This is a genomic window from Streptomyces sp. NPDC030862, from assembly GCF_055571835.1.
Genome location: NZ_JBVIEN010000007.1, coordinates 380,964 through 437,847, shown reverse-complemented (window position 1 = coordinate 437,847; position 56,884 = coordinate 380,964). Strand labels below are relative to the sequence as shown.

At 72.9% G+C, this 56,884-nt stretch carries 47 protein-coding genes, 1 tRNA gene and 1 riboswitch (1 of these 49 running past the window's edge); of the genes, 27 read left to right on the top strand and 21 right to left on the bottom strand.

Going from position 1 to position 56,884, the window contains the following annotated elements; all coding sequences use genetic code 11:
* A protein-coding gene (locus tag ACZ42X_RS21325; RefSeq protein ID WP_468292238.1) for a glycosyltransferase crosses the window boundary here: on the top strand, positions 1-913 show its 3' portion. Its footprint begins 197 nt before the window's first position; the window shows 913 of its 1,110 coding nt (coding positions 198-1,110); its start codon lies beyond the left edge, outside the window; it ends in the stop codon at positions 911-913.
* Here the strand turns inward: ACZ42X_RS21325 and ACZ42X_RS21320 are convergent.
* Both ACZ42X_RS21320 and ACZ42X_RS21315 read right to left on the bottom strand, forming a co-directional pair.
* The gene (locus ACZ42X_RS21320; RefSeq protein WP_468292235.1) at positions 906-1,730 is read right to left on the bottom strand and encodes a class I SAM-dependent methyltransferase; all 825 of its coding nucleotides are present in this window, start codon (positions 1,728-1,730) and stop codon (positions 906-908) included. The two genes, ACZ42X_RS21325 and ACZ42X_RS21320, sit on opposite strands and share 8 nt — an antisense overlap.
* Complete coding sequence (locus ACZ42X_RS21315; protein WP_468292232.1) at positions 1,727-6,499, bottom strand: aminotransferase class I/II-fold pyridoxal phosphate-dependent enzyme; 4,773 nt, start codon at positions 6,497-6,499, stop codon at positions 1,727-1,729. Before ACZ42X_RS21315 ends, ACZ42X_RS21320 begins: the two co-directional genes overlap by 4 nt.
* A gap of 129 nt (positions 6,500-6,628) precedes the next feature.
* Here ACZ42X_RS21315 and ACZ42X_RS21310 point away from each other — a divergent pair, with 129 nt between their 5' ends.
* Genes ACZ42X_RS21310 through ACZ42X_RS21300 form a run of 3 tightly spaced genes read left to right on the top strand, consistent with a single transcriptional unit; the run spans position 6,629 to position 9,989 of the window.
* A complete protein-coding gene (locus ACZ42X_RS21310; RefSeq protein WP_468292229.1) occupies positions 6,629-7,345 on the top strand; it encodes a TetR/AcrR family transcriptional regulator in 717 nt (238 codons plus the stop codon).
* Between the two features lie 43 nt (positions 7,346-7,388).
* Complete coding sequence (locus ACZ42X_RS21305) at positions 7,389-8,756, top strand: MFS transporter (protein WP_468292227.1); 1,368 nt, start codon at positions 7,389-7,391, stop codon at positions 8,754-8,756.
* A gap of 51 nt (positions 8,757-8,807) precedes the next feature.
* Positions 8,808-9,989, top strand: coding sequence for an anhydro-N-acetylmuramic acid kinase (locus tag ACZ42X_RS21300; RefSeq protein ID WP_468292224.1), 1,182 nt, complete (start codon positions 8,808-8,810; stop codon positions 9,987-9,989).
* Between the two features lie 24 nt (positions 9,990-10,013).
* Here ACZ42X_RS21300 and ACZ42X_RS21295 read toward each other — a convergent pair whose 3' ends face one another.
* A complete protein-coding gene (locus ACZ42X_RS21295; protein ID WP_468292221.1) occupies positions 10,014-11,135 on the bottom strand; it encodes a S1 family peptidase in 1,122 nt (373 codons plus the stop codon).
* A 207-nt stretch (positions 11,136-11,342) separates the two neighbouring features.
* Here ACZ42X_RS21295 and ACZ42X_RS21290 point away from each other — a divergent pair, with 207 nt between their 5' ends.
* Positions 11,343-12,047, top strand: a complete 705-nt coding sequence (locus tag ACZ42X_RS21290; RefSeq protein ID WP_468292218.1) for an ester cyclase — start codon at positions 11,343-11,345, stop codon at positions 12,045-12,047.
* Between the two features lie 12 nt (positions 12,048-12,059).
* On the opposite strand, the gene ACZ42X_RS21285 is transcribed toward ACZ42X_RS21290, so the two are convergent.
* The gene (locus tag ACZ42X_RS21285; RefSeq protein WP_468292215.1) at positions 12,060-12,773 is read right to left on the bottom strand and encodes a cation efflux transmembrane domain-containing protein; all 714 of its coding nucleotides are present in this window, start codon (positions 12,771-12,773) and stop codon (positions 12,060-12,062) included.
* Positions 12,773-13,108 (bottom strand): ArsR/SmtB family transcription factor, encoded by a 336-nt coding sequence (locus ACZ42X_RS21280; RefSeq protein ID WP_468292212.1) that lies wholly within the window; start codon positions 13,106-13,108, stop codon positions 12,773-12,775. Before ACZ42X_RS21280 ends, ACZ42X_RS21285 begins: the two co-directional genes overlap by 1 nt.
* 569 nt (positions 13,109-13,677) lie before the next feature.
* Here ACZ42X_RS21280 and ACZ42X_RS21275 point away from each other — a divergent pair.
* The 8 genes from ACZ42X_RS21275 (at position 13,678) to ACZ42X_RS21240 (ending at position 21,169) form a co-directional block, all read left to right on the top strand.
* Positions 13,678-15,213, top strand: coding sequence for a sensor histidine kinase (locus tag ACZ42X_RS21275; RefSeq protein WP_468292442.1), 1,536 nt, complete (start codon positions 13,678-13,680; stop codon positions 15,211-15,213).
* Entirely contained in the window at positions 15,210-15,611 is a 402-nt protein-coding gene (locus tag ACZ42X_RS21270) for a roadblock/LC7 domain-containing protein (RefSeq protein WP_355366355.1), read from the top strand. Before ACZ42X_RS21275 ends, ACZ42X_RS21270 begins: the two co-directional genes overlap by 4 nt.
* On the top strand, positions 15,608-15,991 hold the full coding sequence (locus ACZ42X_RS21265) for a DUF742 domain-containing protein (RefSeq protein ID WP_468292209.1): 384 nt from the start codon (positions 15,608-15,610) through the stop codon (positions 15,989-15,991). Before ACZ42X_RS21270 ends, ACZ42X_RS21265 begins: the two co-directional genes overlap by 4 nt.
* Complete coding sequence (locus ACZ42X_RS21260; protein ID WP_468292206.1) at positions 15,972-16,622, top strand: GTP-binding protein; 651 nt, start codon at positions 15,972-15,974, stop codon at positions 16,620-16,622. The genes ACZ42X_RS21265 and ACZ42X_RS21260 overlap by 20 nt, the downstream gene beginning before the upstream one ends.
* Positions 16,619-18,055: a cytochrome P450 gene (locus ACZ42X_RS21255; RefSeq protein WP_468292204.1), complete on the top strand. Its 1,437-nt coding sequence runs from the start codon at positions 16,619-16,621 to the stop codon at positions 18,053-18,055. Before ACZ42X_RS21260 ends, ACZ42X_RS21255 begins: the two co-directional genes overlap by 4 nt.
* A 160-nt stretch (positions 18,056-18,215) precedes the next feature.
* Positions 18,216-19,298 carry a selina-4(15),7(11)-diene synthase gene (locus ACZ42X_RS21250; RefSeq protein ID WP_468292201.1) on the top strand — a complete coding sequence of 361 codons (1,083 nt, stop codon included), beginning with the start codon at positions 18,216-18,218 and terminating at the stop codon, positions 19,296-19,298.
* Positions 19,295-20,632 (top strand): cytochrome P450, encoded by a 1,338-nt coding sequence (locus ACZ42X_RS21245; RefSeq protein WP_468292198.1) that lies wholly within the window; start codon positions 19,295-19,297, stop codon positions 20,630-20,632. The genes ACZ42X_RS21250 and ACZ42X_RS21245 overlap by 4 nt, the downstream gene beginning before the upstream one ends.
* A 60-nt stretch (positions 20,633-20,692) precedes the next feature.
* Entirely contained in the window at positions 20,693-21,169 is a 477-nt protein-coding gene (locus tag ACZ42X_RS21240; protein ID WP_468292195.1) for an NUDIX hydrolase, read from the top strand.
* A gap of 18 nt (positions 21,170-21,187) precedes the next feature.
* Here the strand turns inward: ACZ42X_RS21240 and ACZ42X_RS21235 are convergent, their stop codons facing one another.
* The gene (locus ACZ42X_RS21235) at positions 21,188-23,263 is read right to left on the bottom strand and encodes an MMPL family transporter (protein ID WP_468292192.1); all 2,076 of its coding nucleotides are present in this window, start codon (positions 23,261-23,263) and stop codon (positions 21,188-21,190) included.
* An 89-nt stretch (positions 23,264-23,352) separates the two neighbouring features.
* Between ACZ42X_RS21235 and ACZ42X_RS21230 the strand changes: the two genes are divergently transcribed.
* The 3 genes from ACZ42X_RS21230 to ACZ42X_RS21220 all read left to right on the top strand — a co-directional run bounded on the left by ACZ42X_RS21230 (position 23,353) and on the right by ACZ42X_RS21220 (position 26,099).
* The gene (locus tag ACZ42X_RS21230; RefSeq protein ID WP_468292189.1) at positions 23,353-23,847 is read left to right on the top strand and encodes a MarR family winged helix-turn-helix transcriptional regulator; all 495 of its coding nucleotides are present in this window, start codon (positions 23,353-23,355) and stop codon (positions 23,845-23,847) included.
* A 101-nt stretch (positions 23,848-23,948) separates the two neighbouring features.
* Complete coding sequence (locus ACZ42X_RS21225) at positions 23,949-25,280, top strand: cytochrome P450 (protein WP_468292185.1); 1,332 nt, start codon at positions 23,949-23,951, stop codon at positions 25,278-25,280.
* A 99-nt stretch (positions 25,281-25,379) separates the two neighbouring features.
* Entirely contained in the window at positions 25,380-26,099 is a 720-nt protein-coding gene (locus ACZ42X_RS21220; RefSeq protein ID WP_468292182.1) for a lysophospholipid acyltransferase family protein, read from the top strand.
* Between the two features lie 107 nt (positions 26,100-26,206).
* Here the strand turns inward: ACZ42X_RS21220 and ACZ42X_RS21215 are convergent, their stop codons facing one another.
* Entirely contained in the window at positions 26,207-27,163 is a 957-nt protein-coding gene (locus tag ACZ42X_RS21215) for a DUF2690 domain-containing protein (protein WP_468292179.1), read from the bottom strand.
* A gap of 316 nt (positions 27,164-27,479) precedes the next feature.
* On the opposite strand from ACZ42X_RS21215, the gene ACZ42X_RS21210 reads away from it, so the two are divergent.
* The 3 genes from ACZ42X_RS21210 to ACZ42X_RS21200 all read left to right on the top strand — a co-directional run bounded on the left by ACZ42X_RS21210 (position 27,480) and on the right by ACZ42X_RS21200 (position 30,953).
* A complete protein-coding gene (locus ACZ42X_RS21210) occupies positions 27,480-27,740 on the top strand; it encodes a hypothetical protein (protein WP_468292177.1) in 261 nt (86 codons plus the stop codon).
* A 403-nt stretch (positions 27,741-28,143) separates the two neighbouring features.
* On the top strand, positions 28,144-29,337 hold the full coding sequence (locus ACZ42X_RS21205) for an extracellular catalytic domain type 1 short-chain-length polyhydroxyalkanoate depolymerase (RefSeq protein ID WP_468292439.1): 1,194 nt from the start codon (positions 28,144-28,146) through the stop codon (positions 29,335-29,337).
* Between the two features lie 134 nt (positions 29,338-29,471).
* The gene (locus ACZ42X_RS21200) at positions 29,472-30,953 is read left to right on the top strand and encodes an MFS transporter (RefSeq protein ID WP_468292436.1); all 1,482 of its coding nucleotides are present in this window, start codon (positions 29,472-29,474) and stop codon (positions 30,951-30,953) included.
* A gap of 13 nt (positions 30,954-30,966) precedes the next feature.
* On the opposite strand, the gene ACZ42X_RS21195 is transcribed toward ACZ42X_RS21200, so the two are convergent.
* The 6 genes from ACZ42X_RS21195 to ACZ42X_RS21170 all read right to left on the bottom strand — a co-directional run bounded on the left by ACZ42X_RS21195 (position 30,967) and on the right by ACZ42X_RS21170 (position 37,235).
* Positions 30,967-32,166, bottom strand: a complete 1,200-nt coding sequence (locus ACZ42X_RS21195; RefSeq protein WP_468292174.1) for a vWA domain-containing protein — start codon at positions 32,164-32,166, stop codon at positions 30,967-30,969.
* Between the two features lie 9 nt (positions 32,167-32,175).
* Complete coding sequence (locus ACZ42X_RS21190; protein ID WP_468292432.1) at positions 32,176-33,366, bottom strand: AAA family ATPase; 1,191 nt, start codon at positions 33,364-33,366, stop codon at positions 32,176-32,178.
* Positions 33,367-33,488: 122 nt separating this feature from the next.
* Positions 33,489-35,201, bottom strand: coding sequence for an ankyrin repeat domain-containing protein (locus ACZ42X_RS21185; protein ID WP_468292172.1), 1,713 nt, complete (start codon positions 35,199-35,201; stop codon positions 33,489-33,491).
* On the bottom strand, positions 35,198-36,337 hold the full coding sequence (locus tag ACZ42X_RS21180) for a leucine-rich repeat domain-containing protein (RefSeq protein ID WP_468292170.1): 1,140 nt from the start codon (positions 36,335-36,337) through the stop codon (positions 35,198-35,200). Before ACZ42X_RS21180 ends, ACZ42X_RS21185 begins: the two co-directional genes overlap by 4 nt.
* A 113-nt stretch (positions 36,338-36,450) precedes the next feature.
* Positions 36,451-36,526: transfer RNA gene (locus tag ACZ42X_RS21175), tRNA-OTHER, on the bottom strand.
* 103 nt (positions 36,527-36,629) lie between these two features.
* On the bottom strand, positions 36,630-37,235 hold the full coding sequence (locus ACZ42X_RS21170; RefSeq protein WP_468292167.1) for a Type-2Aa cytolytic delta-endotoxin: 606 nt from the start codon (positions 37,233-37,235) through the stop codon (positions 36,630-36,632).
* A gap of 155 nt (positions 37,236-37,390) precedes the next feature.
* Between ACZ42X_RS21170 and dnaK the strand changes: the two genes are divergently transcribed.
* Complete coding sequence (gene dnaK / locus ACZ42X_RS21165; protein WP_468292164.1) at positions 37,391-39,271, top strand: molecular chaperone DnaK; 1,881 nt, start codon at positions 37,391-37,393, stop codon at positions 39,269-39,271.
* On the top strand, positions 39,268-39,858 hold the full coding sequence (gene grpE / locus ACZ42X_RS21160; RefSeq protein ID WP_468292161.1) for a nucleotide exchange factor GrpE: 591 nt from the start codon (positions 39,268-39,270) through the stop codon (positions 39,856-39,858). Before dnaK ends, grpE begins: the two co-directional genes overlap by 4 nt.
* A gap of 81 nt (positions 39,859-39,939) precedes the next feature.
* Here grpE and ACZ42X_RS21155 read toward each other — a convergent pair whose 3' ends face one another.
* Positions 39,940-42,159 (bottom strand): NADP-dependent isocitrate dehydrogenase, encoded by a 2,220-nt coding sequence (locus ACZ42X_RS21155; protein ID WP_468292159.1) that lies wholly within the window; start codon positions 42,157-42,159, stop codon positions 39,940-39,942.
* Positions 42,160-42,505: 346 nt separating this feature from the next.
* Between ACZ42X_RS21155 and ACZ42X_RS21150 the strand changes: the two genes are divergently transcribed.
* From ACZ42X_RS21150 to ACZ42X_RS21135, 4 genes are read left to right on the top strand one after another with little or no spacing between them, the layout of a single operon-like run.
* On the top strand, positions 42,506-44,854 hold the full coding sequence (locus ACZ42X_RS21150; protein WP_468292157.1) for a sensor histidine kinase: 2,349 nt from the start codon (positions 42,506-42,508) through the stop codon (positions 44,852-44,854).
* Positions 44,851-45,258 (top strand): roadblock/LC7 domain-containing protein, encoded by a 408-nt coding sequence (locus ACZ42X_RS21145; protein WP_361423344.1) that lies wholly within the window; start codon positions 44,851-44,853, stop codon positions 45,256-45,258. The genes ACZ42X_RS21150 and ACZ42X_RS21145 overlap by 4 nt, the downstream gene beginning before the upstream one ends.
* Positions 45,255-45,620: a DUF742 domain-containing protein gene (locus ACZ42X_RS21140; RefSeq protein WP_468292154.1), complete on the top strand. Its 366-nt coding sequence runs from the start codon at positions 45,255-45,257 to the stop codon at positions 45,618-45,620. The genes ACZ42X_RS21145 and ACZ42X_RS21140 overlap by 4 nt, the downstream gene beginning before the upstream one ends.
* Positions 45,607-46,200 carry a GTP-binding protein gene (locus tag ACZ42X_RS21135; protein ID WP_468292151.1) on the top strand — a complete coding sequence of 198 codons (594 nt, stop codon included), beginning with the start codon at positions 45,607-45,609 and terminating at the stop codon, positions 46,198-46,200. The genes ACZ42X_RS21140 and ACZ42X_RS21135 overlap by 14 nt, the downstream gene beginning before the upstream one ends.
* A gap of 3 nt (positions 46,201-46,203) precedes the next feature.
* On the opposite strand, the gene ACZ42X_RS21130 is transcribed toward ACZ42X_RS21135, so the two are convergent.
* Positions 46,204-47,448, bottom strand: a complete 1,245-nt coding sequence (locus ACZ42X_RS21130; RefSeq protein WP_468292148.1) for a Tm-1-like ATP-binding domain-containing protein — start codon at positions 47,446-47,448, stop codon at positions 46,204-46,206.
* A gap of 259 nt (positions 47,449-47,707) precedes the next feature.
* On the opposite strand from ACZ42X_RS21130, the gene ACZ42X_RS21125 reads away from it, so the two are divergent.
* On the top strand, positions 47,708-48,373 hold the full coding sequence (locus ACZ42X_RS21125) for a transcriptional regulator (protein ID WP_468292145.1): 666 nt from the start codon (positions 47,708-47,710) through the stop codon (positions 48,371-48,373).
* An 81-nt stretch (positions 48,374-48,454) separates the two neighbouring features.
* On the opposite strand, the gene ACZ42X_RS21120 is transcribed toward ACZ42X_RS21125, so the two are convergent.
* Positions 48,455-49,909, bottom strand: a complete 1,455-nt coding sequence (locus ACZ42X_RS21120; protein WP_468292142.1) for a nucleobase:cation symporter-2 family protein — start codon at positions 49,907-49,909, stop codon at positions 48,455-48,457.
* A gap of 610 nt (positions 49,910-50,519) precedes the next feature.
* Positions 50,520-50,690: riboswitch (cyclic di-AMP (ydaO/yuaA leader) on the top strand.
* Positions 50,691-50,694: 4 nt separating this feature from the next.
* On the opposite strand from ACZ42X_RS21120, the gene ACZ42X_RS21115 reads away from it, so the two are divergent.
* On the top strand, positions 50,695-51,465 hold the full coding sequence (locus ACZ42X_RS21115; protein WP_468292139.1) for a transglycosylase SLT domain-containing protein: 771 nt from the start codon (positions 50,695-50,697) through the stop codon (positions 51,463-51,465).
* 7 nt (positions 51,466-51,472) lie between these two features.
* On the opposite strand, the gene ACZ42X_RS21110 is transcribed toward ACZ42X_RS21115, so the two are convergent.
* The 5 genes from ACZ42X_RS21110 to ACZ42X_RS21090 all read right to left on the bottom strand — a co-directional run bounded on the left by ACZ42X_RS21110 (position 51,473) and on the right by ACZ42X_RS21090 (position 56,676).
* Positions 51,473-51,748, bottom strand: coding sequence for a hypothetical protein (locus ACZ42X_RS21110; protein WP_361423323.1), 276 nt, complete (start codon positions 51,746-51,748; stop codon positions 51,473-51,475).
* 86 nt (positions 51,749-51,834) lie between these two features.
* Positions 51,835-52,590 carry a methyltransferase domain-containing protein gene (locus ACZ42X_RS21105; RefSeq protein WP_468292136.1) on the bottom strand — a complete coding sequence of 252 codons (756 nt, stop codon included), beginning with the start codon at positions 52,588-52,590 and terminating at the stop codon, positions 51,835-51,837.
* Between the two features lie 48 nt (positions 52,591-52,638).
* A complete protein-coding gene (locus tag ACZ42X_RS21100; RefSeq protein ID WP_468292133.1) occupies positions 52,639-53,853 on the bottom strand; it encodes an aminotransferase class V-fold PLP-dependent enzyme in 1,215 nt (404 codons plus the stop codon).
* Between the two features lies 1 nt (position 53,854).
* Entirely contained in the window at positions 53,855-55,177 is a 1,323-nt protein-coding gene (locus tag ACZ42X_RS21095) for a pyridoxal-phosphate dependent enzyme (RefSeq protein WP_468292130.1), read from the bottom strand.
* A complete protein-coding gene (locus ACZ42X_RS21090) occupies positions 55,174-56,676 on the bottom strand; it encodes a Y4yA family PLP-dependent enzyme (protein WP_468292127.1) in 1,503 nt (500 codons plus the stop codon). The genes ACZ42X_RS21095 and ACZ42X_RS21090 overlap by 4 nt, the downstream gene beginning before the upstream one ends.
* Positions 56,677-56,884 lie beyond the last annotated feature (208 nt).

Sequence of the window (56,884 nt, the reverse complement as noted above, 5' to 3'; positions counted from 1 at the left end):
CGTCCTCTCCCTCGACGGCGTTCCACGGCTGCGCCAGCACCTGCAGATCTCCGTCGCCGCCGCCGTACTGGCGCGCCGCGTCGACCTGGTGCACGTGGTCCTGGCCATCGGCGACGCCTATCCCCTGTGCTCCCGGCTGTGGTCGCCGCTGCTCGCCGGAAGGCCGGTGCTCCACACCGTGACCGGCGTCCGCGACGCACGGCTGCTGCGCCGCGCGCGGCCGCTCGGCCGGACGGCGGCCCTGTCCTCCGCGACCGCGCGGCAGCTGAGCACCGCCGGCTTCGGCCCGGTGGTGGTCGTCCCCCCGGTGGTGCGGCTGGACCAGTGGCCGCTGATGCCCCGCCCGACGGGGCCGACGCCGAAGGTGCTGGTGACCGGATGTCACGGGCGGGGCGGTGGCGCCGAGGAGGCCGTACGGGCGGCCGCGGTGGCCGCCCGCGCCGGAGCGCGGTTCCGGCTGACGCTGGCGCTGCGCGCCCGCCCCGGGGAGAACGGGCGGGCGCTGGACGACGAGGTGCGCGCCCTGGCGGAGCGCGAGGGGCTGCGGGACGTGGAGGTCCTCGGGTACGTCGACGACATGTGGTCCCTGGTGGCGTCGGCGGACGTGCTGCTGCACGTGCCGTGGGAGCTGACCGACAGGACGGACATCCCGCTGACCGTCCTGGAGGCGCTGAGCACCGGCCGCCCGGTGATCCTGAGCGACCATCCGGAGTTCGCGGCGCTCGGTGACACGGTGCTGCGGGCGCCGATCGGCGACGCGCGCCGCACGGGCCATCTGCTGCGCCAGCTGCTGGAGCGCCCGCACTGGTGGCAGGTGCTGTCGGAGCAGGGCCGGGCGACGATGGAGGAGCGTTTCGCGCCGGAGCGGTTCGGGGCCCAGTACGCGCGCCTCTACGAGGAGTTGCTCAGCTGAGCCGGTCGCGGGGTCCGCGTACCGCCTGGAGCAGCACCATGCCCGTGTCCCCGTAGTCGGGCAGGGTCGGGTCCTTGTCGACCCGGGTGACCACCAGCCGCGCGGTGTGCGGGGCGAAGACGTGCCGGACGGTTTCCGTGTCGACGGGAAAGGCCGGCCAGACGAGGCCGCCGCCGATCTGATAGCTCGGCATGTTCTCCATGAACGCGGCGACGAGGTGCCCGCCGGGCCGTACGGAGCGGATGAACATGCCGCACAGCTCGGCGAACTCGTCGGCGTCCTCGGTGACGCTCTCGGCGACGAAGTTCATCGACGCCAGGTCGTACGCGCCCTCGGGCACGGCCGTCGCGTCGGCGTGCAGGATGCGCACCCGGGACAGGGCCTCGGTGAGCGTGGCGGGGAGCCTGGGGTCGAGGGCGCGGCACAGCGCATAGAAGGTCTGCCAGCTCTCGTCGGGGTGCTCCAGCTGCCCGGCCAGGTAGGCGACGTTGCCGGCGCCGGGCTCCAAGGCGTCGATGAGGCGGACGACGGCGGCGGCCGGCATCAGCGGGTAGAGGTTGGGCCCGGCGCCGAACTCCAGGGAGCGGCCGATGCCGTCGGCCGGCAGCCGCCGGTAGAAGGCGCAGTGATGGCGCAGGACCGTCGCGTCCGAGCTGTGCATGCGCCGGTAGTTCTCGGTGAGGTAGGCGGCGACGGGCCACCGGTCCCAGTCCGCTTCGCGGTTGTGCCGGGGTCCCGCTCCCGGCCCCCGGTAGTGGGGCACCTGCCCGTCGTCGAACCGCGGGTCGGGGGCGCGCTCCCCGGGTGCCGGCCTCACGCCCGCCACCCGCCCAGGACGCCGTCCGGCTCGGCGCGGGCGCCCGCCTGCTTGAGCGGGAAGCGGTCGGCGAGCTCGGTGAGGGTGGCGTTGAGCTGGTCGATCTGCTCGTCGGTGTTGAGGGCGGTCATCTGGACGCGGAAGCCGACCTGGCTGCGCGGGACGAGCGGGTAGGCGGCGAGGGTCACGTAGACGCCGTGCTCCCAGAGGAAGTCGCCGACGGCGTCGAGGTCCCAGCTGTCGGCGAGCGGCACCTCGATGATGGGCAGTCCGTCGGTGTTGGGCGTGGCGACGCCGAGGGCGCGGATGTGGTCGAGGACGCGGTGCGTCTTGCGGTACAGGTCGGCGCGGATGGCGTCGCCGCGCCGCTCGTTGACGTCGAGGCCCGCGAGCGCGGTCGCGAGGGAGGCGACGGGCGAGGGGCCGGAGTAGAGGTAGGGCCCGGCGGCGACCTTCAGATGGGCCTTCAGGTCGGGCGGGGCGGTGACGAACGCCAGCAGCGAGGAGTACGCCTTCGACAGGCCCGCCACCATCACGATGCCCTCGTAGCTCTCGCCGAGGTGGCGGACGATGCTGTTGCCCAGGGAGCCGTACGGCGACGTCTCGTCCGGGGTGCGCTCGCCGATGATGCCGAAGCCGTGGGCGTCGTCGACGTACAGCAGGGCGTCGTGGGAGCGGCAGACGCAGGTGAGGGTGGTCAGGTCGGGGAGGTTGCCGGTCATGCTGTTCACGCCGTCGAGGCAGACGAGGCGCTGCACGCCGGGTGGCGCGGTGGCGAGCAGGCGGTCGAGTTCTTCCGGCTGGTCGGCGTGGAACCGCTGCACCGAGGCGCCCTGGCCGCGGGCGACGACGCAGCCGTCGTACATGGTGCGGTGGGCGCGCGCCTCGACGCAGACCAGTCCGCCGCCCGCGAGCGCCGGGATCACCGAGCCGTGGATGAGGGTGATGGTCGGCAGGAGGAGGGTGTCCGGGGCGCGCAGGAGGCCGGCGAGCCGCTCCTCGATGTCGGTGTAGAGGCGGGGGTTGCCGATGAGCCGGGACCAGCTGGGGTGGGTGCCCCAGCGGCGTACGTAGGGGGCGATGGCGTCCATGATCTCGGGGTCGAAGTCGAACCCGAGGTAGTTGCAGGAGGCGAAGTCGACGAGCCAGTGGTCGCCGACGCGGATGCGGCGCCCGTGGACCTCGTCGATGACGGCGTCGCACATCCTGCTGGTCTTCTGCAGGCGGCCGAGGTCGCCGATGCGCTGTTCGGCGCGGATGGCGGAGCGGGTGAGCTGTGCGCCGACCGGGCCGCGGCCGGCGGGGGCGAGCCCCTCGCGCCCCTGCTGCCCGCCCGTGTCCTGGGGCACGAGGAGGTACCGCTCGGCCTCGTCGGCCGCCATGGGCCGGGCGAAGAGGTAGCCCTGGCCGTGGCGGCAGCCCATGGCGGCGAGCAGGTCGCGCTGGCCGGGGTTCTCGATGCCCTCGGCGATGACCTGGAGGCCGAGGACGTCGGCGATGCGGACGATGCCTTCGACGAGGGCGACCTGCTGGCCGTCGGTGACGATGTCGTCGATGAAGGACTTGTCGACCTTCAGGACGTCGATGGGGAACTCCCGCAGATAGCTGAGCGAGGAGAACCCGGTGCCGAAGTCGTCGATCGCGATGGAGACGCCGAGTTCCTTGAGGGTGCGCAGGGCGGTGCGGATGTGCTCGTCGCTGCGCATCAGGACGGATTCGGTGATCTCCAGGACGAGGGAGCCGCGCGCCAGGCCGGAGGTGTCGAGGACGCGGCGTACGTCGTCGACGAAGGACGGATCGAGGAACTGGCGGGCGGAGACGTTGACGTTCAGGTAGAGGGGGTCGGTCCGGGGCCAGGCCCGCTGCCAGCGGGCGATGTCGCCGGCGGCCCGCTGGAGGACCCAGGCGCCGAGCGCCGTGATGTGGCCGGTCTCCTCGGCGAGGGTGATGAACTGGTCGGGCGGGACGAGCCCCCGGTGGCTGTGCGGCCAGCGGATCAGCGCCTCGAAGCCGGTGACCTCGCCGCTGACCAGCTCCAGGATGGGCTGGTAGCGCAGGGCGAACGCCTCCTCCGTGATGGCCCGGTCCAGGCCCTCCTGGAGTTCGTGGCGCTCCACCATGCCGGCGTGCAGGTCGGGGCGGTAGCGCCGCCACTGGCGCTTGCCGGCGGTCTTGGCGGCGTACAGCGCGAGGTCGGCGTGGCCGAGGAGCTCCTCGGCCTCCTCGCCGTCCTCGGCGGTGGCCACGCCCACGGAGGCCGAGACGCTGGTGGAGCCGCTGGTGAGGCGGAAGGGCCGGCCGAGGGCCTGGACGATGTGGGCGGCGAGCCGGTCGGCGTCCTCGGGGGTCCTGGCGCCCTCCATCAGGACGCCGAACTCGTCGCCGCCGAGCCGGGCGGCGGTGTCGCTGAGCCGCAGCGCGGACGTGAGCCGGCGGGCGACCGCGACCAGGAGTTCGTCGCCGACGGAGTGGCCCATCATGTCGTTGACGACCTTGAAGTCGTCGAGGTCGACGAAGAGGACGCAGGTGAGGGTGGCGTCCCGGCGGCCGCGCAGCAGCGCGCGCTCGATGCGCTCCAGCAGCAGGACCCGGTTGGGCAGGCCGGTCAGCGAGTCGTGGAAGGCGCGGTGGGTGAGCTCCCGCTCCAGCTGGCGCTGCTCGGTGACGTCGCGCAGGGTCAGCACGATGCCGTGCACGGTCTGCTCGTGGCGGAGGTTGCTGCAGCGCACCTCGACGTCGAGCCGTTCGCCGTCGGTGCGCAGGACGCGCCAGTCGTCGTGGGCGTCCCTGGAGTCCTCGTCGCGTACGCGGGCGAGGATGCGCAGGGCGCGTTCGCGGTCCCGGGGGTCGACGAGCCGCAGCAGCGGGGTGGCGCCGACGAGCGTGCCGAACATGACCTGGGCGGAGGGGCTGGCGTACCGGACGGTGCCGTCGTCGTCGAGGATCAGGATGACGTCGGAGGCGTTGTGGACGAGCGTGCGGAAGTACGCCTCGCTCCTGCGGCGGTTGATCTCCTCGCTGAAGCCGACGCGTTCGAGGGCGAGCGCGGCCTGCGAGGCGAGGGACTCGACGGACACGGCCAGCTGGTCGAGCTCGCGGGCCGGGCCCGCGACGAGCAGGGCGCCCATCGCCGGCTCGAGGGAGTCGGGCGACTGGAGGGCGAGTGGACAGAGCAGCGCTCGGGTGGAGGGGGCGAGCGCGGCGGCGGCGCCGGGTCCGAGCTCGGCGGTGTCGAGGAGCCGGGTGCCGCCGGTGAGGGGGGCCGGGACGCGGCGGCTGCCGGGGGCGGGGCCCGGCGCTTCGGCGGCCTGATCGCCGGCGTGGTGGTGGTGGTGGTCGTGGTCGTGGTCGTGGTGACGGGCGTCGTCGTCGAGCGGCGGGCCGGGGAGGAGCGTGGGGTCCGGGCCCAGGCCGGGGACGGGCTCCGGAGGCGGGTGGGGCTCCGGCGCCGGGGCCGGCTCCCGGTCGGACACCTGGCCCGACCCCTGGCCCGACCCCTGGCCCGGCCCGTGGTCCGGCCCGTGGTCCGGCCCGTGGTCCGGGGGCCGTTCCGGCCCGTGGTCTCTCTCCGGGGCGAGCTCCCACACCCACCCGTGCTCCGGGGTGGACACGGGCCGCAGGTTGCCGTCGGCGTCCACGACGAGGAGGACCGACCGGTGGTGTGCGCCCTCGCCGAACAGCGCGTCCGCGGCGCCCTCGACGCACTCGGCGACGTCCTGCGGGGTGACCGCCCCGACGAGCGAGGCGGCGGCCAGGCGGAGGCTGCGCTCCCGGGTGACGGCCCTGCGGTGCTCCGAGACCAGCTCCCACAGCCGGGCCATGACCAGCAGGAACATGACGCCGGAGAACACGGCGATGATGGCGGCGTCCCGCACGCTGCCGAGCAGGGCCTCCGAGAGCAGCATGACCGGCGCGATGAGGGAGGCCCCGGCGAGAACCGCCAGGCGCCGCTTGGCGATCCCCGGCCCGGGCTGCGGCACCCGTTCGGTCAGGCGGACCATCGACGGGTGCAGGGCCGCGAGGCCCCAGGCGGTGAAGAAGACCACCCAGCCCAGGTCCATGAAGGTGCCGACCTGCCAGGTGCCCTGGAGCTGGAGCAGCCCGTAGAGCACGTCGGAGGTGAGGATCCCGACCGTGCCGAGGGCGAGCAGCTGCACGGACCGCTCGCGGGTGCCGCCGAGGGTGAGCAGCCGGACCACCATGGCGAGGACGAGCACGTCACCGAGGGGGTACGCGATGGCCACCGCGCGCTCCACCCAGGTCTCGCTCTCGGCGAGGGCGAGCGGGTTGATCAGGTGCACCCAGGACAGCAGGGCGAGCCCGGACGTGAGGATCAGCGCGTCGAGCAGGCTGGCGAGGTCGCGGCCCTGCCACCGCGCGCGGATGAAGCCGAGGACGCCCGCGGCGAAGAGCGGATAGGTGGAGAGGTAGAAGACGTCGGCCAGTGACGGGAAGGGGTTCGTCTGGCCGTACACCGCCTCGAGGAGGTTGTACGTGGTGTCACCGGCGATGAAGGTGAGGTTCGCGGCGGCGAGCAGCAGCCACGGCCACCGCTGGGCGGGGCGGTGGATACGGATCCCGACGAGGATCGCCGCGACGCCGGACAGGCCGATCAGCGCCCACATGCTGGTGTGCCGGGTGGGCACCAGGAGGTAGACGATCGTGGGCGGGATGACGAACAGGACGTAACAGACCATCAGGCGGTGCACACGGCGGCTCGTACGTCCGATGGGCGTGAGCCCCTTCTTGTGGCGTGTGATCGTCTCCACGGTGACCTGCCGCTGGTCTTCTCTCGCCTCCACAGGACCCGATACGCCCATACAGGCTATATTTACGACGTATATGGACACTTTGCCCCTGTATGTCGGGAGGGTCAAGAGAACCCCCGGAGGCGTGGGATGCCCCAGCAGGCAGGACCGGGGCGGCGCCGTCGCGGGCGGCTGAGCAGGGAGCTCGTTCTCGCCACCGCCCTCGCGCTGGTCGACCGCGAGGGCCTGTCCGCGCTCAGCATGCGGCGGCTCGCCGCCGAGCTGGGGGTCGAGGCGATGGCCCTGTACCGGTACGCCGACGGCAAGGAGGGCCTGCTCGACGGCTTGGTCGAGGCGTTCTTCACCGAGCTCCTGGACGCGCTGGGTCCGCTGGAACCCCTGGAGCCCCCGGGGCGCGGGCGTGACGGCGCAGACTGGCGCGCCGAGCTGCACCGCACCGCGCTCGGCCTCCACCGGCTCTCGCTGCGCCATCCGCAGGTCGTCCCGCTGCTGGCCACCCGCATGCTGGCGGTCCCGCTGTCGCGCCGTCCCCGCGCCGTGCTGCGCGCCCACGAGCACGTCCTGGCGCTCCTCGCCCGCTCGGGCGTCGAGGAGGACCGGGCGCCGCTGGCCTACCGCGCCGTGACGGCCTGGACGCTGGGGTACGCCCTCGTGGAGCTGACCGCCGTGGTGGACAGCCCCGACGAGCCCGAGCCGGCGATCCGGTTCGGGCTGCACCGGATGCCCGCCGACGAGCTGCCCCGCCTGCGCGCCGCGGCGCCCGCCCTGGCGGAGCGGGCGGGCGAGGAGGGGCTCGCGGCGGGGCTGGACGCGCTGCTCGACCGGTTCGCCGCACCGCCCCGGTGAACGTCGTTGACAGCGGTCCGCCGCGGTGATGTAACGAACAGTCATGGAGAGGCAGCCCGCACCCGGCCCGGCGACCGCAGCGACCGGACCACCCACCGGAGCCGCGCCGCCGCGCTCCCGCCGGGCGCTGGTGGCGGGCTCGGTGGGCAACTTCATCGAGTGGTACGAGTTCGGGATCTACGGCTACTTCGCCACGATCATCGCCGCCCACTTCTTCAGCCCGGGGGCGGCCGGCCCCGGCGGCGTCGGCGGGGAGGGCGGCGGGGGCGGCGCCGAGGCGCTCGTCAGGACGTACGCGTCCTTCGCCCTCGCCTTCTTCTTCCGCCCGCTCGGCGCGGCCCTCTTCGGCCGCATCGGCGACCGCGCCGGGCGGCGCCCCGCCCTCGTCCTCGCCGTGCTGCTGATGACGGGCGCGACCACGCTGATCGGCCTGCTCCCGACGTACGCGACGCTGGGCGCGGCGGCGCCGTGGCTGCTCACGCTCCTGCGCGTGGTGCAAGGGCTGTCCGCGGGGGGCGAGTTCGGCGGGGCCGTCTCCGTGATGACGGAGTCCGCCCCGCCGGGCAGGAGGGGCCTGTACGGGGCGTGGCAGTCGTTCACGGTGGCGCTCGGCCTGCTCGGGGGTGCGGGCGTGGCCGCCCTGCTGGCGGCCGTCCTGTCGTCCGGCCAGCTTCACTCCTGGGGCTGGCGGCTGCCGTTCCTGCTGACGCTGCCGATGGGTCTCGCGGCGCTGTGGCTGCGGCTCCGGCTGGAGGAGACCCCGTCGTTCCGGGGCCACGTCCGAGGCGAGGCGGCCCCGCCGGCCGCTCCCGCGCGCGAGGCGGTCCGGGCCGTCGCGCTGGGCGTCGGCCGGCTCATGGGCTGGTCGGCGGCCGGCTACACCTTCCTGGTCGTCCTGCCGTCGTACCTGCAGACCACGCTGAACGCCACGTTCCAGCAGGCGCTGACCGCCACCGTCCTCGCCAACCTGGGCTTCGCGGCCACGATCCTCCCGGCGGGCGCGCTCAGCGACCGGGTGGGCAGGCGGACGGTCATGGTGGCCGGCGCCGTCCTCGCCGTGCTGCTCGCCTTCCCGCTGCTGGACCTGTTGCAGGACCCCGCGGCCGCGACGGCGGCCAAGGGCCTCGCGGTGGTGGCGGCGGGCGCGGTGGTCGGGCTGATGGCGGGCCCGGGCCCGGCGATGCTCGCCGAGATGTTCCCCACGTACGTCCGCTACACCGGTCTGGGGCTGGCGTACGCGCTCTCCAACGCGGTGTTCTCCGGCTGCGCGGGCCTCCTCGTCACCGAGGCGGTCGAGCGGACCGGCGACGTCGACGTCCCCGCGTACTACGTGGCCGCCACCTGCGCCGTGAGCGCGCTCGCCCTGGCCGGACTGCGCGGCGACGACCACCGCCGCGCCCTGCGCGACTGACGCGCGGCCGGCACGCCGGACAAACACGCGACCGACGACGGGAGTGGAGCCGTGCGGGTCATCGGGATGATGTCGGGCACGTCGTACGACGCGGTCGACGCGGCCGCCGCCGATCTGGCGCTCGACGGGGACACCGTCGTCCTGCGCCCGCTCGGCATGGTGAGGGCCGGGTACGACGAGGGGCTGCGGGCCGCGCTGGCCGCCGCGCTGCCCCCGGCGGCCACGACCATGAAGGACGTGTGCGCGCTGGACACGCGCATCGGGCAGGCGTTCGCCTCCCTCGCCGTGCGGGCCTGCCGCGAGCTGTGCGGCGGCCGGGCGGAGCTGGTCGTCTCGCACGGGCAGACCGTCCACCACTGGGTCGAGGGCGGCCGGGTGTGCGGCACGCTGCAGCTCGGCGAGCCGGCCTGGATCGCCGAGGCGACCGGCCTCCCGGTGGTCTCGGGCCTGCGCACGCGGGACGTCGCCGCCGGCGGGCAGGGCGCGCCGCTGGTGAGCCTCGTGGACGTGCTGTGGCTGCGCGGCCGCCCGGGCGTGCCGGTCGCGCTCAACCTCGGCGGCATCGCCAACCTCACGGTGGCGGCCGGGCCGGGCGCGCCCCTCGCCTTCGACACGGGCCCGGGCAACGCACTGATCGACGCGGCCGCGCACCACGTCACGGGCGGCCGGCTGCGGTACGACGAGGACGGCGCCCTGGCGGCCCGGGGCGCCGTCGACGCGGAGCTGCTGCGGCGGCTGCTGGCGGAACCGTACTACGCGGCGCCGCCGCCCAAGACGACCGGCAAGGAGCTGTTCCACCTGCCGTACCTGCTGGCCGCCCTGGGCGGGGACGGGCGTGGCTCCCCCTCCCCGCGCGACCTGCTGGCCACGGTCACCGAGCTGACCGCCCGTACGGTGGCGGACGCGGTGCGGTCGGCGGGGGCGACGGAGGTCATCGCCTCGGGCGGCGGCACCCGCAACCCGGTCCTGATGGCCCGGCTGCGCACGGCGCTCGGCGGTATCCCGGTGCGGGACTCGGACGCGCTGGGGCTGCCGTCGGCGGCCAAGGAGGCGTATGCCTTCGCGGTTCTCGGATTCCTGACCGCCCACGGGCTGCCCGGCACCGTACCGGCGTGCACCGGTGCCCGGCACGCGAGTGTGCTGGGCTCCCTCACCCCGGGCCGGGGCGGGCTGCGGCTGCCGCGGGTGCCTGCGGCGGCCGTGCCCGTACGGCTGCGGGTGTCACCGCCCTGACCGTACGGGCACGGGCGCCGCGTCTCACGGCAGGCGGGCGCCGACCGCGGCGAGCGCGGTCGTGACCGGCTGGAAGAACGTCTCGCCGCCCACGTCGCAGTTGCCGCTGCCGCCCGAGGTGAGGCCGACGGCGGCGCCGTCGCGGGTGAACAGCGCGCCACCGCTGTCGCCCGGTTCGGCGCAGACGGTGGTCTGGATGAGGCCGGTGACCGTGCCCTCCGGATAGTTCACCGTGGCGTTCAGACCGGTGACCTGACCGTCCCTCAGGCCGGTGGTGCTGCCCATGCGGAACACCTCCTGGCCGACCGCCGCCTCGGCCGCGCCCCGGATCGGCACCTTGCGGCCGCCGCCGACGTCGACGACGTCGGGGGCGTCGGCGCCGGGGTCGTCGTACGTGACCAGGGCGAAGTCGCCCTCGCCGGGGAAGGTGGCGGCCTGGACGGTACCGAGCTGCGCGCCGTTCTCGTCGGTCCACTGCTCGGCGGCGACCCCGCAGTGCCCGGCGGTGAGGAAGCCGCGCTGCCCCTGCTGCGTGGTGACGTTGAAGCCGAGCGAACAACGGGCGCCGCCGCCGAAGATGGCGTCGCCGCCGTCGGCGAAGGGCTTGAACTCGCCCTTGGACTTCTGGATGCGGGCGACGCCGTCGCCGAGCGACTTCACGGCCGTCTCCAGCCGGTCCCACCGGTCGCCGGTGACGGTGCGGTCGGCCGTGACGAGGACCTGGTTGGTGCGCGGGTCGACGGCCCAGGCGGTGCCGGGGATGGTCGCCTCGCGGCTGAGCGTGCGCGCGGCGGACGTCAGCGTTCTGGTGCTGTTGCGCACCTCGCGGGGGACCGCGCCCGCCTGGGCCACCTCGACATCGATGTCGTTGTCGTCGCCGACGACGTTGATGATGAGCTGCTGCTTCCCCGCGTCGTAGTACGCCCCGCCGTAGGCGTCCCCGAGCCGGGCGCCCAGCTTCTTCGCGAGGCCGGCCGCGGCGGCGGCGGTCATCTTCTGCGGGATGACCGCCTGGGAGCCGGATCCGGGTCCCGAGCCGTCCTGGGAGGCGTTGGCGTTGGGCAGCAGGATCGCCGCGGCGACGACGCCGGTGGCGGCGGCTCCTGCGAGGACGGCTTTTCTCTTGGTGATGCGCCTGTGGGTCAACTCAGTGGCTCCTGCGGCTGGTTCGGACTCCGGATGCCGGGCCGGCTACCGGGGGGACGCGTCCGCCCCTGGGTACGGACGGCGGAGCCGCCGCGTTCAGCTGGGCGGAGGGTCCGGTTCCCGGCGGGCGGGCGGCTCGACCGAACATCTGCCGCATATCAGACATATTCTGAAGGTGCCCGAGTGATCCGAGCGGCAGGAGGGACCATGTCATTCGTCCAGGTCATCGACCTCAAGACGGACAGGGTCGATGAACTACGCGGCTTGATGGACCAGTGGATCCAGGCGACGGAGGGTAAGCGGACGGCCACCCATTCCATCGTCGGCCGGGACCGCTCCGACGGCACGCACGTCGTCGAGATCGTGGAATTCCCCTCGTACGAGGAGGCGATGAGGAACTCGAACCTGCCGGAGACCAACCGGATCTACCAGCAGCTGATGGAGCTCTGCGACGGCGAGCCGTCGTTCACGGACCTCGACGTCGTCGGGGACCAGCAGCTCAACAAGATCGTGGTGGAGCGGTTCATGGAGGAGGTCGTCAACCGAGGGAACACCAACGCGGCGGACGAGCTGTGCACCGCCGACTACCGCGAGCACGACCCGTCGCTGTCGTCGTACGACGTCGATCTGGAGCGGGCCAAGGCCGAGAACCAGGAGATCGTGGAGGCGTTCTCGCCGACCTGCACCATCGAGAGCCTGGTCGCTGAGGGCGACCTGGTCTGCATGCGGATGTCCTACACGGGCCGCCACATCGGCCAGTACCGGGGCCTGGAGCCCACCAACCGGGACATCTCCGGCACCGGCCACGCCACCTTCCGCTGCAAGGAGGGCAAGATCACCGAGAGCTGGTGGAACATCGACGACCTCGGACTGATGCAGCAGCTCGGCGTCTTCGAGCCCTACGAGAGCTGAGCCCTACGAGAGCTAGGCGTCCCGAACGGGGGTGCAGCACCCGCCGCACACGTCGGCGACTTCCGTGGCTTGCGCGGCCTGCGGGGTGGCCGGGGCGGCCGGGGCGCAGCAGCCGTCGCCGCGCCAGGCGTCCCGGCCCTCCTTCACCGCGACCGCGGCGATGACGAGCGCGGCGGCGGGGTCCGCCCACGACCAGCCGAGCAGGGCGTGGGCGGCGAGGCCCGCCAGCAGGACGGCCGACAGGTACGTGCACAGCAGGGTCTGCTTGGAGTCGGCGACGGCCGACGCGGACCCCAGCTCCCGTCCCGTGCGCCGCTGGGCGGCGGACAGGAACGGCATGACGGCCAGCGAGGCGGCCGCCAGGACGATGCCCGGGAGTGACTCCTCGGCGTGGCCCGTGCCGCTCAGAGCGCGGACGGCGTCGACGGCGACGTACGTGGCGAGGGCGAAGAACGACACCGCGATGACGCGCAGCGCCGTGCGCTCCCGGGCCTCCCTCACCGCATGGTCCCGCGCGGAGAACTGCCAGGCCACGGCGGCGGCGGAGGACACCTCGACGATCGAGTCCAGCCCGAAGCCGATGAGGGCCGTGGAGGAGGCCGCGGTTCCGGCGGTGATCGCGACGACCGCCTCGACGACGTTGTAGGCGATGGTGGCCGCCACCAGCAGGCGTATGCGCCGGGCCAGCCGGTCACGGCGGTCGGCGGTCAGGGTGGCGGTCGCCATCAGCAGCACCCCTTGTCGTCGGCGTCCGGGCACGTCGCGTCCGCCGCGACGGCCACCACGGCGGCGCGCAGGTCGTCCAGGGCGCGGGCGAGCCGGGGGTCGGCGAGCTCGTACCGGCTGCGGCGGCCGACGGGGACGGCGACGACGAGGCCGCAGTCCCGCAGGCAGGCGAGGTGGTTCGACAGGCGCGTACGGGAGATGCCGAGTTGCTCGGCCAGATCGGCGGGGTGCGCGGGCGCTTCGCGCAGCGCGAGCAGGAGCCGGCAGCGGATGGGGTCGGCGAGGGCGCGGCCGAAGCGGGCGAGGGTCTCGATGTCCGAGGCGAGGGTCAGCACGCCGAAAAAGATACAGGCGAACCTGAATTCAGGAAACCCTGAATACACGCCGGCCTGGATTGCGGACACGTACCCGCTGACGCCCGGGAACACCCTGAGCCCCACCCACCACAGCGGGATCGCGCCGATCGAGCCGAGGAAGCCGCCGACAGGCGGGGGGACGATGACGCCGGGCCGGTTCAGCGGACTGGCCGACCCCGGCAGAACCGACAGAACCGACAGAACCACGTACAGCACGCGCCCGCGCCGTCCGGGCGCGCACCGGCGGGGTCGAGGTCGTGCGGCCTCGCGCGACGGCGAAGCGCCCGTCGTCGAAGCGAGCCGCGGTGGCGGCCCCGGAGGGGACGGCTCCCCCGGCCCGCCCGGTAACGCCCCACCCCTTGCACATGTCCGGACGATAAGGGCGGAGCCGTTTCCTCCGGTTATGTTCGCGGCCGCGCATGGACGCGGGCCGCCGCATACAGATCGCGCCAAAGGCGTGACCCGCCGTCAATAGCCTTGACTTCCAGGGGCTATGCTCCCGCCCGTCGTCATATGATCTTTCTCGTTCGATGGGTTTGAGGGTGCTGATGGTCCGTGAGGAATCGTCGCCCGGAAGTGGAAGCCCGCGGTCCGCGGCCTCTTTCGTGTGGCTTCTGCCCGCCGCTCTGACCGCCGTCGCCGCAGGTGTCACGGTGGCCCTGGTCTCCGCACCGGCGCGCGTACCGGTCGGTGTCATCGGCGCCGTCGCCGCCCTCGCGCTCGCCGCCATGGGCGCCGAGGCGGCCCGCCGCGGGCGGGTGATCGAACAGCTGGAGCGCTCCGTCGCCGCCCGCGATACGGCCCTGGCCCGCCGGAACGCCGAGACCGCGCACCTGGCCGGAACCCTGCTGCCGGACGCCGTCGAGCGGCTGCGCCGGGGCGAGTTCCCCGAGGACGTGCTCGCCTCGCTCACCGCGCCCGAGGAGCACCGCGCGGTCGTACGCGTCGTCGTGGACGCGGTCGTCGCCGAGGAGGACCTGCGCGAGTCCGCGCAGCGCGCCTTCGTGAACATCGCCCGACGGGTTCAGGCCATCGTGCACCAGCAGGCCCAGGAGCTCCGGCAGATGGAGGACCGCCACGGCAACAACCCCCAGGTCTTCGGCGATCTGCTGCGCATCGACCACGGCACCGCGCTGATCGGCCGGCTCGCCGACTCCATCGCCGTACTCGGCGGTGCCCGCCCCGGGCGCCAGTGGAGCCGGGCCGTGCCCCTGTACAGCGTGCTGCGCGGCGCCATGTCCCGGATCCTGGACTACCAGCGCGTGGAGCTGCACTCCGTGACCGAGGTGGCCGTCACCGGCCCGGCCGTCGAGCCGCTGATCCACGCGCTCGCCGAGCTCCTCGACAACGCCACGCGCTACTCGCCGCCACAGACCAAGGTCCATCTGACCGCCGTGGAGGTGCAGTCCGGCATCGCCGTGGAGATCGAGGACGGCGGCGTCTCCATGAGCGAGGAGGCCCGCAAGCGGGCCGAACGCATGCTGCGCCAGGCCCAGCAGGGCATCGACCTCAACGACCTCGGTGAGACGCCGCGCCTCGGCCTCGCCGTGGTGGGCCGGCTGGCGCAGGCGTACGGCTTCCAGGTCTCGCTGCGCCCGTCCGCGTACGGCGGTGTCCGGGCCGTCGTGGTGGTGCCGCAGGAGCTGATCACCACCGTCGCCTCCGCGAGCGGCCTCGCCCACGGCATCGGCGCCTCGTCCGTCCCCCGGACGACGGTGCCGGAGGCGCCCGCCCTGCCGGGGCCGGCCGCCGATCCCGCCGCCGCTCCCGCCGGAGGCACCACCGCCGCTTCCTCCGCCGCGCGTGCCGCCGCCACCGGCCCCGTCGCGGACGACCACACGCCGGCCGTGACCGCGCGCACCCCGAACGGGCTGCCGCAGCGGCGCCGCAAGAAGCCCGCACCGGGCACGCCCGCCGCACCGGCCGCGTCCGGCACACCCGCCGCGTCGGCGCCGCCGACGCCCACCGCCGCTCCCGACCAGGAGCCCTCACCTCAGGTGCAACCCGGAATGTGGCTGGCCGCGTTCCAGAGCGGCCTGACCGGGGAGCCCACCGACGCAAGCAAGGGGAACACTCAGCCATGATCAAGCAGCAGGCCAATATGGACTGGATGCTCAAGGATCTCGCGGAAGGCGTGCCGCAGACCAGGCACGTGGTCGTGCTCTCCGCCGACGGTCTGCGCATGGCCCAGTACGGCACGGACGACGACACGGCGGACCGGCTCGCCGCCGCCTGTGCCGGCCTGCAGTCGCTGGCCGGCGCGGTCGCCACCGAACTCCCCGGCAGCGACGGCCGGATGCGGCTGGTGGTCATCGAGATGAACGGCGGCTTCTTCTACCTGATGGCGGCGGGCACCGGTGCGTATCTCGCCGTGCTCGCCGACGAGGGCGTCGACGCCGGGCTGATGGGTCAGCGCATGCGCGACCTCGTACTGCGGATCGGAGAGCACCTGAGCAGTCCGCCGCGCCGGGACGCCGAGTGAGCGACGCGGGCGGCGGAGGCGGCGCCACCGGCGCGGACTGGGAGGAGACGAGCCCCGAGCGGCTGTACGTCATCACGGGCGGCCGCAGCGGAGCCTCCGCGGCCGCCGCGGCCCTCGACCTGGTCACGCTGATCGTGGCCAGGTCCGGCGTGCGGCCCGGGATGCAGCCGGAGCACGCGGCGATCGTCCAGCTGTGCCAGGCACCGCTGTCGGTCGCCGAGATCTCCGCGTACCTGGGCCTCCCGGTCAGTGTCGTCACCGTCCTGCTCGGCGACCTCATCGCCGACAACCGGGTCGTCGCCCGCGCCCCCGTCCCACCCGCCCGACTCCCCGACCGCGCGTTGATTGAGGCAGTGATCGATGGACTTCAGAAGCTCTGAGCAGTACGGCTCTGAGCAGGCAGGCGCGCCGGTGGCGCGCGGGCCGCGGAGCGAGGACGTGCTGCCCGCGACGGCCACCACCGCCGTGAAGGTGGTCATCGTGGGCGGCTTCGGCGTCGGCAAGACGACGCTGGTCGGCTCGGTGAGCGAGATCCGGCCGCTGACGACCGAGGAGACGATGACGCAGGCCGGGGTCGGCGTCGACGACACCTCCGGGGTCGACGGCAAGACGTCGACGACGGTCGCCATGGACTTCGGCCGCATCAGCATCAACGACCAGTTGGTGCTCTACCTGTTCGGTACGCCGGGCCAGGAGCGCTTCTGGTTCCTGTGGCGCGGCCTGTTCGAGGGAGCGCTGGGCGCGGTGGTGCTGGCGGACACGCGCCGCCTGGAGGTCAGCTTCGACGTGATCGGGCGGCTGGAGGAGCGCGGGGTGCCGTTCGTGGTGGCCGTCAACTCCTTCCCGGACGCGCCGACGTACCCGGTGGAGGAGCTGCGCACGGCGCTGGACCTGCCGTACTCGGTGCCGATCCTGCCGTGCGACGCGCGCGAGCGCGGCTCCGCCAAGGACGTCCTGATGACGCTGATGCGCTACCTCCAGACCCTCGCCACGACGCAGGAGGCGTCATGACCACGCCGCACCCTCACACCACCGACACCACCGGCTCCTTCCCGGCCCCGCCGCCGGGCTGCCCGGCGCATGGCATGGCCCCCGACCAGCTGCGCCGGCTGTACGGCCCGGTCGCCGAGGCCGACCCGAGCGCCCTGTACGAAGCGCTCCGGAAGGAGCACGGCCCGGTGGCGCCGGTGCTCCTCCACGGCGACCTGCCGGCGTGGCTGGTGCTGGGGCACCGGGAGAACCTCGAGGTGATGCGCTCGCCGTCGCGGTTCTCGAACGACTCGCGGCTGTGGCGCATGTTCCGGGAGAACCGCGTTCCCGCCGACTCCCCGCTGCGGCCCATGGTGGAGTGGCAGCCGATCTGCGTCTTCGCGGACGGCGAGGAGCACGACCGGCTGCGCTCGGCCGTACGGGACGGTCTGGACCAGTTCGACCGCCGGGGCATCCGCCGCTACGTCATCCGGTACACGAACCAGCTGGTCGACTCGTTCGCCGCGGCCGGGGAGGCCGATCTGATCGGCGACTTCGCCGAGAAGCTGCCCATGCTGGTGATGACGCAGCTCTTCGGCATGCCGGAGGAGTACGGGCCCCGCCTGGTGGACGCCGCCCTCGACCTGATGAAGGGCACGGAAACGGCCCTCGCCAGCAACGAGTTCGTGGTCACGACGCTGCGCACGCTCGCCGAGCGCAAGAAGACCGGTCCCGGGCACGACTTCGCGAGCCGGCTCATCGACCACCCCGCCGGGCTCTCCGACGACGAGGTACTGGAGCATCTGCGGCTGGTGCTCGTCGCCGCCAACGAGACCACGGTCAACCTGATCGGGAACACCCTGCGCCTGGTGCTCACCGACCGCCGGTTCCGCGCCAGCCTGGCGGGCGGTCACATGACGCTGCCGGACGCGCTGGAGCAGGTGCTGTGGGACGATCCGCCGCTGTCCGCGATCACGGGCCGGTGGGCGACGGGTGACACCGTCCTCGGTGGTCAGCGGATCCAGGCGGGCGACATGCTGCTGCTGGGGCTCGCGGCGGGGAACGTCGACCCGGCGATCCGGCCGGATCCGACGACCCCCCTCCAGGGCAACCGGGCCCATCTGGCGTTCAGCAGCGGTCCGCACGAGTGTCCGGGGCAGGACATCGGCCGGGCCATCGCGGACACCGGGATCGACACCCTGCTGGCGAGGCTTCCGGATCTCCAGCTGGCCGTGGCGGAGGGCGAGTTGCGGTCGCGGGCGGCGTGGCTGTCGAAGCGGATGGAGGCGCTGCCCGTACGGTTCACGCCACCACAGGAGGCGCTGGAGGGTAACGGGAGGAAGCCCGCCGACTTCGCCTCCACCATGCCGGGCCCGCTTCCGGAAGCGGTGCCGGTGGCCGTACCGGCCACGGCTGGACTGGAGCGTCCGGCGCGGGTGCCGTGGTGGAAGTCGCTCTTCCGGCGAGGGCGATGACCACGTAAGAGCCGCCGTTTACCTGGGTGATTGTCCTATTGGATGAACGGAATCCGGTCACTACGATGCGCCACAGTTGATCACTCTGGGGTGAACGAGACGCGTGGGGCGGCAACACCGCCGACCTCACGCGTCACCCCCTGACCAGAGGGAGGCCGTAGTGGGCCCCGGGCTCATCGTTCCGCCGCTCTACTCCCCCATTCCCCCGGCGATACATGCCCGCCACGCGGAGATAGACGTACAGACGGCCGCTTGGGCGGAAACGTTTCGCATCGGGTCCGAGGAGCTGCGCGGGCGCCTTGTCCGCCAGGACATCGGCACGTTCTGCGCTCGCATCCTCCCCGAGGGCCGCGAGGAAGTGGTGTCCCTCCTCTCGGACTTCGTGCTGTGGCTCTTCGGCGTGGACGACGGACACTGCGAGGAGGGCGAGCTCGGCCACCGGCCGGGCGACCTCGCCGGACTCCTGCACCAGTTGCTCCGGGTCGCCCAGAACCCCGAAGCCCCCCTCCTCCAGGACGACCCCCTCGCCGCGGGCCTGCGCGACCTGCGCATGCGCGTCGACCGGTACGGCACCGCCGGGCAGGCGGCGCGCTGGGTGGACGCCCTGCGCGAGTACTTCTTCTCCGTCGTCTGGGAGGCGTCCCACCGCCGCGCGGGCACCGTGCCCGACCTGAACGACTACACCCTCATGCGGCTGTACGACGGAGCGACCTCCGTGGTGCTGCCCATGCTGGAGATGGGGTACGGCTACGAACTCCAGCCCCACGAACGGGACCACACGGCGGTGCGCGCCGCCGCCGAGATGGCGTCGTTCATCATCACCTGGGACAACGACATCTTCTCGTACCACAAAGAGAAGGCCGGTTCGGGCTACTACCTCAACGTCCTGCGTGTCCTGGAGCACCACGAGAAGCTCACCCCGCAGGACGCCCTGACCACCGCCATCGCGCAGCGGGACCGGGTGATGTGCCTCTTTCTGCGGCTCACCGAGCACCTCTCGCGGAACGGGAGCCCGCAGCTGCGCCGGTACCTGGCGAGCCTGGCCAGCTTCATCCGGGGCGCCCAGGACTGGGGCATCAGCTCCGTGCGCTACACCACGCCGGACGACCCGGCGCACATGCCGTCGGCCTTCAGCGACCGGCCCACCGACGCCGGCACCGAACCGCTCGACATCCCCGTGATCGCCTGGTGGTGGAGCCTCCCGGCCGCCTCGGCCCTCCCGCAGCAAAGGACTCTCCGGTGACATCCGCTGTGGCCTCCGTTCCCCGCGCCCCCGGCGCCGTCCCCCTCCTCGGTCACGCCCTGAAGCTGTGGCGCGATCCCCTCGGCTTCCTGACCTCGCTGCGGGAGACCGGCGACCTGGTCCAGGTCAACCTCGGCACCATGCCCGTCTACATCGCCACGTCCGCCGAGCTCATCCACGAGGTGACGGTCAGACAGGCCCGCAGCTTCGAGAAGGGCAGGCTCTTCGACCGGCTGCGCCCGCTCGCGGGCAACGGCCTGGCCACGGCCGGTGGCGAGGTGCACCGCAAGCACCGCCGGCTGATCCAGCCCATGTTCCACCCGCAGCGCATCACCGCGTACGCCGAGATCATGAGCGACAACGCCCGCGCCCTGGCGGACTCCTGGACGGCCGGCCAGGAGATCGAGCTGGAGCAGGCGATGGCCGAGTACGCCATCGAGACGCTCGCCTCGACGTTGTTCTCCCTGGACATCGGGTTGCCCGCGGTGGAGGCGGTGCGCGAGAACCTGCCCGTCGTCCTGAAGAACATGCTGATACGGGCGGCCTCCCCCAAGTTCCTGGACCGGCTGCCCATCCGCGCCAACCGCGACTTCGACACGGCGGCCGCGACCCTGCGGAAGGTGATCGACGAAGTCGTCGCCACCACGCGGGAGACGGGGCCCACCGACCGCAACGACCTGCTGACCGTGCTGCTCGCCGCCCGCGACACCGAGACCGGCGAGTCGCTGACCGACACGGAGGTCAGGGACGAGCTGAGCACGATCCTCTTCGCCGGGGCGGAGACCACGGCGTCGACGCTCGCCTGGACCTTCCACGAACTGGCCCGCCACCCGGACGTCGAAAAGCAGCTGGTGGCCGAGATCGAGGAGGTCGTCGGTGACCGCCCGGTGGCCATCGAGGACGTCCCCCGGCTGGTCGCGGTCCGGCGGGTGCTCGACGAGGTGATCCGGCTGCACGGCGTCACCATGCTGATGCGCCGTACCACCGCCCCTGTCGAACTGGGCGGGCACAGCCTGCCCGTCGGCACCGAAGTGGCGTTCAGCCTCTACGCCATGCACCGGAGCCCGGATCTGTACGAGGAGCCCGAGCGGTTCGACCCCGACCGCTGGCTGCCGGAGCGCCGGGCGGAGATCCCGCGGCAGGCGTACATCCCGTTCGGCGCGGGCAACCGCAAGTGCATCGGCGACGCCTTCGTCTGGACGGAGGCGACGATCGCGCTGGCCACGATCCTCGCCCGCTGGCAGCTGCGGCCCGTTCCCGGCCACACCCCTCGCGAGGTGGCCTCCGCGGTGGCCCACCCCGACCGCGTCCCCATGACGGTGCTCCCCCGCTGAGCCGACCACCGCCCCCGCGGCGGGCGTTCGCGCGCCCGCCGCGCCGCATAGGGTCGGGGGATGGAGACGACGCACCGGCCCGCCACCCGGGTCATATGCCTGGACGCCGCCCACCGCCTGCTGTTGATGCGCTGGCGTGATCCGCATTCCGGGAACTGGCTCTGGGAGCCGCCCGGTGGCGGGATCGAGCCCGGTGAGACGCCGCTCGTGGCGGCGCGGCGCGAGCTGGCCGAGGAGACCGGGCTCGACCCGGCGGCCGTCCTCGACCGGTCGGTGCCAGTCGACCGCGATACGTGGTGGAACGGCAAGCACCACACCGGTACGGAGCTCTTCTTCGTGGCCCGTTTCACCGAGGAGCGGCCCCCGTTGTCACGGTCCGGTCTGCTCCCCGCCGAACTGGCCAGCCTGGACACGCACGCCTGGATCCCCTGGCCCGAGCTGAGAGCGTTGTCGGATCCCGTCGAGCCGCCGCAGCTGCCGGACGTGCTGCGCGCCCTGGTGCCGGACGGCCCGTGGGGCGCGCCGGGCCGTCGGTGAGCAGCCGCGGCCCGGCGCTCAGCGCTTCCGGGTCAGAGCGCTCGGCCACCACGCCCTCGGGCCGGTGTCGATCACCAGCGCCGGCACCAGGAGGGACCGGACGACCAGGGTGTCCAGGAGGACGCCGAAGGCGACGATGAAGGCGATCTGCACCAGGAACGCCAGGGGGATCACCATCAGCGCGGCGAAGGTGGCCGCGAGGACGACGCCCGCCGAGGTGATGACGCCGCCGGTGGTCGTCAGGCCCCGCAGCACGCCCTTCCGGGTTCCGTGGGCGAGCGACTCCTCCCGTACGCGTGACATCAGGAAGATGTTGTAGTCGACGCCCAGCGCCACCAGGAACACGAAGCCGTAGAGCGGCACCGAGGCGTCCGTGCCGCTGAAACCGAGGAGGTTCTCGAAGACCAGCGCCGATACGCCGAGGGTCGCCAGGAAGTTGAGCGCGACCGTCGCGACCAGCAGCACCGGAACCAGCAGCGAACGCAGGAGCGCCACCAGGATGAGCAGGATGATGCCCAGGACGACGGGCACGATGACCGACCGGTCCCGGGCGGCCGTCCGCTGCGTGTCGTACCGCTGCGCCGTATAGCCGCCGACCAGCGCGTCCGCGTCCGGCACGGCGTGGACGCGCTCGCGCAGGCGGTGGATCGTGTCCTTGGCGGCGTCGCCGTCCGCCGCGTCCGCCAGCGTGGCGTCGATGCGTACGCGCCCGTCGACGACCAGCGGCGGGCCGTCCGGCCGGCCGGACGCCGAGCGGGTGGCCGCGGCGGCCACGCCCTCGGTGTCCCGCGCGGCGGCGACCACCTCCCCGGCCCGGTCCGCGCGCGCGATGATCACCGCGGGATTGCCGGAGCCGCCGGGGAAGTGCTCGCCGAGGGTCCGCTGGGCGGCCACGGACGGGGCGTCGTTGACGAAGATCTCGTCGAGGGGGACGCCCTTGGAGGACAGCCCGGGTGACAGTGCCGCGAAGAAGGTGAGGACCACGGCGGTGGAGACCCACACCCGCCGTGGCGCGCGGTCCACCAGCGCGGCGACGCGCCGCCACACGCCGTGCCCCTCCACCGTGGCGTCCGACGGCTTGGGCCGGGAGGGCCAGAAGGCCGCGCGGCCCAGCAGGGCGAGCACCGCGGGGAGGAACGTCAGCACGGACAGGACGGCGCACACGATGCCGATGGCGCCGACCGGTCCCAGGGCGCGGTTGTTGGTGAGGTCGCTCGCCAGGAGGGCCAGCAAGCCCATCGCCACCGTGGCGGCGCTCGCGACCACGGCGCCGAACGAGCGGCGTACGGCGGCCCGTACGGAGGCGACGGGGTCCCTCCGTACCGCGAGCTCCTCGCGGAAGCGCGCGGTGACCAGCAGGGCGTAGTCGGTGGCGGCTCCGATGACCAGGATGGAGAGGATGCCCTGCACCTGCCCGTCCACCCGTACGAGGTCGCGCCGCGCCAGCGCGTAGACCACCGCGCACGCGAGACCCAGCGCGAACACCGCCCCCAGGATGATCACCAGGGGGAGCAGCACGCTCCGGTAGACGAGCAGCAGGATCAGCAGCACGGCGATGAGCGCCACTCCGAGCAGCAGCCCGTCGATGCCGGCGAACGCGTCGGAGAGGTCGGCCTGGCTCGCGGCCGGCCCGGCGATGTGCACGGAGGTGCCGGGAACGGCCTCGGCCGCTTCGCGGACCTCGTCCAGTACGGCGGGCAGCTCGTCGCCGAGGTTCCGCTCCAGCGGCACGACCGCCTGCATCGCCTCGCCGTCCTCGGAGACCAGCGCGGGTGAGGGCCGCCCGCCGACGCCGGGGCGGCCGGCCAGTCCCTCGACCGCGCGGGCGGCGGCCTGCCGCTGCGCCGCGCCGACCTGTTCGCCCTCCGCCGTCCACACGACGATCGCGGGGACCGTCCCGGTCCGGTCGAACGCCTTCCCCGCCTCCAGTACACGGGTGGACTCGGCGCTGCGCGGCAGGAAGGCGGCCTGGTCGTTGGTGGACACCTCGCCCAGCTTGCCCGCGTACGGGCCGAGGGTGCCGCCCACGCCCAGCCAGACGATCAGGAGGACGAACGGGACCAGCCACCGGGACCAGCGCGGCGTGTTTCTCATCGGAAGGAAAACCCCAACCTGAGGAAGCGGTCGAGAATGTATCTCCACCATCGATTATCTTGATGATGAAGAGATCATATGCTGATGGCATGCGCAGTCCTGACACCCCGCCTTCCCCGCCTCCTGCGGATGATCCGACCGACCTGCAGGCGTTCGCCGTACTGCTGCGCCGCATGAACGGCGAGTTCAACCGCATCGCCCAGGAGTTCGCGCAGGCGCAGGGGCTGCACCTGACGGATGTCCAGGCGCTGATCGCGGTCCTGGACGGCGACCGGGACGGCGACTCCGAGCCGATGACGCCCGGCAGGCTGCGCAAGCAGCTCAACCTCACCTCCGGCGCCATGACCGCGTGCCTGGACCGGCTGGAGAAGGCGGGCCACCTCCGGCGCGTCAGGGCCGCCGACGACCGCAGGGTGGTGCACCTGCACTACGCCGAGGCGGGCAGGCGCCTCGCCCAGGACTACTTCCGGCCCCTCGCCCAGGGCACGGACGCGGCGCGCGGTCGCTTCACCCGCGAGGAGCTGGGGGTGGTCGTACGGTTCCTGGCCGAACTCAACCGCCAACTCGCCGCGCTGCGCAGCTGAGGGCGTAGGACGAGCCGCCGCCGGGGTACCTCTGTTCCGTACGGTCCCTGGCGCCGCCGCGCCCCAGGGCCGGGTCCGAGCCGTCGAACAGGGGAAGAACTGTGGCCACCGAAGCCAGTGCGGACTCCCTCCCGGGCGCACCCGGAGCCGGGCGACCGGTCCCCGAAGCCGACCCGGAGCTGGTGGAGCGGTGGCGCTCCCGAGGGGGCGAACTGGTCGACCTCCTGACCGACGTACGCGAGCGGCTCGGTGGCGTCGCGGCGTTCCGCATCGGCCCGGCGCCCACGGTCCTCGTCACCGGGCCCGCGGCGGTCCAGCACGTCCTCGCCCACCGCCCGGACGCCTACGTCAAGCGCTCGCACCGCGCCCGCCTGCTCGTCGGCGACGGGGTGCTCTCCGCCACCGGCGAGGCGTGGAAGCGTCAGCGCCGCGTGCTCCAGGCGCAGTTCACCGGCACCGGCATGCGGCGCTACGAGGAGCGCATCACCGGCGCCGCCAGGACGACCGCCGAGCGCTGGGCGGCGTACGCCCGTACCGGCCGGACCTTCGACGTCCGGCGGGAGATGCACCGCTTCGCCCTCGACTCGATCTGGCGCTCGCTCACGGGGTACGCCCTCGACGACGAGACCGAGGACCGGCTGGCCTCGGTGACGGCCGTGGTCGCCGCCCTGCCGACCCTGCCCTCCGACGCCGCCGACGCCCGGGAGGCCGTCGCCGCCGACCTCGCGCGGATCGACGCGGTCGCGGGGTGCGCCATCGAGGCCGCCCGCCGCGGGGTATCCGGGCCCGACGGGCCGGGCCTGCTGCGCGTCCTGCTCGACGCGGCCGGCAAGCACCCGGAGTACACCGAAGCACTGGTCCGCGACGAGCTGGTCACCCTGCTCGTGGCCGGACACGAGACCACCGCCACCACCCTGACCTGGCTCTACCTGCTGCTCGACCGCCACCCCGGCCACCGCGAGCAGGCCCTCGCCGCCGGGGCTGAGGGGTCGGCGCCACGCCGCCGCGCGATCCAGGCCCTGATCCACGAGACGCTGCGGCTCTACCCGTCCGCCTGGATCCTGCCGCGCCACGCGGCCCGGGCGGACACCCTGACCGGTTACGCCGTCGAGGCGGGCACCGACCTCCTGGTCTGCCCCTACCTCACGCACCGGGACCCCGCGCTGTGGCCGGACCCGGAGCGGTTCGACCCCCGGCGCTTCACCACACCCGACGGCCGGCCGGCCCGGCCGGGCTCCTACGTCCCCTTCGGCCTCGGGCCCCGCGCCTGCCTCGGTGCGCAGTTCGCGCTGCGGGAGACGACCGTGCTGCTCGAACACCTCATTCCGGCCCATACCGTGGCCTTCGACTCCGTTCCCGCGAAGACGTCGTACGGCATCACCGTCCGGCCCGAAGGCCCCACTCCCGCGACCCTGCGTACGCCGCGCACCTGACGGCCCGAGGTACCCGGCGGAATCTGAGTACGCGTGCTCAGGACCGCCGCTCCCGGCTCGCCGACGATGAGGTCACATCGTCGAGACCGGGAGAACCACATGCTCAGCCGCCTCGCCCACGCCTTGGTGCCCAAAGCCGGACGCCTGTCCGTGTCGTCCGACACGGACGGGGGCACCGGCGGCGGCGCCTGCCGCGGCGCTCGTGGCGGCATCGGTGCCGCCATCGCGCCGGGGAGCATCGTGGCGGCGAACCACACCTCGCTCGCCGACCCCGCCATCGTGCTCGCCGCGCTGCGCCGGCTCGGGGCCGAGCCGGTGGTCATGGCGGCCGCCGGGCTGTGGCGCGTACCGTTCCTCGGCGGCGCGCTCGCCCGTGAGGGTCACATCCCGGTGCACCGCGGGGACCGGCGGGCCGCGCGGGCACTGGACCTCGCCGCCGCCGCGCTGGACGAGGGGCGTGTGGTGCTCATCTATCCCGAGGGCGGCATCCCGCCGCGCGCGGGCGCTGCGGAAGCCGCGCCGGCCGCCTTCCGCAGCGGGTTGGCGCGGCTCGCCGAACGCACCGGCGCGCCCGTCGTGCCGGTCGGGCAGGCCGGGGCGCGCCGGGTCATGTCGGGGAGCGGGGCCAGGCAGCTGGCGGGCGTGCTCACGGCGCCGGTCCGCCGCCCCGCCCTCCACGTCCATGTCGGGGCGCCGGTCGTGCTGACGGGCGACCGGGCCGCGCGTACGGCGCAGGCGCACGACGCGGTCACGGAAGCCTGGCGCACCGCGGCCGCCCGTCTCGGCGAGCCGGCCGCGCTCACCGTACTCGCCGCCTAGGGGGTGTCTTGTCGATCGGGCCGGATCAGGGAGCGGGGTCGCGGAGGCGAGGGCGGCCGTCGCGGCCAGCGCGCTCAGCCGGGGCAAGAGCCATGAGGCGCGCGGGTTCAGGGCACTTTCGGCGGCGACGGTGTCGGGTACGGCTTCACCCTGCTGACGCCGTCACTGTCGGCGCATGCCTCCAACGCGCGGTAGCCGACGCACACTTCGCCATGGTCGGGCCGGAACTCGGACGGCAGCATGGGCGTGTGCCTGGAGCCGATGGCGTTCCCGAGCAAGGCGTTGCTCTTCAGCGACAGCGCGTCTCCGGTATCCGATTTCAGGTACACAGAGAGGACCTGTTCGTCCTCGGTGGGCAGGATGTCCGCCCACAGCGCTTGGCAGACAGCGCTGTACAACAGGGTGACCATGCCGTACTCGGTCTTCACGCCGGCCGTCGTCTCAGCGTTCTCGAGGCACCGGTATTCCTTCGGATCCTTCCCCCTGCACGTGCCGTTCCGGCAGCTCTTGCGCGTGTCCTTCGGCTCCGAGGGGAGCTCGGCCGCCGGCCGGGTCCGCTGGGGCGGAGAGGCGGTGAGGGCAACGCCGGCGATGGCCGCCAGGGCCGCTGCCACGCCCACGGCCGCGGCAATCCGCATCCAGCGGGTTCCCTTCCGGACGCCGCCCTCCCAAGGCCGCGCGTCCTGACCGTTCCCGGGCAGCTCCGGTCCACCGCTACCGCTACCGCCTACCGCGGCCGCCTCCTGCTCGCCGTCCGCCCCGTCCGGCGCACCACCGGAAGGAGAGCCCGCGGCGATCCGGTCGCGCGCCTCCAGCCAGGCACGCAGTCTCCGGTCCTCTCCGCAGGCGCGCAGGAACGCCGCCAGCGTCTCCGCGCGCGGTAACGAGCCGGTGCGCAGCGTGTAGGCCAGCGTGCTGCGCGCGAGCACCTCACCCTGCTCGGCCGCCCGTTCTTCCAACTGCCGGTAGGTCAGTCCCGACCGTTCCTTCAACCACCGCATCCGCTCGACGAACCCGGCGGCGTCGTGTGCCTGGCCCGGATCCACATCATCCTCGCTCCCCATGCCGAGCATCCTTGCCGGGCCCACAGCGCTTGACAACATGCCCCGGAACGGTGGCCGCCCGGCCCGCGGACGGGGCGCGTTCCGTACGCCGGCACCCGCCGCCGACGCGGGAGCCGTCAGGGCACCGCGCGGGGCCGCCTGTGTCCTGGACGCCGTCCAGAAGGCGGGTTGACGTGCCCGGACAGTTCCGCGTCCGTCCAGGACACCTGCCCGGCCTTGTCCCCGGCCGCTCGACGCCGGGAAGCTCTGGAGCGCCGTCGGGCGACGGCGGGTGCCCGGCGAAAGCGTCCGGACCCTCAACCACCAAGGAGTCATCATGCGTCTTCGCAACGTCCTGGGAACCGTGGCACTCGGCGCCGCGCTCGCCCTCGGGACCGCCGCGGCCACCGCCGTCACCGCTCAGGCCGCGCCGGCGGCGTCCTCCGTGACAGAGGCGACATCCGCCGCGGCAGACCAGGTGTTCATCGGGTACTACTCCAGCAGCACCGCGTGCCACATCGCCGGCACGTCGATGGCTGGCGACAACTACACCTGCATCCGCAAGGGCACCCGATGGGCCCTGTACATCTTCGTGTAGTGCCGCAGCCGATAGTCAGGCAGGCGTCCCAGGTGGCGCCTGCCTGCGCGTGCGTCGAGGGCCGCCCGCCCGTACCAGCCGCGCCGCACCCGGCGCAATCCCCCGGTGGGTGGCTTGCGGCCACCGGACTGTGGGGGCCCATGCCATACACCGTCGTACGAGGGCGACTTACGGTTCCGCTTACCCGGGCCGCCCGCGGCCGATCGAGGTGCGGGCCGCCCGGGGCATCGCATGCCATCGAGGAGCCGCCATGCACACCCCCCTCCCCCACGAATCCCATGCATCTCACGAATTCCATGACTTCCATGAATTCCACGAAGCCTATGAACCCCACCCGTCCCTCTCGCCTCAGGCGCCGTTGCGCGCGGCACAGCGCCTGTGGGCCGGCGTGGCCGTCCTGGTCATGGCGGTCGCCGCGGTACTGACCGGGCCGGCCCCCGCCGCCCGCGCCGCAGCCGTCCCGCTCAGCCGGGTCACCGGCTTCGGGACCAACCCCGGGCAGCTGTCGATGTACGTCCACCGCCCCGCGTCCCTGCCCGCCGCCCCTCCCCTGGTGGTGGCGCTGCACGGCTGCACCCAGAGCGCGCAGACGTACGCGGACCACTCCGGGCTTCCCGAACTCGCCGCCCGTGGCGGGTTCCTGCTCGTCCTCGCGGAGCAGTCGTCGGCCAACAACGCCAACAAGTGCTTCAACTGGTTCCAGACCTCGGACAGCCGGCGCGGCCAGGGCGAAGCCGCGTCGATCCGTCAGATGGTCGCGCACGCCGTCGCGTCGTACGGCGCCGATCCGAAGCGGGTGTACGTCACGGGGCTGTCCGCCGGGGGCGCGATGACGTCCGTCCTGCTCGCCGCCTACCCGGACGTCTTCGCCGCCGGGGCCGTCGTCGCGGGGCTGCCGTACGACTGCGCCCGGGACGTGGCCTCCGCGTACTCCTGCATGAACCCGGGCGTGGACCTGACGCCCGCCCAGTGGGCGCAGCGCGTGCGCGACGCCCACCCCGCGTGGACCGGGCCGTGGCCGCGCGTCGCGGTCTGGCACGGGGACCGGGACACGACGGTCGTGCCGCGCAACGCGGACGAGCTGCGCGACCAGTGGACCGCCGTGCACGGGCTGGGACAGACCCCCACCCGTACGTCCCTGATCGGCCCCAACGCGACGCGCCACGAGGAGTACGCGGCGGCCGACGGGACCGTCGCCGTCGAGGTGAACCGGGTTCCGGGCATCGGCCACGGGACGCCCGTCGATCCGGGTACCGGGGAGCGGCAGTGCGGCTCGACGTCGGCCGCGTACTTCCTCGACTCGATCTGCTCCAGCCACTGGATCGCGGCGTTCTTCGGTCTGACGGGCGCGGGCGGCGGGACGCCCCCGCCGGACCCCGGCCCCGGCCCCGGTCCCGGCCCGGACCCGGTGCCCGCGTCGTGCTGGACGAGCAGCAACTACCAGCACGTCCAGGCCGGTCGCGCCACGACGAACGGCGGTTACACCTTCGCAAAGGGCTCGCAGCAGAACATGGGCCTGTACAACACCTTCGTCACGCACACCCTGAAGGAGTCGCCGACCGGCTGGTACAGCCTCGCCGACGGCGCCTGCCCCTGAGGCCCCGGCCCCAGCTCTCCTTGATCGAGTGGTGACGCCCCAGCCCCGGTCGTACCGTCGAATGGGTGAACGGCAAGCCACTGACCTCAGGGACCGAGTCCGCCGCCACCCGCAGACGCGGCGGCGGCAAGGGCATGGCGCTCCTCGTCATCGCGTCGTGCCAGCTGATGGTGGTGCTCGACATCACGATCGTGAACATCGCGTTGCCGCACATCCAGCGTTCGCTGGAGTTCTCGACGACGAACCTGTCGTGGGTGGTCAACGCGTACACGCTCACCTTCGGCGGCCTGCTGCTGCTCGGCGGCCGGGCGGGCGACATCCTCGGCCGTCGGCGGGTGTTCGTCTTCGGCGTGCTGCTGTTCGTCCTCGCCTCGCTGCTGGGCGGACTGGCCCAGAACGGCGGGCAGTTGCTGGCCGCGCGGGCGCTGCAGGGCGTCGGCGGGGCCATCGCCTCGCCGACCTCGCTCGCCCTGATCAGTACGACGTTCGAGGAGGGCCGGGAGCGCAACCGGGCCTTCGGCGTCTTCGCCGCGGTGTCGGCGGGCGGCGGCGCCATCGGCCTGCTGGCGGGCGGCATGCTCGTCTCATGGCTCGACTGGCGCTGGGTGTTCTTCGTCAACGTGCCGATCGGGCTGCTCATCGTCCTGGCCACTCCGCGGTGGATCCGCGAGTCCGAGCGCCATCCCGGCAACTTCGACGTCACGGGCGCGCTGAGCTCGACGCTCGGCATGGTGCTGCTGGTGTACGGGTTCATCCGCGCCGCTCAGGACGGCTGGGGCGACGGGCTGACCGTGGCGTCGTTCGCCGCCGCGGTGGTGGCCCTGGTGGTCTTCGTCCTCGTGGAGCGGCGGTCGCGGCAGCCGATCACGCCGCTGCACATGTTCGCCGACCGCAACCGGGCGGGCACGTACGGGATCATGCTGAGCCTCGCCGCCGCCATCTTCGGCATGTTCTTCTTCCTGACGCTCTTCGTGCAGAACGTCCTCGACTTCAGCCCGCTGGCGGCCGGGCTGGCGTTCCTACCCATCAGCGCGATCATCGCGGTCGGCGCGGGCGTCGCCTCGCAGCTGCTGCCGAAGTACGGACCGAAGCCGTTCATGGTGGTCGGCGCACTGCTGTGCGCGGCGGGGCTGGCCTGGCTGACGCTGACCGACGTGCACTCCACCTACCTGGGCAGCGTCCTGGGGCCGATGCTCGTCTTCGGCATGGGCATGGGGATGCAGTTCGTGTCGCTGACGCTGATGGCGCTGTCGAACGTGCCCGTCCACGAGTCGGGGGCGGCGTCCGGGCTGCTCAACGCCACCCAGCAGGTGGGCGGTTCCCTCGGTCTGTCCATCCTGGTGACGATGTTCGGCACGGCCAGCTCCAACGAGGCGAACCGGCAGATTCCGGCGTACCTGGCCCAGGCGACGCCTGCGGAGCGGCTGCGTTTCCAGCGCACGCACGAGCTGCCGCCGCCGTGGGCCGACCAGGTGCTGACGTCCGGCGTCTCGGCGGCGTTCATCCTGGCGGCGGTGTTCACGGTGGTCGCCGCGCTGATCGCCGTCTTGGTCATCCAGGTGCGCCCGTCGGATCTGGAACGCCTCCAGGGCGGCGTGGGCCCCGGACAGGTGTGAGGTTCAGCCCCGTTCAGCCCCCGGGGACGCGTACGGTCTCCACCCAGGCGGGCGGCTCGGGGGCGTCCGCGCCGATGAGGGCGGCGATCAGGCGGCAGGAGGGCGTCTCGTCGGGCCAGGGGGTGTAGCCGTCGGTGAGGACGATGACGATGTTCGGCCGGTCGGGCGCGGCGAGCGCGCTCGCGATGCCGACGCGCATGTCGGTGCCCCCACCGCCGCCGAGGGCGATCTGGTCGGTGGACGTCACCCGCGAGACGGCGTGGACGTCGGCGTCGCAGGCGAGCACGGTGACGCGGTTGCCGCGTACGCCGACCTCCCGCAGCACGCCGGTGATCTCCGCGAGCGCGGTGGCGAGGTCGTCGTCGCCCATCGAGCCCGAGGTGTCGATGACGACGGCGACGCGCGGCAGCGGGCGGCGCAGGCTCGGCAGGACGACCCCGCGCAGGGCGGGGGTGCGGCGTGAGGGGCGGCGGTAGGTGTAGTCGACGGCGCCGCCCGCCCAGGCGGCCGCTTCGCGCACCGCTCCCCGCAGGGCCTGGCGCCAGTCGACGGTGGGCTCCAGGACCTCGTCGGCCCAGCGCTGCCAGCCGACGGGCAGGGTGCCGCGGCTGCGCCGGTGGGCGCGCATGGCCTCGGCGGTGTGCCGCCGCAGCGCCTGCGCCTCGGCCTCTCCGAGCCGCGCGGGGCTGCCGTCGGTGCCGGGCAGCTCCCAGGGCAGCGGCTTGCCGTGGGCGCCGGAGCCGCAGTCGTGCGTGCGGACGTCGGGCGGCAGTGTCGTCACGTACTCCTCGAAGAGCCTGCCCGTCGGCAGGCCGAAGAGCCGGGGCTCCATGCGGCCGGCCGGGAGCGGGAGGCCGTCGGCGAGGAGGTCGTCGTTGATCTCGCAGTCCTGGGCGACGTTGACGCGGTGGTGGTCGCGCTGGTCGGCGGCGGGAAGCCGGTCCGCCCGGCCGTGGTGGTCGCGCAGCAGGTGGGCCACCTCGTGGATCCAGACGGCGGCGAGTTCCGCGACGGGCGTCGCCTCCACGAAGGCGGGCGACACGTAGCACCGCCAGTGCCGGTCCACGCCCATGGTGGGTACGTCGCGGCTGGGCACCACCGTCAGCGCGTAGAGCGCGGAGGCGAGGTAGGGGCGGTCGCTCGCGGCCCGGTAGCGGGCGGCGAGCAGCTTCGTCGTGTCCAGGCGCGGCGCGGCCACGTGCGGCGCGTCCAAGGTGCCCCCTCAGCCGCTGCCGGGCAGGGCGCCGGACAGCTGGAGCAGGTCCAGGAACCCGTCGATGCCGGGCGGTACGGGCCAGGCGGTGTCCCGCAGAGCCGCGAGGTCGACGGCGGCACGGGCCGCCACGTCGGGCACGCCCGCGTCGACCGCCTTCGCCAGCACGGCCCAGCCGGCCTCCCAGCGCTCGCGGGTGAGGTCGCTCTGGATGGCGGAGACGATCGCGATGAGGAAGGCGAGCTGCCGGTCGCCCCGGTCCGGCAGGGAGAAGGCGTCCGGGTCGGCGAGGACCCGGTCGGGGTCGGGCAGGTCGAGGTGCTCCAGGTACGACAGGAGCTCGATGCCCGCGCCGTCGCCAACCGCGCCGGTGAGCGCCGCGGCCACCGCCTCGCGCCCGGCGCCGGTGGCGTACCCGGCGGCGAGCAGCCGCAGCGCCATCTCCCAGGTGCGGGGGGACGGCCAGGACCGGCCCCGGGCCTCGGCGTCGCCGGGGATGTGGTGGGCGAGGCCCGGGCGGGCGGTGAGGAATCCGGAAATCGCGCCGCGGGCGCGCGCGACCGCGCCCGGCGCCTTGGCGGGGTCGACGACGGGGACGGTCATCGCCGGCCACGTACCGGCCATGCCGCGGGCCACGGTGCGCGGGTCGTGCGTCCAGTGGAGGTGGACGAAGCGGTTGGCGAGCGGCGGGCTGAGGTGCCAGCCGTCGGCGGCGCTCGAGGGCGGGTTGGCGGCGGCGACGATGCGTACCGACTCGGGCAGGACCAGGCTGCCGACGCGGCGTTCGAGGACGACGCGCAGCAGCGCGGCCTGTACGGCGGGCGGCGCGGAGGACAGCTCGTCGAAGAACAGCAGCCCGCGCCCGGCCTTGGCGAGCCGCACGGCCCAGTCGGGCGGGGCCATGGGAACGCCGGTGGTGGCGGGGTCGTCGCCGACGATCGGCAGGCCGGCGAAGTCGGACGGCTCGTGGACGCTGGCGATGACGGTCTCCAGCGGGAGGCCGAGACCGGCGGCGAGCTGCTCCAGGCCGGCCGACTTGCCGATGCCGGGCTCGCCCCAGAGGAGGACCGGCTGGTTGGCCGTCACCGCGAGGGCGAGGGCCTCCAGTTGGGGGTTGGCGGAAGGCTCGGTACGGGTGGCGCGCAGTCTGCGGTTGAGCGCGTCGGCGGCGGCGAGGGGGTCGGCGGCGCGGCGCGGCACGCCGTCGGCGCCCGGGGCGCGGCCCGGGACCCGGTCCGTGACGGGGCGGTCCGTGGCGGCGCGGCCGGCCTCGCGGTGGGCCGTGCGGTCGGCCTCACGGCCGGTGGTGCGGTCGGTGGTGCTCACCAGTCCTCGATCTCCTCGCCGTCGAAGTCCTCCCACCAGTCGGCGCCGAGGCCGGGGTGCTCCTCCTCCAGCCGCTCCTTGAGGAACGCCAGGTCGGTCCGCTGGTACTGCATGATGAACTGCTCCACCGACAGCTCCATGCTGTCGACGACTCCGAGGCGGGCCCCGGCGTCGACGAGCGCCTGCACTAGGGCGGGCGACCCGCGGTCCACCACCGCCGTGAGCAGGGGCGTGCGGTCCAGCAGCTCCCGTGCCTCCAGGTCGACGCCCGCCGCCAGCAGCCGGGGCAGCAGCGGCTCATGGTCGAGGTGCGGCAGCATGTGCAGGAGCGTGCGCCTGCCGCCGTCGCGCACCTTGGGGTCGACGCCCGCGTCGAGGAGCTCCAGGACGCCCGGGGTGTCGCCGTGCTGGGCCCGCAGGAACAACTCCTGCCGCTGGGCGCGCAGGGCCCGGGGCAGGCGGCCCTCGCCGGACGTCCACACCTGCTGCGCGGCGAAGCAGCCCGCGACGGCGCCGCCGAAGGCGCGCAGGGCGCGTTCGCGCTGCCGCTCCTGCTCGGAGTGCGGCATGCTCAGCTCCCCGTCGCGGGAGACCACTTGGTGCCACTCGCCACGGCACCGGACCCGTACGGGCTCGGGGGCGGTCGGGCCGGGCGGGCCCACGGGGCCGTCCGCCGGAGGCAGGCCCGGCAGCAGGGACGCGGCGACCAGCGGGTGGAGGTGCCGGGGCGCGACGCCGCCGCTCCTCAGCACGGCGATGTCGGCGGGCAGGCGCCACAGGGCCTCGGGCAGCTTCGGGATGTCTCCGGGACGGTACCGGGGACGCTCGGCGACGCTCACGCGCAGGCCGCCGTCAGGCGTGAGTTCCAGGTGCACCGCGCTGCTCCAGCCGTGGAGGATCTGGAGGCGGTCGGTGCCGAGCGCGTCGGCGAGCCTGCGTGCCTCGGGCTTCAGCCGCGCGAGGTTGAGCGGAAGGCCGGCCAGGACCCCTACGGGATCGATGGCGGACCGGTAGTGCATCGCGGGCGGAGGGGTCAGGTCCAGTTCGATGCCCGCGGCGGCGAACGCGCCCTCCACGTCGCCCGCCGCGTGCAGCAGGGTGAGCCACTCGGTGCGGGCCGCCGGGTCGTCGCGGCACGGGTCGGTCGCGGGCAGTTCGGCGGTGGTGCGGGGCGTGCCGTCGGGGTGGAGGAACGGCGCCCGGTCGGGGCCGCCACCGCACCGCTCGCGCAGGTCGGCGGCGTACCGCGCGTCCCACAGGTGCCGTGCGGTCGTCCAGTCCACGAGGGTGGCGCCGTCGGGCACGGGCCTCAGCCGCAGGGTGAGCCGCTGCGGCCCGTAGGCCATGGCGGGCGTGGTGATCTGGAGGTGTGGTACGTCGGGGAGTTCGGGCGCGCCGTGGCGGGAGAGGAGGACGGTCAGGCCCGCCTCGAGGGTCGTCCGCCCGCCGAGCAGCCGGGGCAGCTGCCAGCGCAGCAGGTCCGGCGCGAGGTGGCGCAGGTCCTCCTCGACGGCGGCGGCGACATCGGCGCCGTACGCGGCGGCGGCCTCGGCGAGGTCGAAGGCGATGCGGACGTTGGCCGCCGCGCAGGCGGCGGCCCAGTCGCCGGCCAGGCGGTGCTCGGTGGCGCGCTCGATCATCCACCGGGGTACGGCGTAGCGGCGGATGCCCCGCCAGGAGGCCGCCTCGTCGGGTGCGAGGTCGATCACCGGTAGACGCTCCCTATCGCACGCAGGTCGGGGTGGGTGCGGGCGGCGGGCCGCAGGCGCGCGGCGAAGGAACGCTTCACCTTGCGCGGCAGGCCGGGGCCCAGGCCGACGTACTCCAGCGGGGTGTGGTCGGGTACGGCGGCGAGCAGGGTCTTGGCGCCCCGGCCGGTGAGGCCGGTGTGGCCCAGCTCCAGGCGGCGCAGCGGGCTGCCGGGCAGGGCGGCGGCGAGGGCGCGTACGCCGTCGTCGCCGGTGGCGTTGGCGGGGGCGCCGAGGCTGCGCTCGGAGCGGGGGCGGCCGAGGTCGAGGGACTCGATGGAGCCGAGCGCGTCGGCGAGGGCGCGGGCCCCGGCGGGGCCGATGCCGTTGCCGCCGAGGCCGAGGTGGACGGGGCCGGCCGCGTCGGCGGCGGCCGCTGCGAGGACGGCGGCGCCCTCGTCGCCGAGGTGGTTGGCGGGCAGGTACAGCTCCCGTACGCCCGCGTCGCGGATGAGTGCGGCGAGCAGCGGGGCGGCGTCGGCGGTCAGGCCGTTGCCGCCGAGGAAGAGGCGCTCCACGGGGTGGGGCCGCCCGGTGAGGGCGTCGAGCAGGGCGCGCAGGCCGTCGGTGGTGAGGCCGGTGTTGACCAGGTCGAGGGTGCGCAGCGCGGTGTTGCGGCGGAGCATGACGGCGAGCGCGCGGGCGCCGTCGTCGCCGACCGGGTTGCGCTTGAGCCAGAGGGCGCGAACGGTGGTGTCGGTGGCCAGGCGGTCGGCGAGCGCGGCGGCGCCCTCGGGGCCGATGCGGTTGCAGCCGAGATAGAGCGTGTGCAGGCCGTGGGGCCCGGCGGCGAGGGCGTCGGCGACCGTGCGGGCGCCGTCGTCCCCGATGGAGTTGGTGCCGAGCAGGACGTGCGCGGCGTGCGGGGACGAGGCCGCGACGGGCATCAGGCGGGCGGCGCCCGCCGGTCCGAGTCCCTGCTTGCACAGGTCGACGCGGCCGTCGGCGCGTACGGTGCCGAGCGGGAAGGTCTCGTCGCTCTCGACGGGCCGCGCCGAGCGGAGCCGGTCGAGCAGGGGTTCCAGGTCCGCCGGGTCGGCGAGGGGAATGTCCGGGTGCTCGATCGCGGGGCAGCGTACGGGCGTTGGCTGCGTCATCACCACTCCACCGGTCCCGCGCCGGGCGTCCGGGGCCCGGCGGAACCGGCATCGCCGTCCGCCCGCCGCTCCGGACGAACCGACGCCATCGACGTTCTTCCACGACAAAAAGGTGGCAAGACCGGTCGGATTCGAACCGACGTCCTCCTGCTCGCTGCGTGGGCGCGACGACCTCTGCGCTACAGCCTTGCCGGGCGTGATCATAGCGCGTGTTGACGCGTACGCGATCACGGGGCGGGACCGGCCCGCCCCGGGGCTCCCGGGGCGGGCCGGAGGCCGGAGGCCGAACCGGTCAGGCCGAGGCGCCGGAGTCCGCCAGGGGCTGTCGTACGGCGATGGCGTTGACGCGCAGGTGGCACTGCGCGGTGTCGCCCACGCTCAGCGCCCGCAGCTTCTCCCCGCCCAGCCCCAGCGTCGCGTTGAGACAGAGGGCGACGGCGTACAGGTGGTCGCCGGTCTCCTCGTCCTGGAGCGCGAACAGCACGTTGTAGTAGTAGCTCGTGCGGTCCTCGCCCTCCTCGTAGAAGGAGAGGTGTGTGCCCTCCTGCTCCCCCAGGCCGACGAAGGCGCCGGTGAACGCCTCCTCGACCTTCGCCCAGAAGCTCTCGTTGGCGAACGGCTGCCCCAGCGCCTGGCGCACGGCCTCGGTGAGGGAGAGCACCATGACGCTGACGGGTGCGGTCTCCTGGAGGCCCCAGCCGCGGATGATCTTCACGGTGGAGCCGTTCGGGATGGCGCTCGCCGCCCGGCTGATCTCACCGAAGTCGAAGTTCACGGTCGCCGGGGCGATGGCGTGCTGGAACGCGCCCTCGATGCCCCGCGCCTGCTCCCGATGGGACGGCCCCACCTCGAAGACCGGCTTGAAGGTCGTCTTCTCCGCAGCGGGCTGTTCGGCCATGGCTGCTCCTCATGTGTCGTAAGGGGTCGCGCCGCAGCGAAGTATGCACCCCCGTCGGCGGTCCATGATCAGGGGCCCGGCGCCGCACCGGGCCGGACCGGCCTTGACATGACATTTGCGGTGTTTTATCCAGATCGTGAGGAGGTGGGCTCCCCATGGCACGTGCAGTGGGTATCGACCTCGGTACGACGAACTCCGTGGTCAGCGTTCTGGAAGCCGGCGAGCCGACCGTCATCACCAACACCGAGGGCGCGAGGACCACGCCGTCGGTGGTCGCCTTCGCGAAGAACGGCGAGGTGCTGGTCGGCGAGGTGGCCAAGCGGCAGGCCGTCACCAACGTGGACCGGACCGCGCGTTCGGTCAAACGCCACGTGGGCGACGCGCACTGGCGGTTCCCGGAGCACGGCGACATCGACGGCAAGCGCTACACCGCGCAGGAGATCTCCGCACGCGTCCTGCAGAAGCTGAAGCGGGACGCGGAGGCGTACCTGGGCGAGGACGTGTCGGACGCGGTCGTCACGGTCCCGGCGTACTTCAACGACGCGCAGCGGACCGCGACCAAGGAGGCCGGCACGATCGCGGGCCTGAACGTCCTGCGCATCATCAACGAGCCGACCGCCGCGGCACTCGCCTACGGCCTGGACAAGGAGGACCAGACGATCCTCGTCTTCGACCTCGGTGGCGGCACCTTCGACGTCTCGCTGCTGGAGATCGGCGACGGCGTGGTGGAGGTGAAGGCCACCAACGGCGACACGCACCTCGGTGGTGACGACTGGGACCAGCGCGTCGTCGACCACCTGGTCAAGCAGTTCAAGAACGGTCACGGCATCGACCTGTCCAAGGACAAGATGGCCCTGCAGCGCCTGCGCGAGGCCGCCGAGAAGGCCAAGATCGAGCTGTCGGCCGCGACCGAGACGACGATCAACCTGCCCTACATCACGGCGTCCGCCGAGGGCCCGCTGCACCTGGACGAGAAGCTCACGCGCGCCCAGTTCCAGCAGCTGACCGCGGACCTGCTGGAGCGCTGCAAGACCCCCTTCCACAACGCGATCAAGGACGCGGGCATCAAGCTCTCCGACATCCACCACGTGATCATGGTGGGCGGTTCGACGCGCATGCCCGCGGTGACCGAGCTGGTCAGGGAGCTGACCGGGAAGGACCCGCACAAGGGTGTGAACCCGGACGAGGTCGTCGCCATCGGCGCCTCGCTCCAGGCCGGTGTCCTCAAGGGTGAGGTCAAGGACGTCCTGCTGCTCGACGTCACCCCGCTGTCCCTCGGCATCGAGACCAAGGGCGGCATCATGACCAAGCTCATCGAGCGCAACACCACGATCCCGACCAAGCGCTCCGAGATCTTCACGACGGCCGAGGACAACCAGCCGTCGGTGCAGATCCAGGTCTACCAGGGCGAGCGCGAGATCGCGGCGTACAACAAGAAGCTCGGCATGTTCGAGCTGACGGGCCTGCCGCCGGCCCCGCGCGGCGTCCCGCAGATCGAGGTCTCCTTCGACATCGACGCCAACGGCATCATGCACGTGACCGCGAAGGACCTGGGCACGGGCAAGGAGCAGAAGATGACCGTCACCGGCGGCTCCTCGCTGCCGAAGGACGACATCGACCGCATGATGCGCGAGGCCGAGCAGTACGCGGAGGAGGACCACCGCCGCCGCGAGGCCGCCGAGACCCGCAACCAGGGCGAGCAGCTCGTCTACCAGACCGAGAAGTTCCTCAAGGACAACGAGGACAAGGTCCCGGGCGAGGTGAAGACCGAGGTCGAGTCCGCGCTTGCCGAACTCAAGGAGAAGCTGAAGGGCGAGGACACCACGGCCATCCGCACCGCCAGCGAGAAGGTCGCGGCCGTCTCCCAGAAGCTCGGCCAGGCCATGTACGCCGACGCCCAGGCCGCGGGCGGGGCGGCCGGTGCCGGTGCCGGTGCCGGTGCCGGTGAGGCGCCGGGTGCCGCCCAGGGCGGTGCGGACGACGTGGTCGACGCCGAGATCGTCGACGACGAGAAGCCGAAGGGGGACACGGGGTGAACCGCCTGACCGACGTCTCCCGCGGCCCCGGCCCGCCGCTGATGATCACCGGTACGGGCCGGCGGCCCGACGCGCCCCGGGACAGCGCTCCCGCGTCCCGGCCTCCCGACGGCCTCGCGGCGCTCCGGGACGCCGAACTTAAGGCGGCCCTGCGCGAACGCACGGCCGACCTCCAGCGGTTGAAGGCCGAGTACGACAACTACCGCAAGCGCGTGCACCGCGACCGGGCCGCCGTCCACGAGATCGCGGTGGCCAACGTCCTCACCCGCCTCCTGCCGGTGCTCGACGCCCTCGACGCGGCCACCGACCAGGGCGAGGTGACCGGCGGCTTCCAGCGGGTCACGCGGGCACTGGAGGCCGAGCTGACCGCGCTGGGCCTGCGGCCCGTCGGCGCGGTGGGCGACGCGTTCGACCCCGTCGTGCACGAGGCCGTCTCGTACCACCCGTGCGGCTGGTTCGACCTGCCCACCTGCACCGTCGTCCTGCGGCCGGGGTACGCGGTCGGCGACCATCTGCTGCGCCCGGCCCTGGTGGTCGTGGCGGGGCCGCCGCCGGGCCCGCGCGTCACCATCCGCCCGGGACTTTGAGCGCCCCCAGGGGCAGACACGGGTCCGCCCCGGCCGGGCGGGATGCCTGACCGGGGCGGAACACGCGGTACGCCGGGAGCGTCAGCCCAGGGTCGCGATCGCCTGGTTGAACGTCTCCGACGGGCGCATGACGGCGGCGCACTTGGCCGGGTCCGGGTGGTAGTAGCCACCGATCTCGACCGGCTCGCCCTGCACCGCGATCAGCTCGTCGACGATCTTCTGCTCGTTGTCGGTGAGCGTCTGGGCGAGCGGGGCGAACGCCTTCGCCAGCTCCGCGTCGTCGGTCTGCTTCGCCAGCTCCTGGGCCCAGTACAGGGCCAGGTAGAAGTGGCTGCCGCGGTTGTCGATGCCGCCGAGGCGGCGGGACGGCGACTTGTCCTCGTTGAGGAAGGTGCCGGTCGCGCGGTCGAGCGTGTCGGCGAGCACCTTGGCGCGGGCGTTGCCCGTGGTGTTCGCGAGGTGCTCGAAGCTGACCGCGAGGGCGAGGAACTCACCCAGGCTGTCCCAGCGCAGGTAGTTCTCCTTGACCAGCTGCTGGACGTGCTTGGGCGCGGAGCCGCCGGCGCCCGTCTCGAACAGGCCGCCGCCGTTCATCAGCGGGACGACCGACAGCATCTTGGCGCTGGTGCCCAGCTCCAGGATGGGGAAGAGGTCCGTGAGGTAGTCACGGAGCACGTTGCCGGTGACGGAGATGGTGTTCTCGCCGCGGCGGATGCGCTCCAGGGAGAACTTCGTGGCCTCCACCGGGGACATGATCTCGATCCGCAGGCCCTCGGTGTCGTGCTCCGTGAGGTACTGCTTGACCTTGGCGATCAGCTGGGCGTCGTGCGCGCGGGTCTCGTCGAGCCAGAACACCGCCGGGTCGCCGGTGGCGCGGGCGCGGGTGACGGCGAGCTTGACCCAGTCCTTGATCGGCGCGTCCTTGGTCTGGCAGGCGCGGAAGATGTCGCCGGCCGAGACGGGCTGCTCCAGGACGACGTTGCCGGCCTGGTCGACCAGGCGGACCGTGCCGGTGCCGGCGATCTCGAAGGTCTTGTCGTGGCTGCCGTACTCCTCGGCCTTCTGCGCCATGAGGCCGACGTTCGGCACGGAGCCCATGGTGGACGGGTCGAAGGCGCCGTGGGCGCGGCAGTCGTCGATCACGGCCTGGTAGACGCCGGAGTAGCTGCTGTCCGGCAGGACCGCGAGGGTGTCGTGCTCCTGGCCGTCCGGGCCCCACATGTGGCCGGAGGTGCGGATCATGGCCGGCATGGAGGCGTCGACGATGACGTCGGACGGCACGTGCAGGTTGGTGATGCCCTTGTCGGAGTCGACCATCGCGAGCTCCGGGCCCTCGGCGAGCTCGGCCTCGAAGGACGCCTTGATCTCGGCACCGTTCGGCAGGGCCTCCAGCCCCTTGAGGATGCCGCCGAGGCCGTCGTTCGGGGAGAGGCCGGCGGCGGCCAGCGCCTCGCCGTACTTCGCGAACGTCTTCGGGAAGAAGGCGCGTACGACGTGGCCGAAGACGATCGGGTCGGAGACCTTCATCATCGTGGCCTTCAGGTGCACGGAGAACAGCACACCCTCGGCCTTGGCGCGCTCGACCTGGGCCGAGAGGAACTCGCGCAGCGCGGCGGCGCGCATGACGGACGCGTCGACGACCTCGCCCGCGAGGACCGGGACCGACTCGCGCAGGACGGTGGTGGTGCCGTCCTCGCCGACGAACTCGATGCGCAGGGTGTCGTCCTGGGCGAGGACCGTGGACTTCTCGGTGGAGCGGAAGTCGTTCTGGCCCATGGTCGCGACGTTCGTCTTCGACTCGGGGCTCCACGCGCCCATGCGGTGCGGGTGGTTCTTCGCGTAGTTCTTGACCGACGCGGGGGCGCGGCGGTCGGAGTTGCCCTCGCGCAGGACGGGGTTGACCGCGCTGCCCTTGACCTTGTCGTAGCGGGCGCGGGTCTCGCGCTCCTCGTCGGTCTTCGGGTCGTCCGGGTAGTCCGGGAGCGCGTAGCCCTGCTCGCGCAGCTCGGCGATGGCGGCCTTCAGCTGCGGGATGGACGCCGAGATGTTCGGCAGCTTGATGATGTTGGCCTCGGGGGTCTTGGCCAGGTCGCCCAGCTCGGCGAGGGCGTCGTCGATGCGCTGCCCCTCCTGCAGGTACTCCGGGAAGACCGCGATGATCCGGCCCGCCAGGGAGATGTCACGCGTCTCCACGGTGACACCGGCCGTCGAGGCATACGCCTGCACCACGGGCAGGAACGAGTAGGTCGCCAGGGCCGGGGCCTCGTCAGTGTGCGTATAGATGATGGTCGAGTCAGTCACCGGGTGCTCCGCTCCACGTCTGCAACATTGCTCGACATCAAGATATCTCCTGATCGACCTGTTCTCGACAGGGGCCCGGGACCGGTGTGTGGCAGCGCGCCGCCGGAGGCGCATACCAGAAACCATCCATGGAGGCAACGGCTCCATTTCTTTCCCTGGCTGGTTATGATCGGCATCCTTCTCGCTCGTCCCCACCGAAGCCGGACCGGCCGTCCCCGAGCCCCTCCCCAGGGCTGTGCCGCACCCGGCTGCCGGCAGGTCCCCGCCTTCTCCGCTCCGAGGACGGATGTCTCCCATAGAACCCGAAGGTCCCCGCCCCCAGCCGAAGCCTCGTCGGCGGCGCCCCGTGCGCCTGCGCACGCTCCTCATCGCCCTCGCGGTGGTGCCCACCGTGGCGATGGGCACGCAGGTCGCCGTCACCGCGGACCGCCTGCTGGCCCAGTCGCACCATCTGCGCGCCGACGTGGCGGCCGGTGAGCGGATCGGCACCCCCCTGTTCGAGCTGATGGTCGAGATGCAGGCCGAGCGGGCGATGACCGCCGAGCGGTGGGCGGGCGCCTCCCCGGCGGAGGCCGAGCTGCGCCGGCAGCGGGCGGCCACCGACCGGGCGGCTGAGGTGTTCCGCCGGGCCGCCACGGCGGACGGGGGCGCGCGCTCCGAGCAGGCCCAACGCCGGCTGCAGGAGGTGACGGAGGGTCTGGACGACCTGGGCGCCTACCGCGAACGCACCGACATCCGCAGCGGCACCGCCGACAGTGTGATCGTCTACTACAGCGGCGTGATCGGCCAGATGATCCGCTTCTACCAGGACGAGTTCAGCCACACCGAGGACGCCGAGCTGACGCTGGAGAGCCGGGTGGTCGTCACCATGTTCTCGGCGTCGGAGATGGTGGCGCGGCAGGACACGATCCTCGCGCTGGCGGGCCCCTCCCGGGAGTTGAGCAACACCCGCTTCTCCGACTTCGTCAACGCCGTCGGCGCCCACCGCTATCTGTACGACACCTGGGTCGTGCCGTACCTGGCACCCGACGAGAACGAGCTCTACGCGCAGCTCGTCGGTTCGGACGCCTGGCAGGCCAAGGGCCGTATCGAGAACGCGGTCATGTCCGACCACAAGGACCTCGACTTCGGCGTGAAACTGCCCCGCGAGGTGAGCGGGTGGCGGGCCGCGCACGCGAAGTGGGCCCCGGAGCTGAACGCGCTGAACGCCGAGCGTTCGCGGGCGCTGCTCGCCCGTGCCAACGCCAAGGCGGACGAGCTGGAGTCCGAGGTCACCTGGCTGATCGCGGGCAGCTCGGGCGCGCTGCTGCTGGTCGCGGCCGGTGTCGCGTTCACCACGCGTTCGGTGCTGCGGCGCCTGAGGCGGCTGCACGAGAGCACCGTGACCGTCGCCGAGCGGACGCTGCCGGACGCCGTCGCCCGGCTCCAGCGCGGTCGGCCGGTCGACGCCGACACCCTGCCCCGGATCAGTGGGGACCAGGACGAAGTGGGGCGGATCAGCGACGCGTTCGCCCGGGTCGTCGAGGTCTCCGTGGACGGGCACCGGCAGCTGGCGGCGGAGCGCCACGGCTTCGGCATGTTCGCCTCGGGCATCGCCTCGCGCACCGGGAACCTGGTCAGCCGTCAGCTGACCCTGACCGAGGAGCTGCAGGACACCTTCGGTCACGACGAGACCCTGCTGGCCCAGCTGATGCGGTCCGACCAGCTGACGGTCGGCATGCGGCGGCAGATCGAGAACCTGCTCATCCTGGCGGGCGGCGAGATCCCCGACCCGCACACCGAGCCCATGCGCGTCGCCGACCTGCTGCGCGAGGCGGCCGCCGAGGTCGAGGACTTCCGGCGGATCGAGCGGCAGGCGCTGGACGAGATCAGCGTGGAACCGCGGGTGATCAGCCAGATCAGCCACCTGCTGGCGGAGCTGCTGGACAACGCCACCCGGTTCTCCCCGCCGCGGTCGAAGGTCGTCATCCGGGCCGAACTCGTCGCCGACGGGCTGTCGGTCGAGATCGAGGACCGGGGGCCGCGCGTCACGCCGGCGGCGTACGAGGAGATGAACGGGCGCCTGCACTCGGCGCCGCCGTACGCCGTCCTCGCCGAGAACGCCCACCGGCTGGGCCTGTTCGTGGTCGGGCACCTCGCCGACCAGCTCGGGGCCCGGGTCACCCTGCGCAGGTCCGTGTACGGCGGCACGTCGGCGGTGGTGATCATCCCGGCCGAGCACCTCGTCCCGACCGAGCCCGAGCCCGGCCCCGTACGGCGGCCGGCGCCCGTGCCCGTGCCGCCGCGGCCCGAGCCGCGCCGCGCGGAGGAGCGCGTCGAAGAACGCGTCGAAGAGCGCGTCGAGGAGCGCAAGCCCGAGCTGGTGCTGCACGTCGGCGAGGCAGGCCTGCCGGTGCGCCGCAGGCAGGACCGGCTCCCGGTGCGGGCGCAGGGCGTATCCCAGGGCTCGTCCCGGGGCGCGTCCCAGGACCCGCCGCGGGACAGCGTGCCGGCGCCGCGGCAGGGCGGCACCCGGCCCCCGCTGCCCGAGCGCGTCCCCCAGACGCACATGGCGCGGCAGCTGCTCGAACCGCGCGCACCCGAAGCAACGGTCGCCCCCGACACGGCGACCCCCGAGGAAGTGGCCGACGCCTGGTCGGACTACGAACACGGAACCCAGCAAGTCGAACAAGAGCTCCGACGGGATCAGCCATGACGACGGCATCGAACGACATGATCTACAGCGTCCTGGACAACAACCTGAGCCGGATCGCCGGCATCCAGGGCGCCGTGCTCCTCTCCAACGACGGCATCAAACTCAGCGCCTACCTGCTGGACCGGCCCCAGGCCGAGCGCGTCGCCGCGGCGTCCTCCGGCATCGCCGCCACGATGAAGGCGATATCCCGGGAGATCGACGGCGGCCGGGTCATCCGCCAGCTGGTCGAGATGGACGACCGGTACCTGTGCATCGTCGGGTGCGGCGAGGGCAGCACCCTCATCGTCGTGACCTCCCGCAAGGCGCGACTGGGCGAGCTGGGCGGTGAGGCGGTGCGTACCGCGCAGGCGCTCGGGGAGTGGCTGGGCACACCGGAACGCACCCAGGCGCCCACATCGTCATGACGGACGAGCCGCAGGACGCGGGCCGCCGGCGGACGCGGCTGTACGCCCTCACCGACGGCCGTACGGCCGCTCCGCACACCGCCCTGACCATGGACACCACCATCACGGCGGCGGTCGCCGCGGACGCCCGGAGCGGCCTGCCCACGGAGTGGCAGGCCGTCCTGGCGATGTGCCCGCCGCCGAACGGTCTGGCGGTCGCGGAGATCGCCGCCCGGCTGCACATGCGCCTGACTCCGACGACGCTGCTCCTCGGGGAACTCGCGGACCGCGGGCTGGTCCACCACCGGCCGCCCCTGGAGGAGTCCGAGACCACCAACACCCGCCTGCTCATGAGAATCAGGGACAACCTTGCCCGTATCTGACTCCTCCTCCCCGGACTCGTTCCCGGAAGCGGCCCCCGTCAAGATCCTCATCGCCGGGGGCTTCGGCGTGGGCAAGACGACCCTGGTCGAGACGGTCTCCGAGATCGAGCCGCTGCGCACCGAGGAGCGGCTGACGGCCGCGGGGGTCGGCGTCGACGACCTCGCGGGCGTCGAGTCGAAGGCCGTGACGACCGTGGCGATGGACTTCGGCCGGATCACGCTCACCGACGCCGGTGTCGTCCTCTACCTCTTCGGTACGCCGGGCCAGGAGCGCTTCTGGTTCATGTGGGACGACCTGCTGAACGGCGCGCTCGGCGCGGTCGTCCTCGTCGACACCCGGCGCCTGGAGCGCAGTTTCGCGGCCGTCGACTTCTTCGAGAGCCGCGGGCTGCCCTTCGTGGTCGGCGCGAACTGCTTCCACGGCGAACAGCCGTACACCGCCGAGGAGATCAAGGCGGCGCTGCGGCTGCGCGACCCCGGCACCCCCGTCCTCCTGCTGGACGCGCGGCGCCGGGGCGACGTGCGCGAGACGCTGCTCTCGCTCATGGACCTGCTCATCGCCAAATCGGAGCTGGTCTGAGGTTCACCGGCCGCCGATCATCCGGTGCAGCAGCTCGGAGGCGGCGCGGCCGAACGACGGGTCGTTGAGGTGCGTGTCCATCTCGACGACCTCGACCGCGCTGCCCCGCACGCCGTCCCGCAGGGCGTCGAAGAGCGCCTTGTCGGCGGCCGGGTCGTGGTACGGCCCGCCCGGCGCACCCAGCGTGGACAGCCCGCGCAGCGGCAGGCACAGGGCGGTCGGGCCGGTGGCGGCCCGCAGTTTGGCCGCGACGCGGCGGCCCAGTTCGGCGCACTCCTCCTCCGTCGTCCGCACCACCGTGATGGACGGGTTGTGTACGTGGACGTGCCGGTCGCGCATCCGCGCCGGGACGGTGTCCACGGGGCCGAACTTCACCATGTCGAGCGCGCCCGGGCTCACCACCTGCGGCACGCCGGCCCCCCCGGCGGCGGCGAGCCGGTCCGGCCCGGCGGTGAGGATGCCGCCGCACAGGTCGTCGGCGAGCTCGCAGACCGTCAGGTCCAGGACGCCGGCGAACAGCCGCTGCCCGGCCAGCGCTTCGAGGGTGCGGCCACCGGCGCCGCTGGCGTGGAACACGAGGACCTCGTAGCCGAGCTCCGTCATCCGCTCGCGGGCCGCGTCGACGCCCGGGGTGGTCACCCCCGCCATGCTCGCCGCGACCAGCGGCGCGCCGCCGTCCGCGCCCCACTCGGCGGGGACCAGCGCCCGGGAGGCCGCCGCGAAGCCCTCGGCCATGCCGGCGACCGCGTCGGCGGCGTTCGCGAGGATCGGGGCCGAGACCCGGTTCACCCCGGCGATGTCGACCACGCTGTACATCATGGTGATGTCGCTGGAGCCGACGTACGGCGAGACATCGCCCGCCGCCATCGAGGAGACCATCACCTTCGGCACCCCGAGCGGCAGGGCGCGCATCGCGCGGGTGGCGATGGAGGTGCCGCCGCTGCCGCCAATGGCCAGCACGCCGTGCAGCCGCCCCTCGCGGTGGAGCCGCAGGACGGTCGCCTCGGCGCCCTTGGCCATCGCCGTCACGGCCGCGCCGCGGTCGCCCCGGGCTCGGAGCGCCTCCAGGTCCACGCCGGCGGCCCGGGCCACCTCGGCGCGCTCCACGTCGGCGGGTATCCGCGGAGACCCGGCCACCCCCGTGTCGACGACCAGGACGTCGACGCCCCGCCGTAGCAGCCGCTCGCGCAGCCATCCGTACTCCAGCCCTTTGGTGTCCAGGGTCCCCACCAGTACGACCATCGTCATGACCGTACTTTCCAGCCGGGGAACCCCTGGCGGCAAGACCGCCCGCACCGTCGCCGTCCGACTACCGACCGGAAACGTTCGACCATCGAACGAAAGCCTACAAAGCCATATCGCCTTGCGATCTAAGGGAAGTTGACGCTTCCTACCACTGGAGCATCTGTTAGCCTGCCCGCTCCTGGATGTTCATCCACTCCCTTAGGTGTCCTTCGTGTACAGCACTCCCTTCTCCCCCCGAGAGGCCAGAGCGGCGCGAGCCCGGATGGGCCTGACGACCGCACAGGTGGCCCAGTCCATGGCGGCGTGCGGTGTTCCCGTCCACCCGGACCTGGTCGCCGCCTGGGAACAGGGCTCCCATCTCCCCTCGGAAACCCACCTCTTCGCCCTCGCCGACGTGCTGTGGTGTCCCGCCACCGCACTCATGGGAATCGAGCCGCGCACGCTGGCGGAACACCGGCTGGCCCGGCAGCTGAGCGTGGAGCGGCTGGCGGACCGGATCGGCATGGATCCCGCCGCGTACCGGGCGGCGGAGGCGGCGCACCGCTGGGACGGCGACATCCGGCAGACCAGGGCCCTGGTGGAGGCCCTGGGGCTGTCCCTGCGCGGGCTGGTGAGCATCATGGGCCGCGACGAGGAGCTGGCCGGGCTCCTGCGTACGGCCATCGAGGGACGCTGGAAGGTGTACGTGACGCCCGTCGCGGAGATGGTCGTCGTGGACGAGACCTCGGTGGGCGACGCCCTGCGCACGATGCACACGGAGTTCGCGGGGTTCGCCGAGCGGTACATGGGCCACCTGATGGCGCGCAACGACGACTCCCGGCTGAAGGAGGTCGCCGCGGAGCGCTCGGCGTTCCTGCACCGGCTCGTGGACCACTTCTGGGAGCTGATCGGCGAGGTGGGCGACGAGCCGCCGCCGCGCGGCTTCTGAGGCGCACGAGGCGCGGACGGCCGACGGCCCCCGGATGTCCGGGGGCCGTCGGCCGTCCTGCTCTGCTGCCGCGGGAAGGACTCAGCGCCACCCGGCGCCGGCGCCCGGGGCGTACGGGGCGGGCTCTGCGGGCGGGGAGGGCGAGGCGGGCGGGGTCTCGTCCTCGTAGTCCTCCCAGTCGATCTCCATCGCCTTGCGCCGCGTGAACGCGTTGAAGAACAGGTTCAGCACGAGGGCGGTGAGACCGCCCAGCGTGATGCCGCTGTCCAGCACCGCCCGTACGTCGTCCGGCATGCGCTCGAAGAACGGCTTGACCGTCGTGGGCAGCATGGCCGCGCCGAGGCTCACCGCCAGGATGATGGCGTTGCGCTCCTCGCGCAGGTCCACCTTGGCGAGGATCTGGATGCCGACCGCCGCGACCATGCCGAACATCGAGATCGCCGCGCCGCCGAGCACGGGGTGCGGGATCGCGGCGACCAGGCTGCCGGCCTTCGGCAGGAGCCCCAGCAGGATCATGAAGACACCGGCGGCCACCACCACGAAGCGGCTCACCACCTTGGACATGCGGACGAGTCCGATGTTCTCCGCGAATGCCACATAAGGGAAGGAGTTGAATATTCCGCCCAGCATCGTGGAGACGCCGTCGGCCCGCAGCGCGCGCGTGACGGTGTCGCTGTCGACCTTCTTCCGGGAGATCTCGCCGATGGCGTACACGTCGCCGGTCGTCTCCACCATCGTGATCAGCATGACGACGACCATGGCGATGATGGGCAGCAGCTCGAACTGCGGCATGCCGTAGTGGAAGGGCGTGGTGACGCCGAACCAGCCGGCGTCCGCCACCGCGTCGAAGTGCGCGTCCCCGAGGAGCCAGGCGACGGCCGTGCCCACGACGAGCCCGATGAGCACGGCGAGGCTGCTGAGGAACGGCTTGCCGAGCCGGACCACGACCAGGATCAGGAGCAGGGTGCCGAGCGCGTAGGCGAGGTTCTTCCCGGAGCCGTACGCGGGGTCGCCGATGAGGTGGGCGCCGCCGGCGGCGTTCTGGAGGCCCACCGGGATCAGCGTGATGCCGATGATGGTGAGGATCGTGCCGATGACAACGGGCGGGAAGTACTTCACCAGCCGGCCGACGAACGGTGCGAAGAGGAACGTGGCGATGCCGGCCGTGATGACCGCGCCGTAGACGACCAGCAGACCGGCGGTGCCACCGCCCGCGCCTATGCCGATCGCGACCATGGGCGAGACGGCGGTGAAGGTCACGCCCTGCACCAGGGGCAGGCGCGCACCGATCCGCCAGACGCCGAGCGCCTGGATGATCGTGGCGATGCCACAGGTGAGCAGGTCCGCGTTGACCAGGTGGACCAGCTGCTCGTCGGAGAGCCCGAGGGCGTTGCCGAGGAGTACGGGGACGATGACGGCCGCCGCGTAGAACGCGAGGATGTGCTGGAAGCCGTAGAGCGTGAGCTGCGGGAGGGGGAGCAGTTCGTCGACGGGATGCGTCTGCGTCCCGGAGTGCCGTCGGGAGACTCGTGCCATCTCTGCCTTGCCTTACAAGAGGTAGGTGAATGAGAGGAGCCGACGCCTCGGAGCCCGGAATGTGTCAGGACGAGGCCTCGCCGGCCCGTACGGAGCCGACGTCTGGCGGAGTTGCCGACACCACGTCGCCCTGCACTGAGATGTGCGTCCTGGTTGGAGGACTTTCCTTCGATCGGCATGGCGAAGCCGCCTTGCGCATGAGATCCGCAGGTGGAGCCGATCGGGGCGCTCACCTTAGTTGACGTCGGACGTTCCTCGCGAGTAACCGGCACGACACTCACCGCTCCCCCACCTCACAAGACGCACCTTTCGCCCGAATATCTCTGGTTTCACAGATGTTCGTCCGGCTCGCCGCGGTTCTCCGATAAGGCGACTCCGAGGGCGTTTTGCTCGCGCCGTGACATGACTCACCTCCCGTCATTCGGGGTGCGCGTCCTCCGCACCGCATTTCCCCTGCTGGGACAGGGAATTGACTTTCCGGCAGAACTCCCTTCATGGCGTTTCCGTAATCGCGCGTGCGCTCTTCACGACTTGTTCCGGCCCGAGGCTCTCGCTTACCGTCACCGCAATCCGGTCGGACCGCCGAATCCTGCCGCCGTCCGGAAACCGCACCCACCCACCACCGACGTACGGCAGGAGCGGGGGAACCAGGTAAGCCGCCGGTCCGTGTATACGGAACGGCTTGGGGTGAAGTCATGTGCGCACGCGGTCGCGTGCGGATACGACCGGGCATCTCCAGCCCGAACCCGACAGCTCACCTCGCAGGCGACGGAGAGGAATCCGCCATGCCCGCACAGGGTAAGCACCGCCGCCCCAAGAACAATCCGCTCGCCCGCCGAGTCGCCGCCGCGGGCACGGGCGGCGCCGCACTCGCCCTTCCCCTCTTCGGCGCGACCGCGGCCGAGGCGGCACCGAACGCGGTGCCGAACGCGGTGCCGAACACCGCGCCTTCCGCGGCCGTGGAAAAGGCCCCGGCGAAACCCGCCACGTATACCGTGGTCGCGGGTGACACCCTTTCCGAGATCGCGCAGGACCGTGGCGTCAGCGGTGGCTGGAAGAAGCTGTACGAGGACAACAAGTCGGTGGTCGGCGACAACCCGTCGCTCATTCGCCCCGGCATGAAGCTCACCATCGGCGCCAAGGCCAAGGCCAAGGCTGCGCCCGCCGCGCCCGCCGCCGCCGAGCGGGCCAGCCGCTCCACCGTGCGGCCGGCGCTCGCGAAGCCCGCGACCTACGCGAACAACCTCGACGGCTGGATCAAGGAAGCGCTCGCCATCATGGCCGAGCGCGGCATCCCCGGCTCGTACGACGGGATCCACCGCAACATCATGCGCGAGTCCTCGGGCAACCCGCTGGCCATCAACAACTGGGACTCCAACGCCGCCGCGGGCACCCCGTCCAAGGGCCTGCTCCAGGTCATCGACCCGACGTTCCGGGCGTACCACGTGCCCGGCACGTCGACCGACCCGTACGACCCGGTCGCCAACATCACCGCGGCCTGCAACTACGCGGCCGACCGGTACGGGTCGATCGACAACGTCTTCGGCGCCTACTGACGGGCGCCTACTGACGGGGGACGGTCGCCCCGCCGCCGGACCGTACGGCTTCCACGACGGCGTCGTGCAGCACGCGGCTGGCCTCCTCCGACGAGCACGGCACGGGGCTTCCGCTCATCGGGAACCAGTCGGAGGCCCCGCTGTGCTGCACGGCCACCCGCGCCTCGCCGTCGACCCAGGTCGTGTGCACGTCGAGTTCCCCGGTGATGACACCGACCGTGTCGGTGCTCACGCCACCGCGTCCGGCGTAGACCCGGACCGTCGTCCACGATGCCCATGTCACGTTCCCATGCTGACCCCGCTCCGCCGGTCGCGCGACCGGCGGGGCGGGGCGGTTGCGTGAAGGAGCCGTGACGCTACCGCGCGTGGTCAGCGCACGGCCACGAGGACATGGTTGTTGCCGAACTGCCAGACGGCTCCCGCCTCCTCGAAACCGGCCTCGCGCAGCAGGGCGAGGTGCCCGGAGAGGGTCAGGTCGTTGCCCTCGCAGCGCGGGTGCCGGTGGTGGCGGTGGGCGGAGAACAGGGCGGCCAGCTCCGGGTCCGCGGCGACCCCGGACCACCAGGTCTCCCAGTCCTCGTCCGCGACGGCCGGTTCCCGCTCGGCCCGGCGCCGCCCGATGTGCAGGGCCAGCTCGCCGACCTTGGCGGAGTCGGGACAGATGTGGTCGCAGTTGACGAGGACCCCGCCGGGGCGCAGCCGCCCGGCGAGGTCGCGGTAGACCCGGCGCAGGGTGCGTTCGCTGAGGTAGTGCAGCGCCGTCGTGGAGACGGCCGCGTCCACCGGCCCCTCCGTCCCGGCGGCGTCGAGCCAGCCGGGCTGCCCGATGACGGCCTCCACGTACCGCACGGCCGGTCCGTAATAGGCCCGGCCGAGCTCCAGCAGGCGCGGGTCGGCGTCGACCGCCACGACCCGGGCGCGGGGCATCCGGCGGACCAGTCGCGCGGCCAGCGAGCCGGGTCCGCTGCCCAGGTCGAGGACGAGGGGCGCCCGCCGGCCCGCCGTCACGCCCTCGACGACGTCGGCGATGACGGTGAACGCCTCCTCGCGGTCGACCGCGTAGCGCTGCTGCTGCCTCTCCCAGCGGTCCACCCATCGCGCGGCCGCCACCGTACTGACACTCATGTCCTCTCGCGCCCCTGCCTTCTCGCCACACCTAAACGGACATGGAAATCATTGCAGACTGGCGAGCGCGGTGAGAAGCCGGTCGATTTCCTCGGGTGCGTTGTAGACATGGAGACTGATCCGCACCGAGCCGTCCTCCGGGTCCGTCCCCGCCTGGCAGTGGCTGTCGGAGCGCACCATGAAGCCGTGGCTGTAGAGGATGAAGCCGAGGTCCTGCGAGCCGATCCCGCGGTGCCGGAAGGTGACGATGTGTCTGCGGCGCTGCACCGTGGAGTCGGCGTCCAGGCTAGAGCGGCAGCCGAGCACCTCGTAGGCGTCCATCCGGGCCAGTCCGTCGGTCAGCCGGGCCGCCAGGGCCACGGTCCACCGTTCGATGCGGTCCGTGCCCGCCTCCTCCAGCCAGTCGAGGGCCGCCGTGAGGCTGACGACACCGGCCGTGTTCGGGGTGCCCTCCCAGCCGCCCGGCCGGAACTCCGGACCGCGCCGGCCGCGCGCCCAGATCGCGCCCGTACCGGGCAGGGCCAGCGCCTTGTGGCCGGAGAAGACGACGAAGTCCACGTCGAGCTCGGCCACCGAGACGGGCAGGTGGCCCACGCTCTGCGCGGCATCCAGACAGATCGGCACGTCGGGGCCGACCACCGCGCGGACGCGGTGCACGTTCATGTCGGCGCCGTAGACGTGGTGCACGTGGGTGGCCGCGACGAAGCGGGTGCGCGGGCCCACCACGCGGGCGAGCGCCTCGGGGTCGTAGTCCCCCGAGCTCTCCTGATACGGCAGCTCCCGCAGGCGTATCCGCACGCCCTGCCGGGCGAGCAGCCGCTCCGTCTCGCGCCACGGCGCGAGGTTGGCCTGGTGGTCGGCGAACGGCACCACGATCTCGTCACCGTCGCGGAGCAGCTCCGGCAGCCAGTCGCGGGCGACGGTGCGCAGCCCCTCCGAGGCCCCGCTGGTGAAGTGCACCGCCGAGCGCTCCGGCTCCGGGTCGCCCAGGAACCGCTTGACCCGGTCCCGGGCGCCCTCGACCAGCGCGGTGGTGTGGTTGGCCCACGGGTAGGAGCCGCGGCCGGCGTTCGCGTTCGAGGTGGTCAGATAGGTGTGGGCGGCGTCGAGGACGGCCCGCGGCTTCTGGGCCGTGGCCGCGCTGTCCAGGTACGCCGGCTCGGGATGCGCCGCGATCTGCGGGAACTGGGCGCGCAGCGCGCGGTGCCAGTCCGCCAGCTCCTTCAGGTCGCCCTCGGTGTCGTGTCCCGTCTCGTACGCCATGTCAGTCACGCACCAGGGGCGCGCCCGCGTCGCGCCACGCGATGATGCCGCCCGCGAGGCTCCGGACATCCGGATGCCCCATGCGCGTCAGCAGCGCCGCGTACCGGGCGGACTTCTCCCCGACGGGGCAGGCGAGCAGCACGGGCCGGCTCTTGCTGAACGGCAGGCCGCCGCGGACCAGTTCGTCGAAGAGCTCGTCGACGATGTTGACGGAGCCGTCGATGTGGAGGGCGCCGTACGCGAACGGGCCGCGCAGGTCCACCACGAGGGGGTTCTCCGCCGCGATCCACTTCCTCGCGTCGGCGACGTCGATGACCGTGGCCGAGCGGACCTCGCCGTCCGAGAGCGTCGCCACGGAGTTCTTCGCCGGCGGCAGGCCGAACAGCTCGGGCCGGCGCTTGCGGACGTAGCCGAGGTAGCTCTCGACGCGGTCGCAGACGATGAAGACGGCCGTGCGGCGGTCCCCGGTCCCCTCCGCGTCGAGCGCCCGCAGGTGGCGCACGGCGCCGTGGTACGCGGCACCCCCGGTGGGCCCGGCGAGGATGCCGCAGCGGCGGACCAGCGTCAGCATGCCGTCGATGGCGTCGTCCGCGCCCACCGTGTCGAGGGTGTCGTACGTCGCCGGGTCGAACAGGCCGACCTCCTGGACCTCGTCGATGGTGCGGATGCCGGGGATGAAGTCGGACTTCTCGGCGACGAGCCCGACGATCCCGACGTCCGGGGCGTGTGCGCGCAGCGCCCGGGCCACGCCCGAGGAGGAGCCGGCGGTGCCCACGCAGGCGATGAACCAGTCGGGGGCGCGGCCGTCGAGGTCGGCCACGATCTCCGGGCCGGTGCCCTGGGCGTGCGCCTCGGTGTTGCGGGTGTTGAAGTACTGGTCGGTGTGGAGGTGGGCACTGCCGGGTGCGCCGAGCCGCTGGTGGAAGAGGGTGAGCGGGTCGTCGGTGGCGGTCGGGTCGAGGCACTCGCTCTGCCCGGGCAGTTCCTCTATCTCGGCGCCCAGCAGGAGGAGCAGGTCCTTGATCTCGGGTATGCGCATCCGGTTGGTGACGCTCTTGAACCCGAGGCCGTGCATGCCCGCGATGAGGGCGAGCGCCTTGGCGGTGTTGCCGCTGGAGAGTTCGACGATCGTCTCGCCGCGCTCCCGGGCCCCGGGGAGGCCGTCGCGGACCATGTTCCAGGCGGCCCGGTCCTTGACCGAACCGAAGGGGTTCATCATCTCCAGCTTCGCGTAGAGGTCGATGCTGCGCAGTCCGTGCACGGCCGGGTCGATGCGGACCAGCGGGGTGTCGCCGATGGCGTCGGTGATGCTCTCGTACCTCATGCCTGTGGTCCCCCAGGGGGTGTGTGCGGCCAGTACTGTTCGTCGAGGCACCAGTGCCAGGAGCCGTCGTCGGCGCGGTGGACGGCGACCTTGCGGGCCACGGGCTGCTGTTGCGCCCGGGTGGCGCCGAAGTCCATGCAGTAGCCGGCGGTGTTGGCGAAGGCGAGCAGGTCGCCGGGGCGCGGCAGCCGGGGCAGGAAAACGGTTCTTCGGGTGATCAGGTCCGCCTCCAGGCAGAGGTTGCCCATGAGGTGGACGCCCACGGGTTCCGGTGGACCGGCGGGCGCGGGGTCCCGGGGCACCAGGACGGGGTCCATCAGGACGCCGTGGTCCTCCAGGCTCACGTCGCCCGCGTTCATCGCGAGGCGTACGAGGGTCTCGCCCGCGTCCGTACGGCGCACCTCCAGCACCCGGGCGAGCGAGAGCCCGCACTGGTCTGCCAGCGCCCTGCCGGGCTCGGTGTACAGGTCGTGGAGGCCCTCCAGGAGCAGCGTGCCGAGCGGGCGGTCCAGGCCGGGGGCCGGGCGGGAGAGCAGTTCGTCGAGGTAGGCGGCGCCGGTGACCTCGCGGTGGGCGGGGTACAGGCCGAGCGAGCCGCGCAGGGTGCCGTTCTCGGCGTGGAGGCCGTAGCCGTGGCCGCCCCAGGTGAGCGGCGGCCGGCGGCCCATGACGGCGTCGGTGAGCGCCGTGGTGTACCGCTCCCACTGGTCGGCGTGCGCGAGGTAGCCGACGCCGAAGCCGCCGCCGATGTCGATGGCGCGCGGGCCGAAGCCCCGCTTCCGCAGCTCCTCCACAGCGCGCAGGCAGCCGGCGAGCGCGGTGGCCTTCTCGTCGGGGCTGGTGGTGTCGAGGTGGTACGCGACGCCCACGGGCTCCAGCTGGTCGCGGTGGCGCTCGGCCGTGTCCAGCAGCCGGTCCAGCGAGGCCGCGGGGGTGCCGAAGCGGCTGCGGCGGGACAGGCGCCTGACGCCGGTGCCGGTCGCGAAGTCCGACAGGCGCAGCAGCACGCGGACGCGGCGTAACCCATGCCGCCGGACGAGCGCGGCGGCCCGGTCGAGCTCCTCGGCGCCGTCGGCGTTGACGGTGACGCCCGTGAGGACGGCGAGCCAGAGGAAGTCCGGGTCCTTGGGCCCGGTCGCCACGATCCGGTCCGGGCCGAACCCGGCACCCAGCGCGTGCTGCAACTCGCCGAGCGAGGCCACGTCGACCCCCACCCCGGGCCCGGTCGCGGCGAGCCGCCGCACCAGGGCGCTGGACCGGTTCGTCTTGTGGGCGAAGAAGATCCGCCCGCCGAGGCTGTGGTGCCGGTAGACGTCGCGGAAGCGCTCGGCGTTCTCGGCGATCTGGTCGGGCAGCACCACGTTGAGCGGTGATCCGAGCGCGTCGACGAGCGCGTGGAGAAACGCCCCACCCCCCTCCAGCAGCCCCGCCGCGAGCGGCGCCAGCCGCGGCTCCAGGTACAGGGGCGGGTCGTCCGACAACAAGGGGGCGTCCCCCATGGCAGCAGTCCTCCCGACGAGGAAAGCCGACGGCCGTCACGTCGGCCATATGGTCCTATCCACGTCGGCGCCGGTTATGCCGCCCGGCGGGGGCGGGCATGGGCGTGGGGGGGGGGGGTCTTGCGCGGGTCGTGAGACGGGCCCCCCACAACCGCGCAAGGAGGGGAGGACAAGGTTCACCACGTGTTTTTGTTTTTGTGCGGGGTAC

Bases quoted from the DNA above. Each gene is read 5' to 3' on its own strand.
- ACZ42X_RS21310 (WP_468292229.1), top strand. From the start codon at position 6,629: ATGCCCCAGCAGGCAGGACCGGGGCGGCGCCGTCGCGGGCGGCTGAGC.
- ACZ42X_RS21305 (WP_468292227.1), top strand. From the start codon at position 7,389: ATGGAGAGGCAGCCCGCACCCGGCCCGGCGACCGCAGCGACCGGACCA.
- ACZ42X_RS21290 (WP_468292218.1), top strand. From the start codon at position 11,343: ATGTCATTCGTCCAGGTCATCGACCTCAAGACGGACAGGGTCGATGAA.
- ACZ42X_RS21285 (WP_468292215.1), bottom strand. From the start codon at position 12,773: ATGGCGACCGCCACCCTGACCGCCGACCGCCGTGACCGGCTGGCCCGG.
- ACZ42X_RS21275 (WP_468292442.1), top strand. From the start codon at position 13,678: ATGGTCCGTGAGGAATCGTCGCCCGGAAGTGGAAGCCCGCGGTCCGCG.
- ACZ42X_RS21270 (WP_355366355.1), top strand. From the start codon at position 15,210: ATGATCAAGCAGCAGGCCAATATGGACTGGATGCTCAAGGATCTCGCG.
- ACZ42X_RS21260 (WP_468292206.1), top strand. From the start codon at position 15,972: ATGGACTTCAGAAGCTCTGAGCAGTACGGCTCTGAGCAGGCAGGCGCG.
- ACZ42X_RS21255 (WP_468292204.1), top strand. From the start codon at position 16,619: ATGACCACGCCGCACCCTCACACCACCGACACCACCGGCTCCTTCCCG.
- ACZ42X_RS21240 (WP_468292195.1), top strand. From the start codon at position 20,693: ATGGAGACGACGCACCGGCCCGCCACCCGGGTCATATGCCTGGACGCC.
- ACZ42X_RS21235 (WP_468292192.1), bottom strand. From the start codon at position 23,263: ATGAGAAACACGCCGCGCTGGTCCCGGTGGCTGGTCCCGTTCGTCCTC.
- ACZ42X_RS21230 (WP_468292189.1), top strand. From the start codon at position 23,353: ATGCGCAGTCCTGACACCCCGCCTTCCCCGCCTCCTGCGGATGATCCG.
- ACZ42X_RS21220 (WP_468292182.1), top strand. From the start codon at position 25,380: ATGCTCAGCCGCCTCGCCCACGCCTTGGTGCCCAAAGCCGGACGCCTG.
- ACZ42X_RS21215 (WP_468292179.1), bottom strand. From the start codon at position 27,163: ATGGGGAGCGAGGATGATGTGGATCCGGGCCAGGCACACGACGCCGCC.
- ACZ42X_RS21210 (WP_468292177.1), top strand. From the start codon at position 27,480: ATGCGTCTTCGCAACGTCCTGGGAACCGTGGCACTCGGCGCCGCGCTC.
- ACZ42X_RS21205 (WP_468292439.1), top strand. From the start codon at position 28,144: ATGGCGGTCGCCGCGGTACTGACCGGGCCGGCCCCCGCCGCCCGCGCC.
- ACZ42X_RS21200 (WP_468292436.1), top strand. From the start codon at position 29,472: ATGGCGCTCCTCGTCATCGCGTCGTGCCAGCTGATGGTGGTGCTCGAC.
- ACZ42X_RS21180 (WP_468292170.1), bottom strand. From the start codon at position 36,337: ATGACGCAGCCAACGCCCGTACGCTGCCCCGCGATCGAGCACCCGGAC.
- ACZ42X_RS21170 (WP_468292167.1), bottom strand. From the start codon at position 37,235: ATGGCCGAACAGCCCGCTGCGGAGAAGACGACCTTCAAGCCGGTCTTC.
- dnaK (WP_468292164.1), top strand. From the start codon at position 37,391: ATGGCACGTGCAGTGGGTATCGACCTCGGTACGACGAACTCCGTGGTC.
- ACZ42X_RS21145 (WP_361423344.1), top strand. From the start codon at position 44,851: ATGACGACGGCATCGAACGACATGATCTACAGCGTCCTGGACAACAAC.
- ACZ42X_RS21140 (WP_468292154.1), top strand. From the start codon at position 45,255: ATGACGGACGAGCCGCAGGACGCGGGCCGCCGGCGGACGCGGCTGTAC.
- ACZ42X_RS21130 (WP_468292148.1), bottom strand. From the start codon at position 47,448: ATGACGATGGTCGTACTGGTGGGGACCCTGGACACCAAAGGGCTGGAG.
- ACZ42X_RS21125 (WP_468292145.1), top strand. From the start codon at position 47,708: ATGGGCCTGACGACCGCACAGGTGGCCCAGTCCATGGCGGCGTGCGGT.
- ACZ42X_RS21120 (WP_468292142.1), bottom strand. From the start codon at position 49,909: ATGGCACGAGTCTCCCGACGGCACTCCGGGACGCAGACGCATCCCGTC.
- ACZ42X_RS21115 (WP_468292139.1), top strand. From the start codon at position 50,695: ATGCCCGCACAGGGTAAGCACCGCCGCCCCAAGAACAATCCGCTCGCC.
- ACZ42X_RS21105 (WP_468292136.1), bottom strand. From the start codon at position 52,590: ATGAGTGTCAGTACGGTGGCGGCCGCGCGATGGGTGGACCGCTGGGAG.
- ACZ42X_RS21100 (WP_468292133.1), bottom strand. From the start codon at position 53,853: ATGGCGTACGAGACGGGACACGACACCGAGGGCGACCTGAAGGAGCTG.
- ACZ42X_RS21095 (WP_468292130.1), bottom strand. From the start codon at position 55,177: ATGAGGTACGAGAGCATCACCGACGCCATCGGCGACACCCCGCTGGTC.
- ACZ42X_RS21090 (WP_468292127.1), bottom strand. From the start codon at position 56,676: ATGGGGGACGCCCCCTTGTTGTCGGACGACCCGCCCCTGTACCTGGAG.